The organism is Mycobacterium sp. AMU20-3851 (assembly GCF_043974665.1).
Taxonomy (GTDB): domain Bacteria; phylum Actinomycetota; class Actinomycetes; order Mycobacteriales; family Mycobacteriaceae; genus Mycobacterium.
The window spans coordinates 455,990-510,023 of sequence record NZ_CP146371.1 but is presented as its reverse complement, the minus strand read 5'-3'; the positions used below and the strand labels follow the sequence as shown (position 1 = coordinate 510,023).

At 68.7% G+C, this 54,034-nt stretch carries 65 protein-coding genes (2 of these 65 cut by a window edge); 25 read left to right on the top strand and 40 right to left on the bottom strand.

All coding sequences use genetic code 11. The features are described 5' to 3' along the window. On the bottom strand, positions 1-1,132 hold the 5' portion of the coding sequence (gene aztB / locus V4U86_RS02540) for a zinc ABC transporter permease AztB (RefSeq protein WP_395309727.1). It extends 869 nt beyond the left edge of the window; 1,132 of the gene's 2,001 nt are visible here — the first part of the coding sequence; it begins with the start codon at positions 1,130-1,132; the stop codon falls past the left edge of the window. A 41-nt stretch (positions 1,133-1,173) separates the two neighbouring features. Here aztB and aztA point away from each other — a divergent pair, with 41 nt between their 5' ends. Both aztA and V4U86_RS02530 read left to right on the top strand, forming a co-directional pair. Beyond that, the gene (gene aztA, locus V4U86_RS02535) at positions 1,174-1,797 is read left to right on the top strand and encodes a zinc ABC transporter ATP-binding protein AztA (protein ID WP_395309726.1); all 624 of its coding nucleotides are present in this window, start codon (positions 1,174-1,176) and stop codon (positions 1,795-1,797) included. A gap of 4 nt (positions 1,798-1,801) precedes the next feature. Beyond that, positions 1,802-2,566 carry a LamB/YcsF family protein gene (locus V4U86_RS02530; protein ID WP_395309725.1) on the top strand — a complete coding sequence of 255 codons (765 nt, stop codon included), beginning with the start codon at positions 1,802-1,804 and terminating at the stop codon, positions 2,564-2,566. On the opposite strand, the gene V4U86_RS02525 is transcribed toward V4U86_RS02530, so the two are convergent. Continuing rightward, entirely contained in the window at positions 2,559-2,822 is a 264-nt protein-coding gene (locus V4U86_RS02525) for a WhiB family transcriptional regulator (RefSeq protein WP_395309724.1), read from the bottom strand. The genes V4U86_RS02530 and V4U86_RS02525 overlap by 8 nt on opposite strands. A gap of 242 nt (positions 2,823-3,064) precedes the next feature. Here V4U86_RS02525 and V4U86_RS02520 point away from each other — a divergent pair, with 242 nt between their 5' ends. Together V4U86_RS02520 and bluB are read left to right on the top strand one after the other, a co-directional pair. Further along, the gene (locus tag V4U86_RS02520) at positions 3,065-4,261 is read left to right on the top strand and encodes an MFS transporter (RefSeq protein WP_395309723.1); all 1,197 of its coding nucleotides are present in this window, start codon (positions 3,065-3,067) and stop codon (positions 4,259-4,261) included. A gap of 78 nt (positions 4,262-4,339) precedes the next feature. Then, positions 4,340-4,957, top strand: a complete 618-nt coding sequence (bluB, locus tag V4U86_RS02515) for a 5,6-dimethylbenzimidazole synthase (protein ID WP_395311893.1) — start codon at positions 4,340-4,342, stop codon at positions 4,955-4,957. Here bluB and rpsR read toward each other — a convergent pair. From rpsR to rpmB, 4 genes are read right to left on the bottom strand one after another with little or no spacing between them, the layout of a single operon-like run. Then, positions 4,911-5,165, bottom strand: a complete 255-nt coding sequence (rpsR, locus tag V4U86_RS02510) for a 30S ribosomal protein S18 (protein ID WP_395309722.1) — start codon at positions 5,163-5,165, stop codon at positions 4,911-4,913. The genes bluB and rpsR overlap by 47 nt on opposite strands. Further along, on the bottom strand, positions 5,165-5,470 hold the full coding sequence (gene rpsN / locus V4U86_RS02505; protein WP_395309721.1) for a 30S ribosomal protein S14: 306 nt from the start codon (positions 5,468-5,470) through the stop codon (positions 5,165-5,167). The genes rpsR and rpsN overlap by 1 nt, the downstream gene beginning before the upstream one ends. Further along, a complete protein-coding gene (rpmG, locus tag V4U86_RS02500) occupies positions 5,470-5,637 on the bottom strand; it encodes a 50S ribosomal protein L33 (protein WP_395309720.1) in 168 nt (55 codons plus the stop codon). Before rpmG ends, rpsN begins: the two co-directional genes overlap by 1 nt. After that, positions 5,637-5,873, bottom strand: coding sequence for a 50S ribosomal protein L28 (gene rpmB, locus V4U86_RS02495; protein WP_395309719.1), 237 nt, complete (start codon positions 5,871-5,873; stop codon positions 5,637-5,639). The genes rpmG and rpmB overlap by 1 nt, the downstream gene beginning before the upstream one ends. A 113-nt stretch (positions 5,874-5,986) precedes the next feature. Here rpmB and mrf point away from each other — a divergent pair, with 113 nt between their 5' ends. From mrf to V4U86_RS02475, 4 genes are read left to right on the top strand one after another with little or no spacing between them, the layout of a single operon-like run. Next, complete coding sequence (gene mrf / locus V4U86_RS02490) at positions 5,987-7,183, top strand: ribosome hibernation factor-recruiting GTPase MRF (protein ID WP_395309718.1); 1,197 nt, start codon at positions 5,987-5,989, stop codon at positions 7,181-7,183. Then, the gene (locus V4U86_RS02485; RefSeq protein WP_395309717.1) at positions 7,180-7,428 is read left to right on the top strand and encodes a type B 50S ribosomal protein L31; all 249 of its coding nucleotides are present in this window, start codon (positions 7,180-7,182) and stop codon (positions 7,426-7,428) included. Before mrf ends, V4U86_RS02485 begins: the two co-directional genes overlap by 4 nt. 24 nt (positions 7,429-7,452) lie before the next feature. Then, on the top strand, positions 7,453-8,367 hold the full coding sequence (locus tag V4U86_RS02480; RefSeq protein WP_395309716.1) for an MBL fold metallo-hydrolase: 915 nt from the start codon (positions 7,453-7,455) through the stop codon (positions 8,365-8,367). 1 nt (position 8,368) lies between these two features. Further along, positions 8,369-9,613: an SLC13 family permease gene (locus V4U86_RS02475; protein WP_395309715.1), complete on the top strand. Its 1,245-nt coding sequence runs from the start codon at positions 8,369-8,371 to the stop codon at positions 9,611-9,613. Here the strand turns inward: V4U86_RS02475 and rlmB are convergent. From rlmB to carD, 4 genes are all read right to left on the bottom strand, one after another. Next, positions 9,610-10,551, bottom strand: a complete 942-nt coding sequence (rlmB, locus tag V4U86_RS02470) for a 23S rRNA (guanosine(2251)-2'-O)-methyltransferase RlmB (protein WP_395309714.1) — start codon at positions 10,549-10,551, stop codon at positions 9,610-9,612. The genes V4U86_RS02475 and rlmB overlap by 4 nt on opposite strands. Continuing rightward, a complete protein-coding gene (cysS, locus tag V4U86_RS02465; protein WP_395311892.1) occupies positions 10,541-11,923 on the bottom strand; it encodes a cysteine--tRNA ligase in 1,383 nt (460 codons plus the stop codon). The genes rlmB and cysS overlap by 11 nt, the downstream gene beginning before the upstream one ends. 77 nt (positions 11,924-12,000) lie before the next feature. Continuing rightward, a complete protein-coding gene (gene ispF, locus V4U86_RS02460; protein ID WP_395309713.1) occupies positions 12,001-12,480 on the bottom strand; it encodes a 2-C-methyl-D-erythritol 2,4-cyclodiphosphate synthase in 480 nt (159 codons plus the stop codon). Between the two features lie 18 nt (positions 12,481-12,498). Beyond that, entirely contained in the window at positions 12,499-12,987 is a 489-nt protein-coding gene (gene carD / locus V4U86_RS02455) for an RNA polymerase-binding transcription factor CarD (protein WP_019512593.1), read from the bottom strand. A gap of 248 nt (positions 12,988-13,235) precedes the next feature. On the opposite strand from carD, the gene V4U86_RS02450 reads away from it, so the two are divergent. The 3 genes from V4U86_RS02450 (at position 13,236) to disA (ending at position 16,398) form a co-directional block, all read left to right on the top strand. Continuing rightward, positions 13,236-13,838, top strand: a complete 603-nt coding sequence (locus tag V4U86_RS02450; RefSeq protein WP_395309712.1) for a hypothetical protein — start codon at positions 13,236-13,238, stop codon at positions 13,836-13,838. Between the two features lie 92 nt (positions 13,839-13,930). Then, entirely contained in the window at positions 13,931-15,277 is a 1,347-nt protein-coding gene (gene radA / locus V4U86_RS02445; RefSeq protein WP_395311891.1) for a DNA repair protein RadA, read from the top strand. A 41-nt stretch (positions 15,278-15,318) separates the two neighbouring features. Next, a complete protein-coding gene (gene disA, locus V4U86_RS02440) occupies positions 15,319-16,398 on the top strand; it encodes a DNA integrity scanning diadenylate cyclase DisA (protein WP_395311890.1) in 1,080 nt (359 codons plus the stop codon). A 1-nt stretch (position 16,399) separates the two neighbouring features. On the opposite strand, the gene V4U86_RS02435 is transcribed toward disA, so the two are convergent. Then, positions 16,400-17,182: a hypothetical protein gene (locus tag V4U86_RS02435; protein WP_395309711.1), complete on the bottom strand. Its 783-nt coding sequence runs from the start codon at positions 17,180-17,182 to the stop codon at positions 16,400-16,402. An 87-nt stretch (positions 17,183-17,269) separates the two neighbouring features. Next, positions 17,270-17,890, bottom strand: a complete 621-nt coding sequence (locus V4U86_RS02430) for a carbonic anhydrase (protein WP_395309710.1) — start codon at positions 17,888-17,890, stop codon at positions 17,270-17,272. Here V4U86_RS02430 and V4U86_RS02425 point away from each other — a divergent pair. Then, the gene (locus tag V4U86_RS02425; RefSeq protein WP_395311889.1) at positions 17,889-18,779 is read left to right on the top strand and encodes an A/G-specific adenine glycosylase; all 891 of its coding nucleotides are present in this window, start codon (positions 17,889-17,891) and stop codon (positions 18,777-18,779) included. The genes V4U86_RS02430 and V4U86_RS02425 overlap by 2 nt on opposite strands. Here the strand turns inward: V4U86_RS02425 and V4U86_RS02420 are convergent. Beyond that, on the bottom strand, positions 18,776-19,747 hold the full coding sequence (locus V4U86_RS02420) for a GlxA family transcriptional regulator (RefSeq protein WP_395309709.1): 972 nt from the start codon (positions 19,745-19,747) through the stop codon (positions 18,776-18,778). The genes V4U86_RS02425 and V4U86_RS02420 overlap by 4 nt on opposite strands. A gap of 71 nt (positions 19,748-19,818) precedes the next feature. On the opposite strand from V4U86_RS02420, the gene V4U86_RS02415 reads away from it, so the two are divergent. Then, positions 19,819-20,085 carry a hypothetical protein gene (locus V4U86_RS02415; RefSeq protein ID WP_395309708.1) on the top strand — a complete coding sequence of 89 codons (267 nt, stop codon included), beginning with the start codon at positions 19,819-19,821 and terminating at the stop codon, positions 20,083-20,085. Here V4U86_RS02415 and V4U86_RS02410 read toward each other — a convergent pair. Further along, positions 20,059-20,841, bottom strand: coding sequence for an alpha/beta fold hydrolase (locus V4U86_RS02410; protein ID WP_395309707.1), 783 nt, complete (start codon positions 20,839-20,841; stop codon positions 20,059-20,061). The two genes, V4U86_RS02415 and V4U86_RS02410, sit on opposite strands and share 27 nt — an antisense overlap. Positions 20,842-20,883: 42 nt before the next feature. Here V4U86_RS02410 and mhuD point away from each other — a divergent pair, with 42 nt between their 5' ends. The 4 genes from mhuD to V4U86_RS02390 all read left to right on the top strand — a co-directional run bounded on the left by mhuD (position 20,884) and on the right by V4U86_RS02390 (position 23,257). Further along, positions 20,884-21,195, top strand: coding sequence for a mycobilin-forming heme oxygenase MhuD (gene mhuD / locus V4U86_RS02405; RefSeq protein ID WP_395309706.1), 312 nt, complete (start codon positions 20,884-20,886; stop codon positions 21,193-21,195). Between the two features lie 85 nt (positions 21,196-21,280). Beyond that, positions 21,281-22,519 carry a serine hydrolase gene (locus V4U86_RS02400; protein ID WP_395309705.1) on the top strand — a complete coding sequence of 413 codons (1,239 nt, stop codon included), beginning with the start codon at positions 21,281-21,283 and terminating at the stop codon, positions 22,517-22,519. A 32-nt stretch (positions 22,520-22,551) separates the two neighbouring features. Beyond that, positions 22,552-22,917 carry a YidH family protein gene (locus V4U86_RS02395; protein WP_395309704.1) on the top strand — a complete coding sequence of 122 codons (366 nt, stop codon included), beginning with the start codon at positions 22,552-22,554 and terminating at the stop codon, positions 22,915-22,917. Position 22,918: 1 nt separating this feature from the next. Beyond that, positions 22,919-23,257, top strand: coding sequence for a DUF202 domain-containing protein (locus V4U86_RS02390; RefSeq protein WP_395309703.1), 339 nt, complete (start codon positions 22,919-22,921; stop codon positions 23,255-23,257). Here V4U86_RS02390 and V4U86_RS02385 read toward each other — a convergent pair. The 4 genes from V4U86_RS02385 to V4U86_RS02370 form a co-directional block, all read right to left on the bottom strand. Next, entirely contained in the window at positions 23,254-23,667 is a 414-nt protein-coding gene (locus V4U86_RS02385) for a DUF302 domain-containing protein (RefSeq protein ID WP_395309702.1), read from the bottom strand. The two genes, V4U86_RS02390 and V4U86_RS02385, sit on opposite strands and share 4 nt — an antisense overlap. Before the next feature lie 49 nt (positions 23,668-23,716). Beyond that, the gene (locus tag V4U86_RS02380; protein ID WP_395309701.1) at positions 23,717-23,986 is read right to left on the bottom strand and encodes a metal-sensitive transcriptional regulator; all 270 of its coding nucleotides are present in this window, start codon (positions 23,984-23,986) and stop codon (positions 23,717-23,719) included. Positions 23,987-24,048: 62 nt separating this feature from the next. Beyond that, positions 24,049-24,924 carry a sulfite exporter TauE/SafE family protein gene (locus tag V4U86_RS02375; protein WP_395309700.1) on the bottom strand — a complete coding sequence of 292 codons (876 nt, stop codon included), beginning with the start codon at positions 24,922-24,924 and terminating at the stop codon, positions 24,049-24,051. Continuing rightward, the gene (locus V4U86_RS02370) at positions 24,921-25,496 is read right to left on the bottom strand and encodes a rhodanese-like domain-containing protein (RefSeq protein WP_395309699.1); all 576 of its coding nucleotides are present in this window, start codon (positions 25,494-25,496) and stop codon (positions 24,921-24,923) included. Before V4U86_RS02370 ends, V4U86_RS02375 begins: the two co-directional genes overlap by 4 nt. 191 nt (positions 25,497-25,687) lie before the next feature. On the opposite strand from V4U86_RS02370, the gene V4U86_RS02365 reads away from it, so the two are divergent. Next, a complete protein-coding gene (locus V4U86_RS02365) occupies positions 25,688-27,067 on the top strand; it encodes an MBL fold metallo-hydrolase (RefSeq protein WP_395309698.1) in 1,380 nt (459 codons plus the stop codon). Between the two features lie 135 nt (positions 27,068-27,202). Here V4U86_RS02365 and V4U86_RS02360 read toward each other — a convergent pair whose 3' ends face one another. The 17 genes from V4U86_RS02360 to ftsH form a co-directional block, all read right to left on the bottom strand. After that, on the bottom strand, positions 27,203-27,751 hold the full coding sequence (locus tag V4U86_RS02360) for a histidine phosphatase family protein (protein WP_395309697.1): 549 nt from the start codon (positions 27,749-27,751) through the stop codon (positions 27,203-27,205). 60 nt (positions 27,752-27,811) lie between these two features. Continuing rightward, positions 27,812-28,606 carry a CbtA family protein gene (locus V4U86_RS02355; protein WP_395309696.1) on the bottom strand — a complete coding sequence of 265 codons (795 nt, stop codon included), beginning with the start codon at positions 28,604-28,606 and terminating at the stop codon, positions 27,812-27,814. 24 nt (positions 28,607-28,630) lie between these two features. Next, positions 28,631-28,855: a CbtB domain-containing protein gene (locus tag V4U86_RS02350; RefSeq protein WP_395309695.1), complete on the bottom strand. Its 225-nt coding sequence runs from the start codon at positions 28,853-28,855 to the stop codon at positions 28,631-28,633. A gap of 184 nt (positions 28,856-29,039) precedes the next feature. Beyond that, positions 29,040-31,565: an ATP-dependent protease ATP-binding subunit ClpC gene (gene clpC1 / locus V4U86_RS02345; RefSeq protein WP_395309694.1), complete on the bottom strand. Its 2,526-nt coding sequence runs from the start codon at positions 31,563-31,565 to the stop codon at positions 29,040-29,042. Positions 31,566-31,940: 375 nt separating this feature from the next. Then, positions 31,941-32,282 carry a histone-like nucleoid-structuring protein Lsr2 gene (gene lsr2, locus V4U86_RS02340; RefSeq protein ID WP_395309693.1) on the bottom strand — a complete coding sequence of 114 codons (342 nt, stop codon included), beginning with the start codon at positions 32,280-32,282 and terminating at the stop codon, positions 31,941-31,943. 130 nt (positions 32,283-32,412) lie between these two features. After that, positions 32,413-33,924 carry a lysine--tRNA ligase gene (lysS, locus tag V4U86_RS02335; RefSeq protein ID WP_395311888.1) on the bottom strand — a complete coding sequence of 504 codons (1,512 nt, stop codon included), beginning with the start codon at positions 33,922-33,924 and terminating at the stop codon, positions 32,413-32,415. A gap of 39 nt (positions 33,925-33,963) precedes the next feature. After that, positions 33,964-34,767, bottom strand: a complete 804-nt coding sequence (locus V4U86_RS02330; RefSeq protein WP_395309692.1) for a type III pantothenate kinase — start codon at positions 34,765-34,767, stop codon at positions 33,964-33,966. Positions 34,768-34,770: 3 nt separating this feature from the next. Then, positions 34,771-35,187 (bottom strand): aspartate 1-decarboxylase, encoded by a 417-nt coding sequence (gene panD, locus V4U86_RS02325; protein ID WP_395309691.1) that lies wholly within the window; start codon positions 35,185-35,187, stop codon positions 34,771-34,773. After that, positions 35,187-36,122: a pantoate--beta-alanine ligase gene (gene panC, locus V4U86_RS02320; RefSeq protein ID WP_395309690.1), complete on the bottom strand. Its 936-nt coding sequence runs from the start codon at positions 36,120-36,122 to the stop codon at positions 35,187-35,189. Before panC ends, panD begins: the two co-directional genes overlap by 1 nt. Beyond that, entirely contained in the window at positions 36,119-37,042 is a 924-nt protein-coding gene (locus V4U86_RS02315) for a Rossmann-like and DUF2520 domain-containing protein (protein WP_395309689.1), read from the bottom strand. The genes panC and V4U86_RS02315 overlap by 4 nt, the downstream gene beginning before the upstream one ends. Before the next feature lie 81 nt (positions 37,043-37,123). Then, positions 37,124-38,341 (bottom strand): DUF6779 domain-containing protein, encoded by a 1,218-nt coding sequence (locus V4U86_RS02310; protein ID WP_395309688.1) that lies wholly within the window; start codon positions 38,339-38,341, stop codon positions 37,124-37,126. Positions 38,342-38,397: 56 nt separating this feature from the next. Further along, positions 38,398-38,883, bottom strand: a complete 486-nt coding sequence (locus V4U86_RS02305) for a DUF3180 domain-containing protein (RefSeq protein WP_395309687.1) — start codon at positions 38,881-38,883, stop codon at positions 38,398-38,400. Further along, positions 38,883-39,395 (bottom strand): 2-amino-4-hydroxy-6-hydroxymethyldihydropteridine diphosphokinase, encoded by a 513-nt coding sequence (gene folK / locus V4U86_RS02300; RefSeq protein ID WP_395309686.1) that lies wholly within the window; start codon positions 39,393-39,395, stop codon positions 38,883-38,885. The genes V4U86_RS02305 and folK overlap by 1 nt, the downstream gene beginning before the upstream one ends. Further along, complete coding sequence (gene folB, locus V4U86_RS02295; RefSeq protein ID WP_395309685.1) at positions 39,392-39,775, bottom strand: dihydroneopterin aldolase; 384 nt, start codon at positions 39,773-39,775, stop codon at positions 39,392-39,394. The genes folK and folB overlap by 4 nt, the downstream gene beginning before the upstream one ends. Beyond that, positions 39,768-40,580, bottom strand: a complete 813-nt coding sequence (folP, locus tag V4U86_RS02290; RefSeq protein WP_395311887.1) for a dihydropteroate synthase — start codon at positions 40,578-40,580, stop codon at positions 39,768-39,770. The genes folB and folP overlap by 8 nt, the downstream gene beginning before the upstream one ends. Positions 40,581-40,615: 35 nt before the next feature. Then, complete coding sequence (gene folE / locus V4U86_RS02285) at positions 40,616-41,233, bottom strand: GTP cyclohydrolase I FolE (protein ID WP_395309684.1); 618 nt, start codon at positions 41,231-41,233, stop codon at positions 40,616-40,618. Between the two features lie 16 nt (positions 41,234-41,249). Beyond that, entirely contained in the window at positions 41,250-43,511 is a 2,262-nt protein-coding gene (gene ftsH / locus V4U86_RS02280) for an ATP-dependent zinc metalloprotease FtsH (RefSeq protein ID WP_395309683.1), read from the bottom strand. Positions 43,512-43,668: 157 nt separating this feature from the next. Between ftsH and V4U86_RS02275 the strand changes: the two genes are divergently transcribed. The 4 genes from V4U86_RS02275 (at position 43,669) to V4U86_RS02260 (ending at position 47,648) form a co-directional block, all read left to right on the top strand. Continuing rightward, positions 43,669-44,643, top strand: coding sequence for an alpha/beta fold hydrolase (locus V4U86_RS02275; protein WP_395309682.1), 975 nt, complete (start codon positions 43,669-43,671; stop codon positions 44,641-44,643). Beyond that, the gene (locus V4U86_RS02270; RefSeq protein ID WP_395309681.1) at positions 44,640-45,827 is read left to right on the top strand and encodes an LLM class flavin-dependent oxidoreductase; all 1,188 of its coding nucleotides are present in this window, start codon (positions 44,640-44,642) and stop codon (positions 45,825-45,827) included. The genes V4U86_RS02275 and V4U86_RS02270 overlap by 4 nt, the downstream gene beginning before the upstream one ends. Continuing rightward, the gene (locus tag V4U86_RS02265) at positions 45,827-46,843 is read left to right on the top strand and encodes a zinc-binding dehydrogenase (protein WP_395309680.1); all 1,017 of its coding nucleotides are present in this window, start codon (positions 45,827-45,829) and stop codon (positions 46,841-46,843) included. Before V4U86_RS02270 ends, V4U86_RS02265 begins: the two co-directional genes overlap by 1 nt. A 64-nt stretch (positions 46,844-46,907) precedes the next feature. Next, positions 46,908-47,648 (top strand): SIMPL domain-containing protein, encoded by a 741-nt coding sequence (locus tag V4U86_RS02260; protein WP_395309679.1) that lies wholly within the window; start codon positions 46,908-46,910, stop codon positions 47,646-47,648. Between the two features lie 27 nt (positions 47,649-47,675). Here V4U86_RS02260 and hpt read toward each other — a convergent pair whose 3' ends face one another. From hpt to dacB, 4 genes are read right to left on the bottom strand one after another with little or no spacing between them, the layout of a single operon-like run. Next, on the bottom strand, positions 47,676-48,257 hold the full coding sequence (hpt, locus tag V4U86_RS02255; RefSeq protein ID WP_395309678.1) for a hypoxanthine phosphoribosyltransferase: 582 nt from the start codon (positions 48,255-48,257) through the stop codon (positions 47,676-47,678). Positions 48,258-48,270: 13 nt separating this feature from the next. Then, complete coding sequence (tilS, locus tag V4U86_RS02250) at positions 48,271-49,242, bottom strand: tRNA lysidine(34) synthetase TilS (protein ID WP_395309677.1); 972 nt, start codon at positions 49,240-49,242, stop codon at positions 48,271-48,273. Then, positions 49,221-50,303, bottom strand: a complete 1,083-nt coding sequence (locus V4U86_RS02245) for a zinc-dependent metalloprotease (protein ID WP_395309676.1) — start codon at positions 50,301-50,303, stop codon at positions 49,221-49,223. Before V4U86_RS02245 ends, tilS begins: the two co-directional genes overlap by 22 nt. Continuing rightward, entirely contained in the window at positions 50,300-51,676 is a 1,377-nt protein-coding gene (dacB, locus tag V4U86_RS02240; protein WP_395309675.1) for a D-alanyl-D-alanine carboxypeptidase/D-alanyl-D-alanine endopeptidase, read from the bottom strand. The genes V4U86_RS02245 and dacB overlap by 4 nt, the downstream gene beginning before the upstream one ends. Positions 51,677-51,743: 67 nt before the next feature. Between dacB and V4U86_RS02235 the strand changes: the two genes are divergently transcribed. From V4U86_RS02235 to V4U86_RS02225, 3 genes are all read left to right on the top strand, one after another. Next, the gene (locus tag V4U86_RS02235; protein WP_395309674.1) at positions 51,744-52,232 is read left to right on the top strand and encodes an inorganic diphosphatase; all 489 of its coding nucleotides are present in this window, start codon (positions 51,744-51,746) and stop codon (positions 52,230-52,232) included. Between the two features lie 92 nt (positions 52,233-52,324). Next, positions 52,325-52,846, top strand: coding sequence for a 2-oxo-4-hydroxy-4-carboxy-5-ureidoimidazoline decarboxylase (locus V4U86_RS02230; RefSeq protein ID WP_395309673.1), 522 nt, complete (start codon positions 52,325-52,327; stop codon positions 52,844-52,846). Between the two features lie 98 nt (positions 52,847-52,944). Next, positions 52,945-53,409, top strand: coding sequence for an SRPBCC family protein (locus tag V4U86_RS02225; protein ID WP_395311886.1), 465 nt, complete (start codon positions 52,945-52,947; stop codon positions 53,407-53,409). Positions 53,410-53,445: 36 nt separating this feature from the next. Here V4U86_RS02225 and V4U86_RS02220 read toward each other — a convergent pair whose 3' ends face one another. Beyond that, positions 53,446-54,034, bottom strand: partial view of a 2-hydroxyacid dehydrogenase gene (locus V4U86_RS02220; protein WP_395309672.1) — the 3' portion only. 389 nt of this gene lie beyond the right edge of the window; 589 of the gene's 978 nt are visible here — the last part of the coding sequence; the start codon falls outside the window, past its right edge; the stop codon is at positions 53,446-53,448.

Below are 54,034 nucleotides of genomic sequence, written 5' to 3'. Positions count from 1 at the left end.
CGACGACGGTGGTGTGCTTCCCCGCCCGCAGGTAGCCGAACCGGCCGTCGCCGAAAATCGCCGACACCGGTCCGTAGGTGCCGAGTGGGGTCTCGGTCTCATCCACCGCGTCATAGATCGAGGTGTCACCGGTGGCGGGATCGACCAGCACGAGTTTGGTCAGCGCACCGTCGATCTCGCGCGCGCCGTCCGCCACGGCCACCCCGTCGCCCGTGGTGGCCGAGGACGTCTCGGTCGGCGCGGGGGCCGGCACCGAGCTGTTGGCGCAACCCGCCGCGACGACCGCGGTGGCGGTGAGCACCCCGACGCGGCGCCATTTCGCGCGCAACGCCGACAGCAGCGCCGACGCGAAGAACATCAACACCGCGACACCGGCAATGGTGGCACCGCCGGCCGTGCCCGCGTGCCAGGAGATCAGCAGGCCGACGTACACCGCGGCGCAACCGATCGTCGCCGACAGCGCCATCGCCCGTGGGATCGAGCGGACCCACAGCAGGGCGGTTGCCGGCGGTGCGACCAACAGTCCCAGCACCAGCAGGGTGCCGACCACATGGAAGGAGGCGACCATCGCCACCGCCATCAGCACCGTCAGCGCCGGGATGGCCCACTGCGGGCGCAGTCCCAGGGTGGCCGCCTTGCGCGGGTCGAATGTCGCCGCGACGAACGCGCGGTGCCCGACGGCCGTGACCACGGCGGTGACGGCCAGCGCCACACCAAGCACGATGAGGTCGGCCGTGCGAATGGCGAACACATCACCGAACAGAAAAGCGGTCAGATCGACGGCGAAGCTTTGCGACCGGGACACGATGATCACGCCCAGCGCCAGCATGCCGACCAGCAGCAGCCCGATGCTGGTGTCGGAGGACAGCTTTGCCGACCTGCCGATCAGCGCGACACCAACCGCCATGACAAGGGCCGCCACCAGTCCGCCCACCATCAGGCTGCCGCCGAGCAGCGCCGCGGCGGCGACCCCGGGCAGCATGCCGTGGGTCATCGCCTCACCGAGAAAGACATTGCCGCGCAGCAGAACCCAGCATCCGACGAGGGAGCTTGAGCACGCGGCGAGCATGCCGGCAATCAGGGCCCGCATGACCATGTCGGCGTGGAAGGGGTCGGTCAGCCAGTGCATCATCGGGTACACTCTTATCAGTAATGAATATCATTTTCAATAACGTGGCCTCGGTCACTGCACCCCGCGCCGAGGTGACCGGCGTCGACTTCGACTACCGCGGCACGGCCGTGTTCCGGCAGTTGACGCTGTCGTTTCGGCCGGGCGCGGTGAACGCCGTTGTCGGGCCCAACGGCTGCGGGAAGTCGACGCTGCTCGCCTTGCTCGCCGGGGTGCTGCGCCCGACCGCCGGCCGAGTGCGCGTCGATGCCCGCGATATCGCCTTCGCGGTGCAGCGCAGTGCGGTCACCGACACCTTTCCGATCACCGTCACCGCTGCGGTGATGATGGGCCGCTGGCGGCGGCTCGGCCTGTTGCGGCGACCGAACGCAGCCGACCGTGCCACGGTCGGGCACTGGATCTCCGAGCTCGGCCTCGGCGATCTGCGCGACCGGACCCTCGGCGAACTTTCCGGCGGGCAGCGCCAACGGGTCCTGCTCGCACAGGCGATGGCCCAGGAGGCGCCCCTGCTGTTGCTTGACGAACCGTCCACCGGGTTGGACACCGCTTCGGCCGCGATCCTGATCGAGCACCTGCGCCGGTGTGCGGGCACTGGGACGACCGTGATCGCGGCAACCCACGATGCCGCACTGATCGAGGCCGCCGACCAGGTCAACGAACTAGGCTGAGGCCATGCCCGTACGGTCCGTGGACCTCAACGCCGATCTCGGCGAGGGTTTCGGAGTGTGGACGCTCGGCGATGACGAGGCGATGCTGGACATCGTCACCTCTGCGAATGTGGCCTGCGGTTTCCACGCCGGCGACCCGGCGGGCCTACTGCGCGTCTGCCGTGCGGCCACCGACCGCGGTGTTCGGATCGGTGCGCAGGTGAGCTACCGGGACCTGGCCGGCTTCGGTCGTCGCTTCATCGATGTGGAGCCCGCCGAGCTGACCGCCGAGGTGATCTATCAGATCGGTGCGCTCTCGGCGCTGGCCGGCGCGTCGGGATCATCGGTCAGCTATGTCAAACCACATGGTGCGCTGTACAACTCGATCGTCACCCACGACGAACAGGCGCGCGCGGTCGCGCGGGCGGTGCACGAGGTGGACCCGGATCTGCCGGTGCTGGGTCTGGCCGGGTCGGTGTTCTTCGACGCCGCCCGCCGGCTCGGACTCCGCACGGTCGCCGAGGTCTTCGCCGACCGCGCCTATCAGCCCGACGGGCAATTGGTGTCCCGGCGCATGGTGGGTGCGGTATTGCACGATCCCGACGAGATCGCTGAGCGGGTGCTGTCCATGGTCACGACCGGGCAGGTCACGGCAATCGACGGATCGGTGATCACCGTCGAGGCACAATCCGTCTGCGTACACGGCGATTCGCCCGGGGCGGTGCAGATCGCGACGGCGGTGCGCGATCGACTGGTCAGCGCCGGGATGCCGCCGGCACCCTTCAGCTGACCAGGTCGGAATCCGCGGCCCGTCGCTCGGCGGGCGTCGTGGCGCCCCAGATCCCATGCGATTCACCGTTTTCCACCGCATACTCGCGGCAAGCCAGCACGACCGGACAGCGTCGACACACCGCCTTGGCGCGGTGCTCACGAGCAATCCGGCGCTCCCGACTCTCCTGGTCGCCGGGATAGAAGTCATCCGGCGGCATCCCGCGACACCTCGCCCGCATCCGCCATGCCGCATGTTGCAGGCCGTCCGTATTCATGACCACCCCTTATTGACAATCATTATCATTAAGGTGGTCACGCTACCCGCCTGCCGCCGCGGGCGGGCCGGTGGGTCAGCCGGACGTCGAGCAGCCGGGTCAGATCGTCACTGGCCCGTGACGTCGACGGTCTCGCGCTCGGGCATAAAACCGTCCCGGTGCGGGGTTGGTAACTACCGAACCGAGTGTCATCCCGACTGGGTTCGTCAGCTGTCCCAGCCCAGCCGGAGGTGAACACCGCCATGGTCGCGATCGATCGAGCAGCCGATACCCAGCGATGGGCCTATCCGCTGCTGCTGATCCTCAGTGGTGTCGCCCTCGGCGTCTCCGGCATCCCCGCCCCGCTGTACGGGATCTACGAGACCGACTGGCATCTGTCCCCGCTCGCGACCACCGTCATCTTCGCGGTGTACGCGGTCGCGGCCCTGGCTGCGGTGCTGGTGTCGGGTCGGATCTCGGATGCCGTCGGCCGCAAGCCGGTGCTGATCGGGGCGCTGATCGCTCTGCTCGTCGGCCTCGGGGTGTTCCTGATCGCCGACAGCATGGCGATGCTGCTGCTCGCCCGCGCCATCCACGGCGCCGCGGTCGGGTCGATCGTGGTGGCCGGAGCTGCCGCGCTGCTCGACCTCAAACCCGATCACGGCGTGCGCTCGGGGCAACTCAGCGGCGTCGCGTTCAACATCGGTATGACGGTCGCGATCCTCGGCTCGGCACTGCTGGCTCAGTACGCCCCGCACCCGCTGCGCACCCCGTACGCCGTGGTTGCCGTGGTCTGCCTGATCGTCGGTGCCGGCGTGCTGGCCCTGCGCGAACCGCACACCGCGCCCACCCGTGGGCCAATCCGGATCACGAAACCGGCAGTACCCGAAGAGATTCGCACCGATTTCTGGTTCTCCGCCCTCGGCGCGATGGCGTCCTGGTCGGTGCTGGGCGTGCTGCTGTCGCTGTACCCGTCGCTGGCGGCGCGGCAGACCCACATCGACAACCTGGTGTTCGGCGGCGCCGTCGTCGGGGCCACCGCCTTCGCCGCCGCACTGGCCCAGCTGGCCGCCACCCGCCTGCCCGCCAAGTATTCAGCGATCATCGGTGACATCGGCATGGCCGTATCACTGCTGCTGACCATCCCGGTGCTGCTGACCCACCGCTGGGAGCTGGTGTTCGTCGCGGCGGTGCTGCTCGGAGCGACCTTCGGCCTCGGGTTCGGCGGCTCGTTGCGGCACCTGTCCGATGTGGTACCCGCCGGCCGGCGCGGTGAGACGATGTCGGCCTTCTACCTGCTGGCCTACACCGCGATGGCCGTCCCGACGCTGGTCGCCGGATGGGCGGCCACTCGCTGGGACCTGGCCTCGGTGTTCCCGTGGTTCGCCGGGGCGGTCGCGCTGGCGTGTCTCGGTGCCGCCGGCGCCGGGCTGCGCAGCACCCGGAGGCGGGTCACCTAGGCTGCCGGTGTGACCGATCACGCGTTCAGCACCGCCGAGCGCCAGGCCGTCTACCGAGCCATCGCCGAACGTCGCGATATGCGCCGATTCGTCCCCGGCTCGACCGTGGCCCCCGAGGTTCTGGCCCGACTACTGCAGGCTGCGCATGCCGCACCCAACGTGGGGCTGATGCAGCCGTGGCGGTTCATCCGGATCACCGATGACGCGCTGCGCCGAGCATTGCACGACCTTGTCGAGCAGGAGCGGCTACGCACCGCCGAGGCCCTGGGTGAGCGCGGCGACGAGTTCCTGGCGCTGAAGGTCGAGGGCATCGTCGAGTGCGCCGAACTATTGGTGGTCGCCCTCGGTGAGGGCCGGCAGCGGCACGTGTTCGGGCGCCGCACCATGCCGCAGATGGACCTGGCGTCGGTGTCGTGTGCGATCCAGAACATGTGGCTGGCCGCCCGCGCCGAGGGCCTCGGCATGGGCTGGGTGTCGATCTTCGAACCCGCCGAGCTGGCGACCCTGCTCGGCATGCCCGACGAGGCCGCGCCGGTGGCGATCCTGTGCCTGGGCCCGGTGCCGGAGTTTCCGGATCGGCCCGCCCTGGAGATCGACCACTGGGCCTACGGCCGGCCGCTGTCCGAGTTCGTATCGGAGAACGGTTGGGCTAGGAACCCGCGTACGGCAGCAGCGCCATCTCCCGGGCATTCTTGATGGCCGTCGCAACCTGACGCTGCTGCTGCGGCGTGAGGCCGGTGACCCGCCGGGACCGGATCTTGCCGCGGTCGGAGATGAAGGTGCGCAGGATGGCGACATCCTTGTAGTCGACCGCGGTGATGTTCAGCGCCTTGAACTTGTTCACCTTGGGACGCTTGACCTCCGCCGGCGCCGGACGGCGCTTCTTGGTCGGATTGCCCGCCATCACCAGCTCGCCTTCCGCACGCCGGGCAGTTCGCCGCGATGCGCCATTTCACGCACCCGCACCCGGGACAGTCCGAATTTGCGTAGATGTCCGCGCGGCCGACCGTCCACCGCATCGCGGTTGCGCAGCCGCACCGGGCTGGCATCGCGTGGCATCCGTTGCAGTTCTGCCTGCGCCGCACTGCGCTGTGCCGTTGTGCTGGAAGGCTTTCTGATGATGTCCTTCAGTTCGGCGCGACGGTCGGCGTATCGCGCGACCAGCCGCCGCCGTCGCTCGTCGGCGACGATCTTCGAGGCCTTGGCCATCAGCGCTCCTCCCGGAAATCGACGTGCTTGCGGATGACCGGGTCGTACTTGCGCAGCACCAGCCGGTCGGGGTCGTTGCGGCGGTTCTTCCGGGTGACGTAGGTATATCCGGTGCCCGCAGTGGACTTCAGCCGCACGACGGGACGGATGTCCGTACTCTTGGCCATCAGATCTTCTCCCCGGCTCGACGCAATCGCCTGACCACGGCTTCGATCCCGTCCCGGTCGATGACCTTGATCCCTTTTGCACTGACCCGCAGCCGGATTCGTCGACCCTCCGACGGCAGGTAGTAGGTCTTGGTCTGGATGTTCGGATTCCAGCGACGGCGGGTGCGCCGGTTCGAGTGCGACACCCGGTTACCGAAACCCGGTGCGCGCCCGGTGACCTGACAAGTCCCAGACATCGGCTCTCTTTCATGCGTGACCGTTAATGAAAACGATTTTCGACAAGTGGACAGCGACACGGTAGCGTACGGACGAAGTTAATGACAATCGTTACCAATAAGGGTGTGATGACATGCGGACGCCGGTGCTGCTCGTTGCCGGACAGGGCGCGCGAACCGAGGTGGTCGATCTGCTGCTCCGAACGCCGGGAACCCTGGCCGTCGGATACGGCACCGACGGACATGTAGTGCTGCGGAACGTCACCGAGATGCGCGACGAGAAGAGGCTCATCTCGCAGTGGCCGATCGAACTCGCGGGCGGTTGCGTCACCTGCACCATCCGCAACGACCTGCTGATCCTGCTGCGCCGGTTGCACCGTCGCGAGGACGTGCAGCGGATCGTGGTGGAGTTGATGGATTGGATTGACCCCGAACCGATCTGCACCGCCATCAATGAGCTGCCTGTGGTCGTCGGGCCCGGCTACATCGACGGTCCGGCCGGTCGCGATGTCGTCATCTCCGGCGTGCTCACGACGGTCGACGCCGGACGCTGGCTGAGCCAGGCACTGGGCGACGACGAGCTCGACGGTGTCCGCACGGTGGCGCAGGTGTCGGTCGGACAGGCCGCCTTCGCCGATGTGCTGGTCCTGTCCGAGCCGCACCCCACCACCTTGGCGGTGCTGCGCCGTCTGGCACCGCGATCCCGCATCACCGTCGGACTCGACAATGTCGAGACCGCGTTGGCCAATCTGGATCCGCAGGCCCGTCGGGGATTCAGCGATGATCCGCACGACTCGCTGCTGGCCGGCCAGCCCCCGCTGCGCCCGGCCGGCGAGGTCGTCCTGCTGGAGTTCAACGCGCGCAGGCCCTTTCACCCGGGCCGCCTGCACGAGGCGATCGACGACCTGCTCGACGGCGTGGTGCGTGTTCGCGGCCGCGCCTGGCTGGCCAGCCAACCGGACGCCGTGGTGTGGATCGAATCGGCCGGCGGCGGGCTGGGCGTCGGCAACGCCGGGCGCTGGCTGGCGGCGATGACCGACCGCGAACGCAGCTATGCCGACCCCGAACGCATCGCACTGGCCGCATCGCAGTGGGATGAACGATTCGGAGACCGGCACATCGCGCTGACCGTCCTGGTCTGCGGTGCCGCACCGGAGGTCATCACGGCGGCGCTGAACCGGGCGCTGCTCACCGACGAGGAGATGGCCGACCCCGATGCCTGGGCCGACCTCCCGGACCCGTTCGGGGACTGGCACGAGGATCCGTGCGCCGATCTACCCGAGGGCGTCTCGGTCACCGACGAACACGGCACAGAGAACGGAGAGGCATGAAACCCGATATCCACCCCGACTACCACCCGGTGGTGTTCCAGGACGCCGGCACCGGTAAGCAGTTCCTGATCCGGTCGACGACCACCAGCGATCGCACCGTCGAGTACCAGGGAGCCACCTACCCACTGGTGGTGGTCGACGTGACCGCGGACTCGCATCCGTTCTGGACCGGAACCAACCGCCACCTCGATACCGCGGGTCAGGTGGAGAAGTTCCGCCGCCGCTACGGCAGCAGGGAGACCTGAGGCCCGGCCACCTAGTGTGGGCCTATGCGCCTCAAGGCCGGTCGCCCCAACATCGACAGCTATGGGCGGTATTTCGACCTCGCGGCCGCACCGCCGGGCTCGCCGCTGACTGTCACCTGGGCCGGTGTGACCACCCTGCTCATCGACGACGGGACGTCCGCGGTCCTGACCGACGGATTCTTCAGCCGACCGTCGCTGCTGCGGGTCGGGCTGGGCCGGATCGCACCGTCGGAACCACGCATCGACGGCTGCCTGGGACGCCTGGGCGTGCGTCGGCTCGACGCGGTGCTGCCGGTGCACACCCACTTCGACCACGCCCTGGATTCCGCGGTGGTGGCGCAACGGACCGGGGCCGCCTTGGTCGGCGGGACGTCCGCGGCGCACATCGGTCACCGGCTGCCCGAGGATCGGGTGCTGGTCGCCACCCCGGGCCGACCGATGCGCCTGGGCAACTTCGAGATCACCCTGGTGGTGGGTGACCACTGCCCGCCGGACCGGTTTCCCGGCGTGATCGACGCACCGGTGCAGCCGCCGGTGCGGGCGTCGGCGTATCGCTGCGGTGAGTCCTGGTCGACGCTGGTGGCCCATCCGGGCAGCGGGCGCACGCTGTTGGTGGTCGGCAGCGCCGGCTTCGTCCCGGGCGCTCTGGCCGGGTACCGAGCCGAGGTCGCCTACCTGGGCGTCGGACAGCTGGGTCTGCAACCCGAACGCTATCTGGCCGACTACTGGTCGGAGACCGTGCGCACCGTCGGCGCCCGACGGGTGGTGCTCATCCACTGGGACGACTTCTTCCGGCCCCTGGACCGGCCGCTGCGGGCGCTGCCGTACGCCGGTGACGACCTGGACGTCACGATGCGGACCCTGACCGCGCTGGCCGCCCGGGACGGCGTCGCGCTGCACCTGCCCACCCTGTGGCAGCCGACGGATCCCTGGAGCTGAGTTGGCGCTCGCCCTCGCGGCCGCCCTGCTGGCGGTGATCCTGGTGTTCGCCATGGTGCGCCCGCACGGCCTGCCGGAGGCGATCGTGGCGGTCCCGGCCGCCGGACTGCTCGTCGGTGCCGGGGTCGTCAGCACCACCGAGGCCGGCGAGGTGATCGGTGACCTGCTGCCGGTGGTGGGCTTCCTGGCCGCGGTGCTGGTACTGGCCCGGCTGTGCGCCGATGAGGGGCTCTTCCAGGCCGCCGGCGCGGCCATGGCCCGGCTGGCCGACGGGGATCCGCGTCGGCTGCTCGGCGGGGTCTTCGTGCTCGCGGCGGCGACCACGGCCGTGCTGAGCCTGGACGCCACGGTCCTGCTGCTGACCCCGGTGGTGTTGGCGACGGCCCGCACCATGGCGGTACCGGCCCGTCCGCACGCGTACGTCACCGCGCATCTGTCCAACAGCGCCTCGCTGCTGCTGCCGGTGTCCAATCTGACCAATCTTCTGGCCTTCACCGCGGCCGGGCTGTCCTTCGTCCATTTCGCGGCGGTGATGGTGCTGCCCTGGCTGGCCGTGCTGGCCGTCGAGTACGCGGTGCTGCGGCTGTTCTTCCGGACCGAGTTGCGACCGGGACCGCCTGTGCACACGCCCCCGCCACCGGCCGACATCCCGGCCTTCGTGCTGGTGGTGCTGGCGGCCACGCTGGCCGGATTCGTGCTGACGTCCTTCTTCGATCTGTCCCCGGCCTGGGCCGCCCTGGCCGGGGCGGTGGTGCTCGGGGTGCGCGGTCTGTCCCGCGGGCACAGCTCGGTGCGCGGAATCGTTGCGGCGGTGGATATTCCGTTTCTGCTCTTCGTGCTGTGCCTGGGTGTGGTGGTTCATGCGGTGGTCACCCACGGGCTGGGCGACGCGATGAACCGGCTGGTCCCGGACGGCACCTCGCTGCCCGCCCTGCTGGCCATCGCCGGAATCGCGGCGCTGCTGGCCAATGTGGTCAACAACCTGCCCGCGGTGCTGGTGCTGCTGCCGGTGGTGAGCGTCGCCGGTCCGGTCGCGGTGCTCGCGGTGCTGATCGGGGTCAACATCGGCCCGAACCTGACCTACCCGGGGTCGCTGGCGAACCTGTTGTGGCGGGGAGTCGTCCACCGGGACGGAATGCGGGCGAAGTTCACCGAGTTCAGCCTGGTCGGGCTGTGCACCACCCCACCGGCCCTGGTGGTCGCGGTGGTGTGTCTGTGGGCGGTGGCCCGGTTGTCCGGACTCTAGCTCCTGCGCTGGCGCGCGATCTCGGCGAGCACCACGCCCGCGGCCACCGAGGCGTTCAGCGATTCGGTGGGGCCGGCCATCGGGATCGAGACGACGGCGTCGCAGTTCTCCCGCACCAGCCGGGACAGGCCCTTGCCCTCCGAACCCACCACGACGACCGTCGGGACCGTGCCGTCGAGCTCGTCCAGTTCGGTGTCACCGCCGGCGTCCAGCCCGACGATCTGCAATCCGGCGTCGGCCCAGCTCTTCAGGGTGCGGTTCAGGTTCGTCGCCCGTGACACCGGAAGCCGTGCCGCCGCACCGGCACTGGTACGCCACGCCACCGCCGTCACCGAGGCGGACCGACGCTGCGGGATGACCACCCCGTGCCCACCGAAGGCCGCCGCCGACCGCACGATGGCGCCGAGGTTGCGCGGGTCGGAGATGTTGTCCAGGGCCACCAGCAGCGCGGGCATACCGTCGCGTTGAGCGGCTTTGAGCAGATCATCGGGGTGGGTGTAGGCGTACGGCGGGACCTGCAGCGCCAGCCCCTGGTGCAGACCGTTGCTCGACATCCGGTCCAGGTCGTGCTTCTGCACCTCCAGGATGGCGATCCCGGAATCGGCTGCGCGCTGGACGGATTCGGTGATGCGCTCGTCGGCATCGACACCGAGCATCACGTACAGCGCGGTGGCGGGCACGCCGGCCCGCAGGCATTCGACCACCGGATTGCGGCCGAGCACGACCTCGGTCTCGTCGGTCTTCTTGTGCCGGCCCTGCGCAGCGCGTGCCGCCTTGGCCGCCTTCTTGCCGGCCGGGTGATGTGGCCGGTCCTTGGCCGCCGGGGTCGCCTTCTTGCCTTCCAGCCCGCGCCGGCGGACTCCGCCCGAGCCCACGGTCGGGCCCTTCTTGGTGCCGGCCTTGCGTACGGCGCCGCGGCGCTGTGAATTACCCGCCATGGGTGATGTCTCCCTCGAGCAGTGACCACTGCGGGCCGTCTGCGGTGTCGGTGACCTCGATGCCGGCCTCTTTGAGCCGGTCGCGGATCGCGTCTGCGGCCGCCCAGTCACGATTCTCCCGCGCTTCGGTGCGGCCGGCGAGTGCCCAGTGCACCAACACGTCCACGGCGGCCAGTGCGGCCGAGGTCTCGTCGCGGGTCTCCCAGCGCTCGTCGAGCGGATCGCAGCCCAGGATGCCCATCATGGACCGGATCGATGCCGCGGCGGCCATCGCGCCGTCATGGTCGCCGGCGTCCAGGGCCCGGTTGCCCTCGGCGCGGGTGGAGTGCACCTCGGCCAGCGCGATCGGCACCGACAGGTCGTCGTCGAGCGCCGCACCGAACTTGTCGGTCCAGGTGCCGACCGGCACCGCGCCCACCCGGGTGCGCACCCGGTGTAGGAAGTCCTCGATGCCGGTGTAGGCCCTCGCGGCGTCGGTCAGTGCGGTCTCGGAGAATTCCAGCATCGACCGGTAATGCGCGCTACCCAGGTAGTACCGCAGTTCGGCCGCCCGAACCCGTTGCAGCACAGCGGGAATCGCCAGCACGTTGCCCAGCGACTTGCTCATCTTCTCGCCGCCCATGGTGACCCAGCCGTTGTGCAGCCAGTACCGCGCGAATCCGTCGCCGGCCGCCTCGGCTTGGGCGATCTCGTTCTCGTGGTGCGGGAACACCAGATCCATTCCGCCGGCGTGGATGTCGAACTCCGCGCCCAGATACTCCTGGCACATCGCCACGCACTCGGTGTGCCAGCCCGGCCGGCCCCGCCCCCACGGTGTCGGCCAGGACGGCTCCCCGGGTTTCGCGCTCTTCCACAGGGTGAAGTCGCGTGGATCGCGCTTCCCGGTCGCGACGCCCTCGCCCTGGTGTACGTCGTCGATGCGGTGACCGGAGAGCTTGCCGTAGCCGGGCAGGCTCAGGACGTCGAAGTAGACGTCCCCGTTCCCCTGATAGGCATGCCCGCGCTCGATGAGCCGGTCGATCAGTTCGATCATCTGGGTGATGTGCCCGGTCGCGCGCGGCTCGGCGGACGGGGGCAGCACACCCAGGGCCTCGTAGGCGGCGGTGAAGGCGCGCTCATAGGTCGCCGCCCACTCCCACCACGGCCGGCCGGCGTCGGCGGCCTTGTTGAGGATCTTGTCGTCGATGTCGGTGACGTTGCGGATGAAGGCGACGTCGTAACCGTTGGCCGTCAACCACCGCCGCAACACATCGAATGCCACACCGCTGCGCACATGCCCGATATGGGGCAGCCCCTGCACCGTGGCGCCACACAGGTAGATCGAGGCGTGGCCGGGGCGCAACGGCACGAAGTCACGAACGGCTCCCGCCATCGTGTCGTAAAGCCGCAGTCCAGTCACGACGTGCCAGCTTACCGGCCTTCCGGCGCCAGCCGTAAACGCCGTGCGGGTTAGTTCTGCGCAGCGGCCACGAGCGCGGTCGCGATGGCAGCCAAACCCTCGCCGCGCCCGGTCAGGCCGAGGCCGTCGGTGGTGGTTGCCGACACCGAGACGGGCGCACCGAGCAGTTCGGAGAGCAGGGCCTGGGCTTCGGCCCGGCGGGGCCCGATCTTGGGTCGGTTGCCGATCACCTGGACGGCGGCGTTGGCCACCCGGAAACCGGCTTCGGTCAACAGGGCGTGCACATGCCGCAGCATGTCGGCACCGCCCACGCCGCGCCACTGGGGTTGATCGGTGCCGAAGACAGCACCGAGATCGCCGAGACCGGCCGCGCTCAGCAGCGCATCGCACAACGCATGAGCGGCGACGTCACCGTCGGAATGACCGGCACATCCGTCGGCGTCTTCGAAATTGAGGCAGAGCAGCCAGCACGGCCGCCCTGCCTCAATGGGATGAACGTCGGTCCCGAGACCGACGCGCAGGTCCGTCACAGAGGAAACTTCGTGCCGCTAGGACGCGGCAGCCAGCGCCTCATCGAGAATGATGGTGGCCTTCTCGTCGTCGGTGTTCTCGGCGAGTGCGAGCTCGCCGACCAGGATCTGACGGGCCTTGGCCAGCATGCGCTTCTCGCCCGCGGACAGGCCACGCTCCTGGTCCCGGCGCCACAGGTCGCGAACAACCTCGGCGACCTTGTTCACGTCGCCGGATGCCAACTTCTCCAGGTTCGCCTTGTACCGGCGCGACCAGTTGGTCGGCTCCTCGGTGTGCGGAGCGCGCAGCACCTGGAAGACCTTGTCCAAGCCCTCCTGCCCGACCACGTCACGCACGCCGACGTACTCGGCATTGTCTGCGGGAACACGAACGGTGAGATCCCCCTGCGAAACCTTCAGGACGAGATACTCTTTCTGCTCGCCTTTAATGGTCCGGGTTTCGATCGCCTCGATCAACGCAGCACCGTGGTGTGGATAGACGACGGTGTCTCCGACCTTGAAAATCATCAGTTTCGAGCCCCTTTCACAGGTCGATGTTACCACGGGGCCCGACGGCGCGGGGAACAACAATGCAGGTCAGGGGCATCAGCGGTGAACACTAGGGGTTGACACCGTGACCAGAACGTGCAACCGGACGCGCGTTCGGTAGGCCCGCAACGCAACTCGTCGGGCCGCTCGCAAGCCCTCGGCTACCGCCCCGAAACGCGACCTACTACTCTGCATAGTCGAATCCATTGGTCGAGCAGGAGGCTTCGGTGACGTCGGCAGTGTCAAAGAACCGCTACAACACGCGGGCGTCCCGGCTGGCTGTCGCTGCCCTCGCCGCAGGCCTTGCACTCACCGGGTGCAGCGCGGGCCAGGTGTCCCAGAGCGCCAACCAGGAGCCGGCCGTGAACGGCACGGTCACCTCCGTCGGCGACATCGCGGTGCGCAACATCTTCCTGCGCGCTCCGCAGACCGCCGACTATGTGCAGCCCGGGACCGATGTGGAACTGCTGTTCGCGGCCGCCAACAACTCGGCGGACGTCGGCGACAAGCTGGTTTCGGTCACCTCCGAGGTCGGCACGGTCACCCTCAGCGGCGACACCACCGTCCCGGCCAACGGGCTGCTGCTGGTCGGCAACCCGGACAACCACGACCTGTTGGGCACCATCGAGCGCGAGGAGGAGGTCGAGGCTCAGGTCACGCTCACCGAGCCGATCTCCAACGGGCTGATGTACGACTTCACCTTCAACTTCGAACGGGCCGGATCCACCACGGTCCCGGTGCCGATCTCCGCGGGCGAGGTCCCGCGCCGCGACGGCGAACCGGTCCCCGGCCGCAGCAGCGACGGCGGACACGGCGGCGGCGGACACTGACGTTCGACTGATTTGTCGGCGGTGACGGCTACCGTCACACCGTGGCTTCGAAAGTACGTTCGCAGTACCGCTGTTCCGAGTGCAACCACGTCATGCCCAAGTGGGTGGGGCGCTGCCCGGACTGCGGGACCTGGGGCACCGTCAACGAGGTCGTCGCCCTCACCGCACTGAACGGCAACTCGACCCGCCGCGCGGTCGCCCCGTCCTCGCCGGCGGTGCCGATCACCTCCATCGATCCGGGCGTCACCCGGCATTTCCCCACCGGGGTCAGCGAGCTGGACCGGGTACTCGGCGGCGGGCTGGTCCCCGGCTCGGTCACGCTGCTCGCCGGCGATCCCGGCGTCGGGAAATCCACCCTGTTGCTCGAGGTGGCGCACCGATGGGCCCGCAGCGGTCGCCGTGCGCTGTACCTGTCGGGTGAGGAATCGGCCGGCCAGATCCGGCTGCGCGCCGAGCGCACCGGGTGTACGCACAGCGAGATGTACCTGGCGGCCGAGTCCGACCTGCAGACCGCACTCGGGCACATCGAGCAGGTCAGGCCCACCCTGGTGGTGGTCGACTCGGTGCAGACCATGTCGAGCACCGAGGCCGACGGCGTCACCGGCGGGGTCACCCAGGTGCGGGCGGTCACCACCGCGCTGACCTCCTACGCCAAGATGGCCCGCGCCTCCGACGGGGTGGCGTTGCTGCTGGTCGGGCACGTCACCAAGGACGGCGCCATCGCGGGCCCGCGCTCGCTGGAGCACCTGGTCGATGTGGTGCTGCACTTCGAGGGCGACCGGGCCTCGGCCCTGCGCATGGTGCGCGGCGTGAAGAACCGCTTCGGTGCCGCCGACGAGGTGGGCTGTTTCCTGTTGCACGACAACGGGATCGAATGCGTGGCCGACCCGTCCGGACTGTTCCTCGATCAGCGTCCGGCCCCGGTATCGGGCACCGCGATCACGGTCACCCTGGACGGCAAGCGCCCGATGATCGGTGAGGTGCAGGCGCTCATCGGCCAGGAGTCGGCCGGCAATGCGCGTCGCGCGGTCAGCGGTATCGATTCCTCCCGCGCCGCGATGATCACCGCGGTCCTGGAGAAACGCGCCAATCTGCCGGTCGGGCGGCACGACATCTACCTGTCCACGGTCGGCGGGATGCGGCTGACCGACCCGTCCTCGGACCTCGCCGTCGCCATGGCGATCGGATCGGCCTACATCGACGTCCCGATGCCCGCGACCGCCATCGCCATCGGCGAGGTCGGGCTGGCCGGGGATCTGCGCCGGGTCAGCGGGCTGGACCGCCGGCTCGCCGAGGCGGCCCGGCTCGGGTTCACCGACGCCATCGTGCCGCCGGGGGTCAAGGATGTGCCGCCCGGTCTACGTCTGACCACCGCAGAGAACATCTCCACGGCATTGCGGGCGCTCCGCTCGATCGGCAACAATGGCGGCCGATCCTAGGAGGCGCGATGGCGGTGAAGTCCAGGGCCAACCGCAACGTGGTGCATCTGGCCCGCCCCACACTGCGCGAGACGCTCGGGCGGCTCGCCCCGGGTACCGACCTGCGCGACGGCCTGGAACGGATCCTGCGCGGCCGGACCGGCGCCCTGATCGTGCTGGGGTACGACGACAGCGTCGAGGCGATCTGCGACGGCGGTTTCTCGCTGGACGTGCGGTATGCCCCGACAAAGCTGCGCGAGCTGTCCAAGATGGACGGCGCGGTGGTGCTCTCCAGCGACGGCACCCGCATCCTCAAGGCCAATGTGCAGTTGGTGCCCGACCCCTCGATACCCACCGACGAGTCCGGCACCCGGCACCGCTCCGCCGAACGCAGCGCCGTGCAGACCGGATATCCGGTCATCTCGGTCAGCCATTCGATGAGCATCGTGACCGTGTACGCCGCCGGCGAGCGGCACGTGGTGCCGGACACCCCGACCATCCTGTCCCGGGCCAACCAGACCATCGCCACCCTGGAGCGCTACAAATCCCGGCTCGACGAGGTGAACCGGCAGCTGTCCACCGCCGAGATCGAGGACTTCGTGACGTTGCGGGACGTCATGACGGTCGCCCAGCGCCTGGAAATGGTGCGCCGGATCAGCCTGGAGATCGACGCCGACGTCGTCGAGTTGGGCACCGACGGCCGTCAGCTCAAGCTGCAGCTGGAGGAACTGGTCGGCGGCAACGACACCGCCCGCGAACTGATCGTGCGTGACTATCACGCCAACCCGGATCCCCCGAGCGCGGCGCAGGTGGGCGCCACCCTGGAGGAGCTGGACGCACTGTCGGACAACGAGCTGCTCGACTTCACCGCGCTGGCAAGGGTTTTCGGCTACCCGTCGACCCTGGAGGCCCAGGACTCGGCGATGAGTTCGCGGGGCTACCGGGCGATGGCGGGCATTCCGCGGCTGCAGTTCGCGCACGTGGATCTACTGGTGCGCTCGTTCGGCTCGCTGCAGGGCGTGCTCGCGGCCAGTGCCACCGACCTGCAGTCGGTCGACGGCATCGGCTCGATGTGGGCGCGCCACATCCGGGAGGGTCTGTCCCAGCTGGCCGAGTCGACGATCGCCGACCAGCTGGCCTGACTCAGTTCCCCGGGGCCTGCCCGCTGCCGTCGTGCGGCAGGGCACCCTCGGGCGCCGGTGCCTCACCGGGTGGGGCGGCCTCGGCCAGGATGAACGGCACCGTCGCCGAACGCAGGTTGCCCAACTGCACCAGCAGGTTGTAGGTGCCCGGGCCGATCGGCTCGCGGGGCAGCGGGCAGTTCGGCGCCGAGCCCATCCCGGTCCAGGTGACCTCGGTGGTGACCTGCTCGCCGGGGGCGAATTCCTTGACCAGCGTCTCGTTGGACGGCGCGCAGTCCAGGTTCGACCACAGCCGTTGGTTGTCGAGTGAGTAGACGTAGGCGGCCAGCACGGCGGCACCCACATCGCGCTTGCAGGAGACCAACCCGATGTTGGTGACCACCATGGTGAACTTCGGCTGATCGCCCATCACGTAATCGGGGGCGCTGGTGATGCCCTTGACCGCCAGCGTGGAGTCCGGGCAGTCGTCGCCCTCCTGCAGGACCGGGGGCGGGGTGACCGCGGCGGTCGGCGTGGGCGTCGGCGGCGGGGCCTGATCGGCGGGCGGCACGACCGGCGTCTTGACGCCGGGCTCCTCGCCGGGCAGCGGGGTGGGGGGTGCAGCGCCCTCGGTGTTCGCGGTCTGGTCCGCGGTGGCGTTGTCTGATCCGCCGCTGTTGGAAACCACCACCGCCACGATGGCGGCAACGATGGCGATCACGAGCACCGCGACACCTATCGCCAGCGCCCGGCGACGCCGGTAGATCTCCGGAGGCAGCTGGCGGTTGGATTCGGTGTCTAGCACGACCTCAACGGTAAGCCGGGCTCACGCCTGGCGGCCCGAGGCGTCGCGGCGTGTCGGCTGTGGTGTTGCCGAGGCCGCAGCGGGCGCTCAGGCCTCGCCGATGTCACCCAGGTGGTCGCGCAGCGCCACTCGGCCGTCGGCCAGGTGGTAGGTGAGGCCGACGATGGCCAGCGAGCCGGCCTCGACGCGCTCGGAAATGACGGTCGACCGGGCCATCAACTGCGCCCCGGTTTCCGCGACGTGCCGGGCCTCGAACTCGTCGACCCTGGTCAGGCCGTCCTTGCGGCCGAGCAGGATGGACGGCATGACCCGCTCCACGATGTCGCGGACGTAACCGCCGGGGATCGCGCCCTCGTCCAGCGCCGTCAGGGTGGCCTTGACCGCACCGCAGCTGTCGTGGCCGAGGATGGCGATCAGCGGCACGTTGAGCACCGCCACGGCGTACTCGATGGAGCCGAGCACCGCGGAATCGATGACGTGGCCGGCCGTGCGGACGACGAACATGTCGCCCAGTCCCTGATCGAAGATCAGTTCGGCGGCAACCCGGCTGTCACCGCACCCGAACAGCACCGCGGTCGGCTTCTGGGCCTCGGTGAGACGCGCGCGGTCCTCGATGCCTTGGCTGGGATGCAGAGGTTTGCCGGCAACGAAACGCTCGTTACCCTCCTTGAGTGATTTCCACGCAGCGATCGGGTTCGAGTTGGGCATAGCTGACATTGTGCCTCAGCCACCGGGAATCGATGCAGGCGAGTTGCTGGGATGGTTCGAGCACGCCGAGCGGGATCTGCCGTGGCGCCGGCCCGAGGTCACCCCTTGGCAGATACTGGTCAGCGAGTTCATGCTGCAGCAAACCCCGGTGAACCGGGTGGAGCCGATCTGGCTGGATTGGGTGGCACGTTGGCCGACGCCGTCGGCGACCGCGGCGGCGGGACCCGCCGATGTGTTGCGGGCATGGGGGAAACTCGGTTACCCGCGGCGGGCGAAGCGGCTGCACGAGTGCGCGGTGGTCATTGCCACCGAGCACGGTGATCAGGTGCCCCGCGAGGTGGAGACGCTGCTGACCCTGCCCGGCGTGGGTGCCTACACCGCGCGGGCCATCGCCTGTTTCGCCTACCGGCAGCGGGTGCCGGTGGTGGACACCAATGTCCGGCGGGTGGTATCGCGGGTCGTGCACGGCAGCCCGGAGAATCCGGCGCGGGCCGGCGACCTCGCCGAGGTTGCCGCCCTGTTACCCGACGACGATGCGGCACCGAGGTTCTCGGCAGCCCTGATGGAACTCGGGGCCATCGTGTGCACGGCCCGCAAACCGCGCTGCGGGTTGTGCCCGCTGGCCGAATGCCGTTGGCGCAGTGCCGGATACCCGGAGTCCTCCGCGCCGGCCCGCCGGGTGCAGCGCTACGCGGGCACCGACCGCCAGGCCCGGGGCCGATTGCTCGATGTGCTGCGCGCCAGCTCGACCCCGGTCACCCGGGCCCAGCTGGACGTCGCCTGGCTCTCCGACACCGCGCAGCGGGACCGGGCGCTGGATTCGCTGTTGGTCGACGGCCTGGTCGAGCAGACGGACACCGGACTTTTCGCGCTGGCGGGCGAAGGCTAAGCGCTCTCCTCACACTGCGCATCGCAGGAGAATCGGCGGCGGTAGTCCGAGGGGGTCACGCCGATGATCCGACGGAAGTGGTGCCGCAGCAGCGTCGCGGTGCCGAACCCGCAGCGCTCGGCCACCCGGTCGACGTCCAGGTCGGTCTCTTCGAGCAGCCGCCGCGCGTAGAGCACCCGCTGATCGGTCACCCACTGCATCGGGGTGCGGCCGGTCTCCTCGACGAAGCGGCGCGCGAAGGTGCGCGCCGACATGTTGGCCCGGGCGGCCAGGCCGGCCACGGTGTGCGGTTTGTCCAGGTTGGCCAGAATCCAGTCCAGTTGGGGCGCAAAGCCTTCCGAGTAGCGCACCGGTATCGGCTGGTCGATGTACTGACGCTGACCGCCGTCGCGCTGCGGCGGGACCACCATCCGACGGGCGATCTTGTTGGTGACCTCGGCACCGAGTTCGCGGCGCACCAGGTGCAGGCAGGCGTCGATTCCGGCCGCGGTGCCCGCGCTGGTGATCAGATTGCCGTCGTCGACGAACAGCACGTTGCGGTCCACCCGGGCCGTCGGATGGGATGCGGCCAACTGATCGGCGTGCATCCAATGGGTGGTGCAGGGCCGGCCGTCCAGCAGGCCGGCCGCACCGGCCAGAAAGGCCCCCGAACACACGGTGAGAACGGTGGAACCGGCGTCGACGGCCTGCCGGACGGCGGCCAGCGCTTCGGGTAGGTAGTCCGTACCGCCGATGGCGGGGATGGCCACCAGGTCGGCACCGATGAGGGCGTCCAGACCGTGGTCGGGGGTCAGCGTGGCGCCCACCGAGGTGCGCACCGGCCGGCCGGCCTCCGGGCCGCACACCTTGAAATCGAAGTTGGGCACGCCGTCGGCGGACCGGTCGATACCGAAGACCTCGCAGATCACGCCGAACTCGAAAATCGCTAGACCGTCCAGCACCAGCACCGATACGCTCGTAATCGCCATGGCAGCATTTTATCTCAGCGTGTCATTCCTGCCACTGTTGGCTGGATATTTATCAATGGAGCATTACTGCCATGACTACAGCACTCATCCTCCTCGCCATCCTGGCGCCGTTCCCGTTGGCCGGGTTATTGATCCGGCAGGCATACCGGCAGGGCAACCTGCGCCTGCACCTCAAGCAGTTCCGGCCCGCGGCGCCCTTCGCCGGACGCCTGGCCGGCAGCGACCACGGATTCGACCGCGACGGCCTGCGGACGCTGCACGAACTCGACGCGATCCGGACCCGCTTCGAGCACCAACCCGCGTGGCCGACCTCAAGCGCGTCCGGTGAGCGACGTTAGGAACGCCTCGACGGCCTCCCGGTACACCTCCGGGGCGTCGTCGTGGATCAGATGACCGGCCCCCGGCACCTGCAGATAAGTCGTCGCATGGCCGGTCTCGTGCATCCGCCGCATCTGTCCGGGTGGCGCGACGGTCCCGCCCGCCTCCAACAGCAGCACCGGGGCCCGTACGTCCGCCCACTGCTGCCAGTAGTCCCGGGTGCCCCACTCGGCAGCGATCTCGATCCAGCGGGCGGTGTGCCCGTGCAGCCGCCACCCGGTCGCGGTCCGGTCGAAGGCCTCCAGGAAGTACTGCCCGGCGACCGGCCCGAACTCCTGATAGACCCGCTCGGCAGAGCCGAACTCGACCGGCAGCGCGTGCAGCCACGGCTCCCACGGTCCGGTGGTACGGCCCCGGAAATCCGGGGCCATGTCCTCCACCACCACCGCCGCCACCAGCTCCGGGTGCGACGCCGCCAGACACCACGAGTGCAGACCGCCCATCGAATGGCCGATCAGGACCACCGGCCGCCCCAGCGTGGCGACCGCATCGGCCAGGTCCGCCACGAAACGCTCGGTGCTGATCGGTTGCGGATCGGCGACCTCGCGCCCCCGGTGCCACGGCGCGTCGTAGGTGTACACCGGGCCGAACCCGGCCAGCCAGGACGACTGCCGCGACCAGGTGCTGCCGCGCCCCATCAGCCCGTGCACCAGGACCAGCGGTGTGCTGTCCGGGTCGGTCCCGCCGCCGCGATGGATCAGTAGGTCGGTCCGCATGCCGACATCCTGCCGCGCCCGGCTCCGGGTAGCCTGAAGCACATGCCCGTCGTGAAGATCAATGCCATCGAGGTGCCCGCCGACGCAGGCCCGGAGCTGGAGAAGCGGTTCGCCAACCGCGCCCACGCCGTCGACAGCCAGCCCGGCTTCCTCGGCTTCCAGCTGCTGCGTCCGGTCAAGGGCGAGAACCGCTACTTCGTGGTCACCCAGTGGGAGTCCGACGAAGCGTTCCAGGCGTGGGCCCAGGGTCCTGCCGTGGAGGCGCACGCCGGTCAGCAGCACAAGCCGGTCGCCACCGGCGCCTCGCTGCTGGAGTTCGAGGTTGTGTTGGACGTTGCGGGGACAGGCAAGTAGCACGTCGCGGCCCGTACTCGTTCTAGCGGCCCTGGCCACCACGGCCGCAGTCCTGGCTTCCGGATGCGCCCACACCGGGCCGCCGGTGGCCGAGGCGGCGTACGGGATGCACATCGACACCAACACCCCGCAGGGCCTGCGCGCCAAACAACTGCTCGACATGGTCAACTCCGATTGGCCGATCGGCGTGGTTCCGGTGGCGACGCTGGCCGTGCCGGAGCAGGTCGAGTGGGTCGCCGGAGCGATGGACCGGCTATGGGCCGACCGCCCCATCACCGTCACCGCCATCTCGCTGGGTGCCGGACAGGCCACGCTGCACGTCCGTAACTCCTACAGCGTCGAGCAGACCATCGAGTTGCGCACCGGCGACGGAGGCCTGGTCGACCGTTTCGAGGTGGCCATCGACGAACCCGAGATCAGGCAGTGGTCCGATGTGGACGCCGAGATCACCCGCACCGGCGCCGATTACGCGTACCAGGTGTCCAAGGTCGCTGACGGTGAGTGCGTACCGGTGGCCGGAACCGACGTCGACCAATCCCTGCCGCTGGCATCGATCTTCAAGCTGTACGTGCTGCTGGCGGTGGCCGAGGCCGTCAACGACGGCACCGTCGGGTGGGACGAGCAGCTGGTCATCACCAAGGAAGACAAGGACGTCGGCTCCGCGGGCTTCAACGAACTCGAGCCAGGCGCCAGGGTTTCGGTGAGAGATGCTGCGCAGCAGATGATCTCGGCGAGCGACAACATGGCCACCGACATGCTGATGGCCCGTCTGGGTCCGGGCGCGATCGAGCGGGCACTGGTCACGGCCGGTCACCACGATCCGGCGGCGATGACCCCCTTCCCCACCGCGCACGAACTGTTCTCCATCGGCTGGGGTAAACCCGACGTCCGCGCGGAGTGGAAGACCGCATCGCGCGACCGCCGGGCCGAGATGCTCGCGCACACCAGAACCGTGCCCTACGAACCGGATCCGATGCTCACCCGGGAACCCGCTTCGCCGTACGGGATCGAGTGGTACGGCACCCCGATGGACATCTGCCGCGTGCACGCCGCGCTACAGGCCGCGGCAACCGGGCCGGCAGCGCCGGTACGCGACATCCTGTCGGCGACCCCGGGGATCGAACTCGACGAGTCCAAGTGGAGCTACGTCGGCGCCAAAGGCGGAAACCTGCCCGGCGACCTGACTTTCAGCTGGTACGCCGAGGACCGTACCGGGCAGGGCTGGGTGGTCAGCTATCAGCTCAACTGGCCCGAGTACCGCAGCCTGACCGCGGCGTCCTGGCTGCTGTCGGTGGCCACCCAGTCCTTCGACCTGATCCCCTAGCGGCCGCGCACCGAGCACGTATGGTGACGGGGATGGACACCTCCGGATCCACCGGCGACGAAGAGCCGGACTACCGCTTCACGCTGGCCAACGAACGGACCTTCCTGGCGTGGATCCGCACGGCGTTGGCACTGATCGCCGGTGGCATCGCAGTCGTGCAGTTCGTACCGTCTTTCGGGATTCCCGGCGTCCGGCACGGGCTCAGTGTGGCATTGACCGCCGGCGGCGGCGTGCTGGCCGCGCTGGCCGTGCGCCGCTGGCAGCGCGTGCAGGCAGCCATGCGGCGCGACGAGGAACTCCCCCCGACCCATATCCCGGTCCTGCTCGGCGGTGCGATCTTCGTCGTGACGCTGGCGGTCCTGGTGGTGCTGGCGATCTGGCCGCCGACCGGGCAGTGACATGCCTCGCCGCGAACCCTCCAAGCCTGGCCTGCCCGCCGAGCGCACGCTGTTGTCCTGGGAGAGAAGCTCATTCGGATTTCTCGTGGGGGGAACACTGGTGCTGCTGCGTCAGCACGGGCCGCTGGGGCCCGGCCGGATCCTGCTCGCCTGCACCGCCGCGCTACTCGCGCTGCTCGTCCTCGCGCTGGGCTACCGGCGGTCGCGCGCAATGAGGGACAGCCCGGTCGTCGCCGGCCGGATGGTCACCACGGCGCCCCGCGCCGAAGTGGCGTTGATGGGTGGCGCCACGGTGCTTTTCGCCCTCGTACTGGTCGGCGCACTGCTGTTCGCGATCTAACGGTCGTCGCCGGCTTCCAGCTCCTCGATCGCGGCCCGCAATCTGGCGGCGGCCTCATCGGCAACCTCGCGCAGACCGGGCTGGTCGGAGACCTGGACCATGATCTGCGGATCCATCGCATCGACGATGACCGCCTCACCGCCGGCCGAGGTGTCGGCGCGGACGGCCACGTTGCAGGGCAACAGCAATCCGATCTGGCGGTCGGCGTTTACCGCGCGGTGGGCCAGCGGCGGATTGCACGCCCCGAGGATCAGGTAGTCCTCCATGTCCTCGCCCAGCTTCGCCTTCAGGGTGGCTAACATGTCGATCTCGGTGAGCACACCGAAACCCTGGTCCGCCAATGCCTTTCGGGTGCGATCCACTGCGTCCCGGAAGTTCGTGTGCAACCTGGTCGACAGTGCGTAACTCATCATTCCTCCGTTTCGCCGTCGTCGACGCCGACGGTCGGGGCCGCCTGGATCACGCCAGGGCCAGGAACAACTTCTCCAGTTCGGCTTCGGACATCGGCTGCTGACCGTCGGCGGCTTCCCCGGTGAGGCATTCACGCAAACCGGTCGCGACGATCTTGAAACCCGCCCTGTCCAGCGCCCGGGACACCGCAGCCAACTGGGTCACGACGTCCTTGCAGTCCCGGCCCTGTTCGATCATCGAGATCACCCCGGCAAGCTGCCCCTGCGCACGACGCAGCCTGTTGAGCACCGCGGCAATCGCGTCTTCGTCACCAACCATGGCGGGACTCCTTTCATCGGACGGTACAGCGATGGTACCGGTGGGGGTATTCCCCCGGGGTGTCATGCCGGCGCGCCCCGGGTGGCTCCGGCACCGACGATCCGGCGTAGCGGGCAGTGCGCATACCGGGTGCAGGCCAGGGTCATGAGCGCGGCGACCGCGGTCAGAGCCGCCGCGCCGATCCCCACTCCGGGATGGATCTCCTGAGCCAGGATGACCGAGGACATCGCCAGCACGAACCAGCCGAAGGCCTTGCGCAGTGCGTCGGGATCGACCAGCGCGGTCAACCGCGCGCCGAGCAGCGCACCCACCACGGCCGCGGCCGTCACCCCCAGGGCCACCGACCAGTCGATCTGCACGCTGGACAGGTATCCGCCCAGCCCGGCGAAGGATTTCATCGCGATCACGATCAACGAGGTGCCGACCGCGACCGGCATCGGCAGCCCGCCCAGCAGCGCGAGGGCGGGCACCACCAGGAAGCCACCACCGGCCCCGACCAACCCGGTGACCAGCCCGACCACCAACCCCTCGGCGAGGATCGTGGGAACGGGCAGGCGGCGGGACCCTCGGGACGCCTGGACATCCTTGCGCCCACTCAGCATTGCGACCGCGGTGGCGACCATCATCAGCGCGAAGCCGATGAGCAGCACGGTTCCCGGGATGAAGCGGGCCAGCAGGCCGCCGGCATAGGCGCCGGCCATCCCCGCGGCACCGAAGATCAAACCGGTGCGCCATTGCACCCGCCCGGCCCGGGCGTGCGAGACCGCGCCGATGGCGCTGGTGACACCGACGACCAGCAGCGAGGTGGCGATGGCCTGTTTGGCGTCCATCCCGGCCACATAGGCCAGCAGCGGGACGGTCAGGATCGAGCCCCCACCGCCGAGCAGACCCAGCGCGACACCCACGAAGACGGCCAGGCCGACGGTGAGCGCGATCATCGCTGCACCAGCCGGCCGACGATGCTCTGCGCATCGCAGGCGGCGCCACGGTTGTAGGGCAACCTCGACAGCAGCATGCCCATCGCGCAGGTGTCGGACAGTGCCGCGAACGTCAGTCCTGCGCCGACCGCACCGGCCAGCCACTTGAGTTTCGGGGCGGCGATGCTGCCCAGCACGCCGGCCAGCACGATCGAGCCTGCGGCCAATCGGACCTGACGCTCCAGATCCCACCGCGCAGCGCCGCGGGTGACCGCGAATCCCTCGGCCTGCCAGGCGGCGATTCCGCCGTCGAGGATGTGCACGTTCGTCAGGCCGGCTTTGCGCAGCGCCTCCTCGGCCTGTGCGGCGCGCTGACCGGATCGACAGACCAGCACGACGTCCTCATCGAGGTGGGCGATGATCTCCTCGCGGTGCTCGCGCAACAGATCGAGTGGCACGTTGTAGGCGCCGGTGATGTGGACAGTCTCGAATTCGCCAGGGGTGCGTACGTCGAGGACCCGCGGTGGAGTGGGCGAGCCGAGCAACTGGCTCAGGTCGTGGGAATCGATGGTTGCGGGCGCGGTCATGCTCATGTCCTTTCGTCGGGAGCGGCGCGGTATCCGATACCCATGGGGGTATACTGGCCGCCATCGTACATATACCCCGTGGGGTAAATGCAAGCGGGAATGTTTATACCCCTGGGGGTACTTGACATACCCGTGGGGGTATAGTCAGTCTGGATACAGAGGGCCGTTCCCCGGAACCGAAAGAGAGGACCACCACCATGAAGTTCACCCAGTACTACCTGGACTGCCTGTCCCATGCGTCCTACCTGATCGCCGACGAAAACACCGGGCGCGCAGTCGTTGTCGACCCGCAGCGGGATATCGCCGAGTACCTGTCCGATGCCGAGGAGAACGGCTACACCATCGAGTTGGTCATCGAGACGCACTTCCATGCCGACTTCCTGTCGGGTCATCTGGAGCTGGCCGAGGCCACCGGCGCCACGATCGTGTACTCCTCGGTCGCCGAGACCGAGTTCGAGTCGATGGGCGTCACCGACGGCGAGCGCTATTCACTGGGCGAGGTGACGCTGCAGTTCCGGCACACCCCCGGTCACACGCCCGAATCGATGAGCATCGTGGTCTACGAGAACGCCCGCGACGAGACGCCCTATGGCGTGCTGACCGGCGACGCGTTGTTCATCGGCGACGTCGGCCGGCCCGACCTGTTGGCCTCGATCGGGTTCACCCGTGAGGAACTGGCCGAGAAGCTCTACGACTCACTGCGCACCAAGCTGATGACGCTGCCCGATGCGACCCGGGTGTTCCCGGCTCACGGTGCCGGTTCGGCCTGCGGCAAGAACCTGTCCACCGAGCTGTCCTCGACCATCGGCGAGCAGAAGCAGACGAACTATGCGCTGCGCGCTCCGGACAAGGCCACGTTCATGGAGTTGGTCACCGAGGGCCAGCCCCCGGCGCCGGCCTACTTCTCCTACAACGCGGTCCTCAACCGCAAGGACCGGGAGCTGCTGGCCGAATCCGAGATGCCGCCGGCGCTGAGCTACCCGCAGTTGTGCGAGGCGATGGACGCCGGTGCGATCCTGGTCGACGGGCGCGGCCCGGAGGAGTTCGCACTGGGTCACCTGCGCGGCGCGCTCAACATCGGACTGGCCGGCCGCTACGCCGAGTTCGCCGGCTCCGTCGTTCCCACCGACGTCGATATCGTGTTGTTCACCGAACCCGGCCAGGAACTGGAGGCCAAGACACGGCTCGCCCGCATCGGATTCGACCGGGTCATCGGCTACCTGGACCGGCCGTTCGAGGTCATGTTCGACCACTCCGGCGACGTCGGGGTGGCGTCCCGGTTGACGTCCAAGGCGTTCGACCAGCGCGCAGCCAAGCTGTCCGACCTGCAGGTCGTCGACGTGCGCAACCCCGGCGAGGTCACCGCCGGAACCATCCCCGACGCGATCACCATCCCGGTGGGCCAGCTGCCCACCCGACTGGGCGAACTGGACCCGGCCCGCCCGACCGTCGTCTACTGCGCCGGCGGATACCGGTCCTCGGTGGCCGCAAGCCTGTTGCGGCGCAATGGTTTCACCGATGTCAGCGACATCCTGGGCGGCTTCGGCGCCTGGGCGGAATCCAGGCAGAACGCCTGAGCGACCGGCGGTGACGTCCGCCCACCACATGGTGTTGGCCGAGTTCGACTACGACCTGAAGCTGGCACCGTCTACGCGGCAATTACTGGAATCTGATGTTGAAAGGACTGGCGTGAACGTTCGACGGCAGCCGATTCAGTTCAGGCGCAGCGTCCAGACGTGCCCGCGGTAGTGCATGCCGACACGGCCGGCAGGCTCGACGTCTATGCGCCAGAACGATTTCGCCGGAGCGTTCAGCGCATTGATCACCGCGGCCCGGATCACCGCCGGGTGCGTGACCGCGACGAGCCGGCCGCGCTGTTCGGCCACCGTGTCCAGCCAGGCACCCACCCGTTTGCACAGCGCGACAATCGATTCCCCGCCGTGCGGGGCCTGGGACGGGTCGGTCAGCCATACCGTGAGGTCCGCCGGGTCGACGCCGTCGAGTGCGGCACCGCGCCACCGCCCGCAGTTCAGGTCGGCCAACGCCGTCACGGTGGTGGCGCGCAGGCCGAGTAGATCGGCGGTCTGCACGGTGCGCCGTTCCGGGCCGCACACGGCCTGGTCGAACGGACCCGGATCGGCGCACGCACCGACCTGCCGGTGCCCCAGCTCGTTGAGCGGCTCGTCGGTCGCGAATCGTCCGGCTGCCATCGCATCGGTCATACCGTGCGATACGAGGGTCAGCCGGACGACTTCACTCAAGCGGGTGCCTCGCAGGGTCTGGTCCCGCTCGTCATCTACGGTTCACCCCGCAAGCGTCGCTCACACAGCCAGCGGTTCCCGCTTGCTGTCCAGCAGTCGCGACACCAGTGCCGCGAACACCAGGCCGATCGTCGTCCACATGACGACCTGGGTGCCCAGCGAGTAGAGCCGGAACTCGTAGAGGTCGTCGGCGGGGAACGCCCCGAAGACGATGTTGCCCGCCGAATCGGTGATCGGGCCCGGCGTCTCGGCGATGGTCGGCATCAGCAGGAACACCACCGCCATCGACACCACGTAATCGGCGGCCCCCAACAGCGAGGCGTTCCAGGCACCGAACTTGGGTGCCAGCCTGCGGGCCAGCAGCACGGATCCGACCAGCAGCGCCGCCGAGAGCACAGTCAGCAGCAGATACAACAGCGTGCGCTGCTGGATCGTCTCGTCCAGGCTGACCGCAGGCGGGTTCGGCGGGTATTTCAGCGAGGGCACGATCCACAGGGAGATCAGCATGCCGCCCGCCAGAAGGACCGCCGTGGCACGAGCCGAAAGGCTGCCGATGCGGCCATACGCGACGCAGAACAGCACTGCCAGCAACGCGCCCATGGCGACGCTGAAGGCGACCAGGCCGAAGCCCAGTCCGATCGTGGACTGCACGGTGCGGGTGATCTCGATACCGCCGCCACCGTGATCGTGGGCGTGACCGCCGTGATCGATGGCCTCATGTGCCGCACTGACGCCGTCCTCGAACTCGATGGCCCGGTCGATGACCGGCTCGATGAAGATCCAGGACCAGATGAATGCGAGCACGCCGCCTAGGGCGCCGGCCAACAGGCCGCGCCCGATGATGTGTTTTTCCATCGGAGTGTTATCTGCTTCCTGCCGCTAGTGGCAGGGGTAGCCGAGCAGATGCCGGGCGTCGTGCACGAACTCGTGGATGACGGTGTTGGCGCCGAACACCGACGTCGCCCCCTGGTCCATCCCGACGAAATAGAGCACGAGCAGCGCGAAGAACGCCGTCAACGACAGCCACACCACCGCGCTCGCGGCGGAGAGGTCGATGGCACGGGGCCGTGCGGCCTGCGTCTTGGGTGCCTCGGCAGAAGTCATATCCGGTCCTTTCGGGAGTACGCGTCCCAGGTCAACAGCATGGTGACGGGTGTCGGGTCTGACTTTGACAGTGGCGCGACCGTTCTGGGATTACACCAGATTCCGGAACCCGTCGAGAACAGTACGGATATTACGCACAAAGCCCCCGACCGGATACACCGGTCGGGGGCTTTGTCAGCCGTGACTATTCGGCAGCCGTGGCCGCCAGGTCCGCCTCATCGGTGGACGAGGCCGTCTTGGGCCGCCCGGCGAAGGTGAACTTGGCGTTCTCGCCGGCGCCCTCCCCGTCCCAGCCCTCGACGTCGACCGTGACGATCTGGCCCGGGCCGACCTCGTCGAACAGGATCTTCTCGCTCAGCGCATCCTCGATCTCACGCTGGATGGTGCGGCGCAGCGGCCGCGCACCCAGCACCGGATCGAAGCCGCGCTTGGCCAGCAGCGCCTTGGCGTTGTCGGTCAGCTCCATCTCCATGTCCTTGGCCGCCAGCTGCTTGGACACCCGGCCCGCCATCAGGTCGACCATCTGGATGATCTCGTCCTGAGTCAGCTGGTGGAACACGATGATGTCGTCGATGCGGTTGAGGAACTCCGGACGGAAGTGCTTCTTCAGTTCGTCGTGAACCTTGAGCTTCATCCGCTCGTAGTTGTTCTCGCCGCCGCCCTGGGTGAAGCCCAGCCCGACAGCCTTGGAGATGTCGGAGGTGCCGAGGTTCGAGGTGAAGATCAGCACGGTGTTCTTGAAGTCGACCGTGCGGCCCTGGCCGTCGGTGAGGCGGCCGTCCTCCAGGACCTGCAACAGCGTGTTGTAGATCTCCTGGTGGGCCTTCTCGATCTCGTCGAAGAGAACGACCGAGAACGGCTTGCGGCGCACCTTCTCGGTGAGCTGGCCGCCCTCTTCGTAGCCGACGTAGCCCGGAGGGGCACCGAACAGCCGCGACGCGGTGAAGCGGTCGTGGAACTCGCCCATGTCGATCTGGATGAGCGCGTCGTCGTCACCGAACAGGAACTCGGCCAGCGCCTTGGACAGCTCGGTCTTACCGACACCGGACGGGCCGGCGAAGATGAACGAACCGGACGGGCGCTTCGGGTCCTTCAGGCCGGCGCGGGTACGCCGGATCGCCTTGGAAACGGCCTTGACGGCGTCTTCCTGGCCGATGATCCGCTTGTGCAGCTCGTCTTCCATCCGCAGCAGGCGGGTGGTCTCGGCCTCGGTCAGCTTGAACACCGGGATGCCGGTCCAGTTGCCCAGCACCTCGGCGATCTGCTCGTCGTCGACCTCGGCGACCACGTCGAGATCACCGGAACGCCACTGCTTTTCCCGCTCGGCCCGCTGGGCGACCAGCTGCTTCTCGCGGTCCCGCAGGTTGGCGGCCTTCTCGAAGTCCTGCGCGTCGATCGCGGACTCCTTCTCCCGGCGGGCATCGGCGATCTTCTCGTCGAATTCGCGCAGGTCCGGCGGTGCGGTCATGCGGCGGATGCGCATCCGGGCGCCGGCCTCGTCGATCAGGTCGATCGCCTTGTCCGGCAGGAACCGGTCGTTGATGTAGCGGTCGGCCAGGGTGGCGGCGGCCACCAGCGCACCGTCGGTGATGGACACCCGGTGGTGCGCCTCGTAGCGGTCGCGCAGGCCCTTGAGGATCTCGATGGTGTGCTCGACGGTCGGTTCCCCGACCTGCACCGGCTGGAAGCGCCGCTCCAGAGCGGCGTCCTTCTCGATGTACTTGCGGTACTCGTCGAGCGTGGTGGCGCCGATGGTCTGCAGCTCGCCGCGGGCCAGCTTCGGCTTCAGGATGGACGCGGCGTCGATCGCGCCCTCGGCGGCACCCGCGCCGACGAGCGTGTGCAACTCGTCGATGAACAGGATGATGTCGCCGCGGGTGTTGATCTCCTTGAGCACCTTCTTCAGGCGCTCCTCGAAGTCACCGCGGTAGCGGCTGCCGGCCACCAGCGAGCCGAGGTCCAGCGTGTAGAGCTGCTTGTCCTTCAGCGTCTCGGGGACCTCGCCGTGCACGATGGCCTGGGCCAGGCCCTCGACGACGGCGGTCTTGCCGACGCCGGGCTCACCGATCAGCACCGGGTTGTTCTTGGTGCGGCGGCTCAGCACCTGCATGACCCGCTCGATTTCCTTCTCGCGGCCGATGACCGGATCGAGCTTGCCCTCCATCGCGGCGGCGGTCAGGTTGCGGCCGAACTGGTCGAGGACCAGCGAGGTCGACGGGTTGCCGGACTCGCCCCCGCGTCCGCCGGTGCCGGCTTCGGCGGCTTCCTTGCCCTGGTAGCCGGACAGCAGCTGGATGACCTGCTGGCGCACCCGGGTCAGTTCCGCGCCGAGCTTCACCAGCACCTGGGCGGCGACGCCCTCACCCTCACGGATCAGGCCGAGCAGAATGTGCTCGGTGCCGATGTAGTTGTGGCCGAGTTGCAGCGCCTCACGCAGGGAGAGCTCCAGCACCTTCTTGGCGCGCGGCGTGAACGGGATGTGCCCCGACGGTGCCTGCTGGCCCTGGCCGATGATCTCCTCGACCTGGCTGCGCACGCCTTCCAGTGAGATACCCAGCGACTCGAGCGACTTGGCCGCTACGCCCTCACCCTCGTGGATGAGGCCGAGCAGGATGTGCTCGGTGCCGATGTAGTTGTGGTTGAGCATCCGGGCTTCTTCCTGAGCCAGGACGACAACCCGACGGGCACGGTCGGTGAATCTCTCGAACATCGGTTTTACCTGCTCTTCCTCACATAGGGCGGAGACGTGCGCTGTGCAGGAACTGCACAGGCACCGCACCTGCCGTCCACTCTAGTGGTCGGGGTCCACGGGTGCTTTCCCTTGGTGCCTTGCTCGGCAACTTGCTCGGCGCCGCCGGTGTTCACACCAAGTCGATGTCACACGACGTCGATGTCACACCGCTTGATGTCACAACGCAGAATGACCGCCGAACGTTTCCGGAAAACCGCCGGGTTCAGTTCGCCGTGAGCGAAGAACGCCCGCGGACATGCGGAGCGGCGAGAATTCGGCCCATCCGGATCACCGCCGGGCGGGCCGGCAACCGGCGTCCTTTTTGCGAGAGTGGACCGAAATTCGGCCCGAACCCTAGGTGGCGGCGTGGAAAGCGTCGATGACCTCGGCCGGAATGCGGCCCCGGGTGGACACATTGTGCCCGTTGCGGCGGGCCCATTCCCGGATGGCCGCGCTCTGCTCCCGATCGATGGCGGCGCGCCCGCGTCCCGAACCGGCCGAACGCCCACGGCGGCGTCCGCCGACCCGGCGACCCGCTTCCACCCACTGTTTGAGATCGTTGCGCAGTTTCGTCGCATTTTTCGAAGAAAGGTCGATCTCATAGCTGACACCGTCGAGCGCGAATTCGACAGTCTCATCGGCCGCAGCTTCACCGTCAAAATCATCGACCAGCGTGACGGTCACTTTTTTAGCCATATAGCTCACACGACCCTTCTGTGGCCACTCGTAGATTCACCCCGAACCCCTGCGGCAATGGTGGCACACGAATGGAAGGCGTTCAACAACCGATCAGGTATTCCGAGTCAATGTGAGTGTCTGCCACAAGTCAGTTTGTGTGCCTTCGCACAATCGGGAACAAAACGGTCTCCCTAATCGTCAGACCCGTCAATGCCATCAGCAGGCGGTCAATTCCCATTCCGGTACCCGTGGTCGGCGGCATCGCATACTCCAACGCGGCAAGGAAATCCTCGTCCAAACGCATTGCCTCGTCATCGCCGGCGGCCGCCGCAGCGGCTTGCGCGACGAAACGTTCCCGTTGCACCACCGGATCGATAAGCTCCGAGTAGCCGGTCGCCAATTCGAATTTCCGCACGTAAAGATCCCACTTTTCGGTGACACCCGGAATGCTGCGGTGAGCGCGCGTCAGCGGGCTGGTCTCGACCGGGAAGTCACGCACGAAGGTCGGCGCCCACAAGGTCTCGCCCACCGTGTGTTCCCACAGTTCTTCGACCAATTTCCCGTGCCCATATCCGCGGTCGGCGGGAATCTCGACACCGAGTCGCTCGGCGATGGCAAGCAGCCGTTCCAGGGCGGTATCCGGGGTGATCTCTTCCCCGAGCGCCGCCGAGAGCGACGGGTACATTTCCAGGGTCTGCCATTCACCGTCGAAGTCATAGGTACTGCCGTCGGGCAGCTGCACCTGACGGGTGCCCAGGGCTTCGTCGGCAACTTCCTGAATCAGTTCACGGGTGACGATGGCGGAATCGTCGTATGTACCGTAAGCCTGATAAGTCTCCAACATCGCGAATTCCGGTGAATGTGTGGAATCCGCACCTTCGTTTCGAAAGTTCCGATTCAACTCGAAGACCTTCTCGAAACCGCCGACCAGGCAGCGCTTGAGGAACAACTCCGGAGCGATACGCAGATAGAGGTCGGCGTCGAGCGCATTCGAGTGCGTGATGAACGGCCGGGCGGCCGCGCCACCGGGCAGGGTCTGCAGCATCGGCGTCTCGACCTCGAGGAATCCGCGCCGCTCCAGCGCCGAACGGACCGCACGCACCACGGCAATGCGCTGCCGGGCGATCGAACGTGCCTCCGGACGCACGATGAGGTCGACATAACGCTGCCGCACCCGCGATTCCTCGCTCATCTCCTTGTGCGCGACCGGAAGCGGGCGCAAAGCCTTGGAGACGATTTGCCAGGAATCGGCCAGCACAGACAATTCACCGCGACGGGAACTGATGACCTGCCCGTGCGCGAAAACGATGTCACCGAGATCGACGTCGGCCTTCCAGGCGTCCAGTGATTCCTGGCCGACCTCGGCGAGGCTGATCATCAGCTGCAGCTGGGTGCCGTCACCATCCTGCAGGGTGGCGAAGCAGAGCTTGCCGGTGTTGCGGGCGAACACCACCCGGGCCGCGATGCCGACGAGTTCACCGGTCTGGGTATCGGCCGCGAGGTCGGGGTAGGCGGCCCGCAGTTCGGCCAGCGAATGGGTGCGTGCCACCTGCACCGGGTAGGGGTCTCGCCCCTCGGCGATCAAGCGTTCACGCTTGGCCTGCCGGATCCGGTACTGCTCGGGGGTGTCGTCATGATCGGATGCATGGGACGGCGGCACGGCTGGCACGTCATTAGAACTCACGGACAGCCAGCTTAATCAGCGGCGCCCGCGCTGGTTGTCGCGGTTGCGTTCGAACACCAGCCGCAGCCCCTCCAACGTCAGGTGCTGCTCGTAGTGCTCGACGGTGCGCAGATCGGGCAGCACCAGCGGGGCGGAGTTGCCGGTCGCGACGACGGCGACGTCGCTGCCCCCGAATCCGGTCACGTCGGTGCGGATGCGTTCGACCAGTCCGTCCACCAGCGCGGCGAAACCGAACACCGCGCCGGCCTGCATGCACTCCACGGTGTTCTTGCCGATCACCGAGCGCGGACGGGTCAGTTCGACCCGGCGCAGCGCCGCCGACCTCGCGGCGGCAGCATCGGAGGACACCTGCACGCCAGGGGCGATCGCCCCGCCGAGGAATTCGCCCTTGGCCGACACCACGTCCACGCAGATCGAGGACCCGAAGTCGACCACGATGGCCGGTACGTTGTACTTGTGGAAAGCGGCCAGGCAGTTGATGATCCGGTCGGCGCCCACTTCCTTGGGGTTGTCCACCAGCAGCGGGATGCCGGTCCGGACCCCGGGCTCGATGAGCACGTGCGGCACCGAGGGCCAGTACTGTTCCAGCATCAACCGGATCTCGTGCAGCACCGAGGGAACCGTGGACAGCGCCGCGGCGCCGGTCAGCTTTTCGGTGTCCTCACCGATCAGGCCGTCGATGGTCAGCGCGAGTTCGTCCGCGGTCACTTCGGATTCGGTGCGTATCCGCCAGTTGTGCACAACCTTGGCATGGTCACCGGATCCGGAGATCAGCCCGACGACGGTGTGCGTATTGCGGACGTCTATGGCGAGCAGCATCGGCTAGCGCGGCGACATCAGGCCGGACGCATCCGCCGGCACATAGGCGGGGTCGTGGCTGTGGTCGCCCAGGTCGATCTGCCGGTTGGCGTCGTCGACGAACACGATCCTGGGCTGGTACACACGGGCCTGGGCATCATCCATGGCGGCGTAGGCGATCAGGATGACCAGATCGCCGGGATACACCAGATGTGCTGCGGCACCGTTGATCCCGATGACGCCGCTGCCACGTTCGCCGGTGATGGCGTAGGTCACCAGCCGGTTGCCGTTGTCGATGTCGACGATGGTGACCTGTTCACCCTCCAACAGATCCGCCGCATCCATCAGATCGGCGTCGATGGTCACCGAACCCACATAGTGCAGATCCGCCTGGGTGACGGTGGCACGGTGGATCTTGGACTTGAGCATCGTCCGTATCATCAGTTCCTCCAGGGCAATTCGTGTTCGTCGAACGGGACGTCGGGGCCCGGACCCGAGGGCACCCCGATATCGATGGCGATGTTGTCCAGCAGCCTTGTGCTGCCGAGTCGGGCGGCCACCAGCATCCGGGCCCGGCCGGTCTCGGGTGCGGGCCCGAGCCAGTTGTTGCGGATCTCCAGGTAATCGACGCTGATCTCGGGAACCTCGTCGAGCACGGCCCGGGCGGCGTCCACCGCGGCCGCCGCCCCCTCCCCCGCCGCGTACACACCGGCCAGCAGCGCCGACGGGATGGCGAGCGCCTGTTCGCGCTGAACCTCGTCGAGGTAGCGGTTGCGCGAGGACATGGCCAGCCCGTCGGCCTCCCGGACGATGGGCACCGCGACGATGCGGGTATCCAGGTTGAGGTCGTCGGCCATCTGCCGGATCAGCACCAGTTGCTGGTAGTCCTTCTCCCCGAAGAACGCCCGGTCCGGCGCGACGATCTGCAGCAGCTTGCACACGACGGTCAGCATCCCGGCGAAATGCGTTGGCCGGGAAGCGCCTTCCAGTTCCGCACCGATCGGGCCGGGGTTGACGGTGGTGCGCGGACCGGTCGGGTACATATCGTTCGCGGTGGGGGTGAACGCGATGTCGACCCCCTCGCCGCGCAGCGCCGCCAGATCCTCGTCGAGGGTGCGCGGGTATGCGTCGAGGTCCTCCCCGGCGCCGAACTGCAGCGGGTTGACGAAGATGGACACGACCACGACCGACCCCGGCACCTTCTGCGCCTCGCGGATGAGGGTCAGATGCCCCTCGTGCAGGGCACCCATGGTCGGCACCAGCATCACCCGCCGGCCCGCGCCCCGCAGCGCCCGGGTCACGTCGGCGACGTCGGCGGGCCTGCGGTAGACGTTGAGCTCACCCGCGGTGAAGGTCGGCTTCTTGCGTTCGGTCACGGTTGGCCTGTTCCATTCGTCTGGAGCACTTCGAACACTTCCTCCGGCGCGTGCGCACGCTCGGCGGTACGCAGCGAGTTGGCCCGATAGGCTTGCGCCAGTTCGGGATCGGTTTCGTTCAGGGCGCGCAGATGCCTGCCGACCGAGGCTGCGTCACCGCGTGCCACCGGACCGGTCAGCGCCGCCTGCCCACGCTGCAGGGCGTTCTCCAGCGATGCCCGGGCCAGTGGGGCCACGATCCGTTCGGCCAGCCCGCCCGGGGCGTCGACGATCAGTTCCTGGCCGAGCAGTTCCTGCCCGCGCAGCGCGGCCCGCAATGCCTCGACGGCGTCGAGGATCACGGTCGTCACGTGGTTCCCGGCATGGGCGAGTGCTGCGTGGTAGAGCGCGCGGGCGTCCTCGCGTACCCGGAACGGCTCCCCGCCGATCTCAAGAACCAGGGACTGGCCGATCGCGTAGCCGATCTCGTCGGCCGCGGTCACCCCGAAGCAGGCGCCGGTCAGCCGGTCGATGTCCTCGTCGGAACCGGTGAACGTCATCGCCGGGTGGATGGCCAGCGGTATGCAGCCGTGTGCGGTCAGTGGCTGCAGGATGTCGACTCCGTGGATGCCGGAGGTATGCACGACGATCGCACCGGGACGGGCCGCGCCGGTGGCGGCCAGCCCGGAGACCAGCGTGCCGAGTTCGGCATCGGGCACCGCGAGCAGCAGCAGTTCGGCCCGTTCCGCAACTTCGGCGACCGGCAGCACCGCGGTCTCCGGTAGCCGGCGGGCGGCGCGCAACCGGGATTCGGTGGAGATGCCGCTGCACGCCACGACGACGTGCTCGGCACGCTCGAGCGCCACGCCGAGCGCGGTGCCCACCCGGCCGGCGGAGATGATGCCGACCGTGAGACGCGCTGGACGGAGTCCGTCGACCATGACAGACGACCTCGCAGATTCTCAGGTTCCAAACGTTCCGGTCCCGCGCTGCGGGTACCGGACGGCCGTGCCGAGCCTAGCTCACTCCTCGCGGCGTCGACGCCGCCCACCGGTCGTGGGCGTCGCCTGTAGCCGTGAGAGCAGCTCGGAGACGGGCTGACCACCGGCGTGCTGACCGCCCTCGGCCTCGGGCTCCTCGGCCGGGGCCGGTGGCTCGTCGGCGCTGCGGTGCCGGGCCTCGGCCGCCGCGGCCACCGGTGCTTCCTCCGGGGCGGCGCGCCGTCTCCGCGGAGGCGCCGGCTCGGTCTCGCCGGGCACGGCGTGCCGGGCCCGGCGCGGCGCGGGGGGCTGCTCGGCATCGCTGCCGTAGTGCCGGCCACGCCGATCGGGCACCACCTCCGGGGCGGTCGGCTCGGGGGCCGGCTGCGGGGCGGACACCGGTGGTGCCGGTACGGGCGGCGCCGGTGCGGGTGCCGGCGGGGGCGGGGTCCACTGCGGCGGGGGCGGCGGAGCAGGCGTCGGGGTCGGTGGCTGCGGTGCCGGGGGCGGCGGTGTTGGCGGTGCCGGGGTGGGGGTCGCCGCGTGGCGCTGCCACGGTGCGGGATCCTCGGTCTCCGACGGCCGACGGTGCGCGCCGCCGAACAGTTCCACCGGTTCGGCGGGAGTCCACCCGAACTCCGGCGGGTGCGGTTCGGCGGGGACGTCGATGATCGGGCTTTCCTCGGTGTGCGGCTCGTGCGCCGGGCGGGGTGGCGGGAAGAACTCCGGGCGGGGTGGCGGGAAGAACTCGGTGCGCCCCGGGGTGTCGACCCGGCTGGCGATCACCCGGCCCGCCGGGCGGTCTGTCTCCAGCGCGGGGCGCGCCTCCAGGTCGGTGTCGAACAGGATCTCCAGATTGGTACGCAGCGCCGCGAGTTCGGCCCGCAGCGCGGCAACCTCGTCGGCCGCCTGGGCGCGCAGCTCGGCCGAAAGCTCCCGGCGCAGTTGGGCCTCCACCGCCAGTTCGTACTCTCGGCGCGCGGAGATCTCCCGGTCGAGCTGAAGGTCGTAGACGTACTTGAGATCCCGCACCTTGGCCTGGTCGAGATCGCTCTGGCGCCGGTAGATGAACGACACGAACGCCGCGGCGACCGCCGCCCACAACGACAGCACCACAGCCAACTTGAGCAGTTCCACCCGGTTGGTGAAGACCAGCACGGTGCTGGCCACGATGGCGAGCACCAGCAACACCGTCAACAGGACCCAACCCGGCCTGCGGTTGACGCGTCGAACGCGCACGCCGCGGGACGGATCGGTCATGGGGCGACTGTACCGTTCACCGTTGCCCTGGCGGGTCGACCGGTCCGGCGATTCGGCTACTCGGGTGCCGCACCGAGCCGATCCGGGTCCTCATCGTGATCCTCCGGTGACTTGCAGCAATGCTGCAGCCATAGCCCGGCGGCCAGCAACGCCAGCGCGCACAACGCAGCCACCGCAGCCCCGGCGGTGTCCTGCTCGGCCACCCGCATCGAGTCCCGGCGCGGCAGCACATAGCCCAGAACCCCGATCCACCAACCCAGTACCACCGCGCCGACCCACGCCGAGGCCTTCGCGATGACCACCGACCGGGCCACCGCGAGGGGATGCAGCCGGCCCGCACCGATGCCGATCTGCCCGTCGGCGATCCGGGCGCGGATGACGTACCCCCAGACCGCTTCGGCGATCGCCACCGCTGCCAGCGACAGCCCGGTCCACAGGGTGATCGGCGGGAACCACCGGTAGATGAAGGTGACCAGCAGATAGCAGACGACGGCGGCGATACCGACCCCGGCCGCGAGGTCGCGTTTGCGGGTGGGCCCCATCAGGGCTCCAGCACCAGGTCGGTGCGCCGCACGCCCGCGCGCTCGGTCGCATCGAGCTCATCGAGCAGTTCGGCGACCGGCCGGCCCGACAACTGTGCGCCCGCGTCGGCGGCCAGCCACGGCACCAGCACGAAGGCCCGCTGGTGCGCGAAGGGATGCGGCAGGGTCAGTTCGGGGTCATCGGAACGTATCTCGGAGGCACCGTCACGGCAGCTGATCACGTCGACATCGAGAGTGCGTGGACCCCAGTGCACCTCACGCACCCGGTCGGCCGCGGCCTCCAGCCGCTGACCGCGACGCAGCCAGCCGTCACCGTCGCAGGCCGGGTCGTCGGCGATGAGCACGGCGTTGAGGAACGGGCTTTGCTCCACCCCACCCCAGGCGTCGGTCTCGTACACCGGGGACACCGCCACGATCCGACCGCCCGCCTGGGCCATCCCGGTGACCACGGACTGCAGGTGCGCCAGCCGGTCACCCAGGTTGGACCCGATGGACAGCACCGCGGTGGTCACGGCGCCATTCCCCGGCCCCCACGGCGGGATCGGCGGGCGACCACCGCGACGTCGGTGAAGGTCAACGGAATCGGGGCGCTGGGCTTGTGCACGACGACCTCGACGGCGTGCACCCGCTCGTCGGTCATGACGTCCTCGGCGATCTCGGCGGCCACCGTCTCGATCAGATCGCGGGCCGGTCCGCCGACGATCTCGGCCGCCCGGGTGGCCAGGGTGCCGTAATCCAGGGTGTCGGCGAGGTCGTCGGACGCGGCCGCGGCGGCCAGGTCGATCCACACCGTCACATCGACGACGAAGTCCTGGCCGTCCCGGCGCTCATGTTCGAAGACGCCGTGGTTACCGCGAACAGTCAAGCCGCGCAGTTCGATTCGATCAGCCACCGGCCTGCCTTCCCTGGGTCCACGACTGGACCACCTTGATCGCGTCCACCGATGCCCGCACATCGTGCACCCGCACACCCCACGCCCCCTGCTGGGCCGCCAGCGCCGAGATCACCGCGGTCGCGGTCTCCCGCCCGTCCGCGGGACGCATCTCGCCGTCCGGCCCGGCCAGCAGCGCACCGAGGAAGCGCTTACGCGACGCGCCGACCAGCACCGGGAATCCGGTGTCCACGAAGACCGGCAGGGCCTGCAGCAACTGCCAATTGTGTTGTGCGGTCTTGGCGAACCCCAGACCGGGGTCGATGATCACCTTCGCCGGGTCGACACCGGCAGCCACCGCGTCATCCACGCTGCGCAGCAGTTCCTCGCGGACCTCGGCCACTACGTCGGTGTAGCCGGGCACGTCGTGCGGGGCGTCGGCGCGGACCGACCGCCAGTGCATCAGCACCCACGGCACGCCCGCATCGGCCAGCACCGCAGCCATGTTCGGGTCCGCTAGGCCGCCGGAGACGTCGTTGACGATCTGGGCGCCGCTCTCCAGCGCGGCCCGGGCCACCGAGGAGTGCATGGTGTCGATGCTGACGGTGAGCCCCGCCGCGGCGAGATCCGCGATCACCGGCCGCACCCGGGCGATCTCGATATGCGGGTCCACCCGGGTGGCGCCGGGGCGGGTCGACTCACCGCCGACGTCGATGATGGTCGCGCCCGCGGCCGCCAGTTCCAGCGCCCGTTCCACGGCACGGTCGCGATCGAGGAACAATCCGCCATCGGAGAACGAATCCTCGGTGACGTTCACGACACCCATCACCTGGGTGCCCGTCACATGCCTGCCGGGCACGCTCACTTCCGGAGGATCAGTTCCAGCGCCTCGGACCGCGATGCCTTGTCGGTCTTGAACTGTCCACGCACCGCAGAGGTGGTGGTCACCGCGCCGGGCTTACGCACACCACGCATCGCCATGCACAGGTGCTCGGCCTCGACCACGACGATGACACCGCGCGGGTCGAGCTTGCGCATCAGGGCGTCGGCGATCTGGGCGGTCAGGCGCTCCTGAACCTGGGGGCGCTTGGCGTACAGGTCGACCAGGCGGGCGATCTTGGACAGACCGGTCACCCGGCCGTCCAGTCCGGGGATGTAGCCGACGTGGGCGACCCCGTGGAAGGACACCAGATGGTGCTCGCAGGTGGAGTACATCGGGATTTCCTTCACCAGCACCAGCTCGTCGTGCTGCTCGTCGAAGGTGGTGTTGAGCACCGCGTCCGGGTCGGTGTACAGCCCGCCGAAGATCTCCTTGTAGGCGCGGGCCACCCGGGCGGGGGTGTCCACCAGACCGTGCCGGTCCGGGTCCTCTCCGACGGCGATCAGCAGCTCGCGGACAGCAGCCTCGGCCCGAGCCTGATCGAAGTTCACCGGGGTGAACTCGGTCGTCTCGGCAAGGTTGTTTCCCGACGTCGTCATCGACGCTCCGTTCATGTCAGCCGCGGGGCGGCGTATCCGGCCCCGGCGGGGGCGGCGGCGGTGGGTACCAGCCCCCCGGTGGTGGGGGCGGCGGAGGCGGCGGCATGGGCTGTGCGTGGTGCTGACCACCCTGCTGACGCGGCGGCCATCCCGGGGCGTGCCAACCGGCGGGGGCACCGTAGTCGGGCTGCGCCTGGCCGTGCTGCGGCTGGCCGTGCCGGGGTTGCCCGTTGGGCTGCGGGTAGCCGCTGCCGGGGGTCCCGTTGGCACCGTTCTGCCTGCCCGCCGCCTCGGCGGCGCGGCTGGCCTCGAGGATCGCGGCCTTGTAGGCGGGCTCCTTGACCGGCGGTGGCCACGGTTCGCCACGTTCGACCGCGATCTCCCCCGGGGTCTTGATCGGCGGCTTGTCCGACGGCACCCGGCCACCGAAGTCGTCGAAGATGGTGAGCCGCGGACGCTTCTTGACCTGGCCGAAGATCTCCTCGAGTTCCCGGCGGTGCAGGGTCTCCTTCTCCAGCAGCTCACCGGCCAGGATGTCGAGCACATCGCGGTACTCGGTGAGAATCTCCCACGCCTCGGTGTGCGCGGCCTCGATGAGCTTGCGGACCTCGTCGTCGATGTCGCGGGCGACCTCGTGACCGAAGTCGGCCTGGGTGCCCATGGTGCGGCCCAGGAACGGGTCGCCGTGTTCGGTGCCGTACCGCACCGCGCCGAGCTTGGCGCTCATGCCATATTCGGTGACCATCGCGCGGGCGATCTTGGTGGCCTGCTCGATGTCGGACACCGCACCGGTGGTGGGCTCGCGGAACACCAGTTCCTCGGCGGCACGCCCGCCCATCGCGAACACCAGTCGGGCGATCATCTCCGAGCGCGTCATCATGCCCTTGTCATCCTCGGGCACGGCGACGGCGTGCCCGCCGGTGCGACCGCGGGCCAGGATGGTGACCTTGTAGATCGGCTCGATGTCGGGCATCGCCCAGGCCGCCAGGGTGTGACCGCCCTCGTGGTAGGCGGTGATCTTCTTCTCCTGCTCGCTGATGATGCGGCCCTTGCGGCGCGGACCGCCCACGACGCGATCGACGGCCTCTTCCAGGGCGGCCCCGGTGATGACGGTGCCGTTCTCGCGGGCGGTCAGCAGCGCGGACTCGTTGATGACGTTGGCCAGGTCGGCGCCGGACATGCCGACGGTGCGCTTGGCCAGGCCGTCCAGGTCGGCGTCGGGGGCGATCGGCTTGCCCGCCGAGTGCACTTTGAGCACCGCGCGACGGCCGGCCAGGTCAGGATTGGACACCGGGATCTGCCGGTCGAAGCGGCCGGGCCGCAGCAGGGCCGGGTCGAGGATGTCGGGCCGGTTGGTGGCGGCGATCAGGATGACGCCCTGGCGGTCACCGAACCCGTCCATTTCGACCAGCAACTGGTTGAGCGTCTGCTCACGCTCGTCGTGGCCGCCGCCCATGCCTGCGCCGCGCTGGCGGCCGACGGCGTCGATCTCGTCGACGAAGATGATGCACGGGCTGTTCTGCTTGGCCTGCTCGAACATGTCACGCACCCGGGAGGCGCCGACACCGACGAACATCTCGACGAAGTCCGAACCGGAGATGGTGAAGAAGGGCACACCGGCCTCGCCGGCCACGGCCCGGGCCAGCAGGGTCTTACCGGTTCCGGGCGGGCCGAACAGCAGCACGCCCTTGGGGATCTTGGCGCCCAGAGCCTGATAGCGGCTCGGGTTCTGCAGGAAGTCCTTGATCTCGTAGAGCTCTTCGACCGCCTCGTCGACACCGGCGACGTCGGCGAACGTGGTCTTGGGCATGTCCTTGCCGAGCTGCTTGGCCTTGGACTTGCCGAAGCCGAAGCCCATCCGGCCGCCGCCCTGCATGCGGGAGAACATCACGAACAGGCCGACCAGCAGCAGCAGCGGCAGCATGTAGATCAGCAGGGTGCCCAGCACGCTGCCCTGGTTGACCACCGTGTTGATCTTGGCGTTCTTGGCGCTCAGCGCGTCGAACAGCTGCACACCGAACCCGGTCGGGTATTTGGTGAGGATCTTGTCGCTGTTCTCGGTGTCACCGTTGCCGGACTTCAGTTCGAGCCGGAGCTGCTGCTCACGGTCGTCGATCTGGGCACTCTTGACGTTGTCGGCATCGATCTGAGCTATCGCGACGGACGTGTCGACCGGCTTGAAGCCGCGGGTGTCGTCGCTGAAATAGAAGAAAGACCAACCCAGCAGCAACACCACGGCGATCGCCGTGAGCGTGCGGATGACGTTTTTACGGTTCATCGATATATCTCCGGCCTGCGAGAGTGCGGCCGGCCCGGTCCTTCCGATATGCGCAGTTGGGAAACTTAAGGCTACCGCTTGACCAACGATCGGAAGTTCCCTGCCCACATGCTCGGTCCTCATGGTCAGACGCGACACGGTGTGCTTGGCTGAGATCGTGATCACACCAACCGAGCGGTTAGTCGAGACCAATGGCGTGACGTTGCGGGTGACCGAGGCCGGTGACCGCGGAAATCCGGTCGTCGTCCTGGCCCACGGCTTCCCCGAACTGGCCTACTCCTGGCGGCACCAGATCCCCGCGCTGGCCGCCGCCGGATACCACGTCCTAGCCCCCGACCAGCGGGGATACGGCGGATCCTCGCGACCCGAGGCCATCGAGGACTACACCATCATCGATCTGACCGCCGACATCGCCGGTCTGCTCGACGATGTGGGCGCCGAACGGGCCGTGCTGGTCGGCCACGACTGGGGCTCGCCGGTGGTGACGAATTTCCCGTTGTTCTACCCCGACCGGGTGGCGGCGGTGGCCGCGCTGAGCGTGCCGCCGATCCCGCGGTCCGCCGCCCCGCCCACCCAGATCTGGCGCGGCATCTTCGGTGAGAACTTCTTCTACATCCTGTACTTCCAGGAGCCCGGGGTGGCCGACGCCGAACTGGGCGGCGATCCGGCCCGCACCCTTCGCCGGATGATGGGCGGCCTGGGTGCGGACAAGGCCGAGGCCGAGGCGCAGCGGATGGTCGCCCCGGGGCCCGAGGGATTCATCGACCGCTTGAGCGAGCCGGACGGTCTGCCCGCCTGGATCTCCGAGGCCGAACTGGAGCACTACGTCGCCGAGTTCACCCGCACCGGTTTCACCGGCCCGCTGAACTGGTACCGCAATTTCGACCGTAACTGGGAGCTCACCGATCCCGCTGCGGGGAAGGTGGCCACCACCACCATCACCGCGCCGGTGCTGTTCCTGGCCGGCAGCGCCGACCCGGTGCTGGGCTTCACCCCGCGCGACCGGGTCACCGAGGTCGCCACCGGCGGCTACCGCGAGGTGCTGCTCGACGGCGCCGGGCACTGGTTGCAGCAGGAGCGGCCCGAGGAGGTCAACAAGGTGCTGCTGGAGTTCTTGGAGGGTCTCAAGTGAATCCGCTGAACTTCGGGGTCTTCATCACCCCGTTCCACCCGACCGGACAGTCGCCCACCGTGGCGCTGCAGTACGACATGGACCGGGTGGAGAAGCTGGACCGGCTCGGCTACGACGAGGCCTGGTTCGGTGAACACCATTCCGGCGGCTACGAACTCATCGCCTGTCCGGAGGTGTTCATCGCCGCGGCCGCGATGAGGACTCGCCACATCCGGCTGGGTACCGGCGTGGTGTCGTTGCCGTACCACCATCCGCTGATGGTCGCCGACCGCTGGGTGCTGCTCGATCACCTGACCCGTGGCCGGGTGATGTTCGGGACCGGGCCGGGCGCCCTGCCCTCGGACGCCTACATGATGGGCATCGATCCGGTCGATCAGCGCCGGATGATGCAGGAGTCGCTGGAGGCCATCCTGGCTTTGTTCCGGGCGGCTCCCGATGAACGTATCGACCGGCACACCGACTGGTTCACGCTGCGCGACGCGGCCCTGCACATCCGGCCCTACACCTGGCCGTATCCGGAGATCTCCACCGCCGCGATGATCTCCCCCTCGGGCCCGCGGCTGGCCGGTCAGTTCGGCACCTCGCTGCTGTCGCTGTCGATGTCGGTACCCGGCGGCGTCGCAGCCGTGGAGACCACCTGGGACATCGTCACCGAGCAGGCGGTCCAGTCCGGGCGCGAGGCCCCCGACCGCAAGGACTGGCGGGTGCTGGGCATCGTGCACGTCGCCGACACCAAGGAACAGGCCATCGAGGACTGCACCTACGGGCTGCAGGATTTCGCGAACTACTTCGGCGCGGCCGGGTTCGTCCCGCTGGCCAATGCCACCGACGGAAAGGTCACCGACGCCCGCCAGTTCGTCGAAGACTATGCCGCCAAAGGGAATTGCTGTATCGGCACCACCGACGAGGCGATCGCCTACATCCAGGACCTGCTGGACCGCTCCGGCGGATTCGGCACGTTCCTGCTGCTGGGCCACGACTGGGCCTCCCCGGCGGCCACGCATCACTCCTACGAGTTGTTCGCCCGCGAGGTCATCCCGCATTTCAAGGGACAGTTGACCGCTCCGCGCGCCTCCCACGACTGGGCCAAGGGCATGCGCGATCAACTGCTCGGCCGGGCCGGGCAGGCCATCGTCAACGCCATCACCGAGGCCGCCTCCGACAACGAACACGGCAAGAGCTGATGCGCAGCGCGGTGCTGCGCGCCGGCCGGATGGTGGTGCGCGATGACGTGCCCGAGCCGGTACCCGGTCCGGGCCAGGTGCTGGTGGCGGTGAAGGCCTGCGGAATCTGCGGCTCCGACCTGCATTTCGCCTCGCACGGGGATCAGATGCTGGCCGCGGGCGCGGAGATGGAAGGTATGCCCGACACCATGTCCGGCATCGACCTGGCGGCCGACATCTTCATGGGTCACGAGTTCAGCGCCGAGATCCTGGAGGCCGGGCCGGGCACCGACACACATCCGCCGGGCACCCTGGTCACCTCGGTGCCGGTGTTGGTGACCCCCGGCGGGCTGGACATGATCGTCTACAGCAACAGCACCGTCGGCGGCTATTCCGAACGCATGCTGCTCTCGGCTCCGCTGCTGTTGCCGGTACCGAACGGGCTGGATGCCCGGCACGCGGCCCTGACCGAACCGGTGGCGGTGGGCCTGCATGCGGTCAACACCTCCAAGATCGAGCGCGGCGAGGCCGCCCTGGTCATCGGGTGCGGACCCATCGGCATCGCGATCATCGCCGCGCTGCGCTACCGCGGGGTGGAAAACATTGTGGCGGCAGACTTCTCACCCACCCGCCGGAATCTCGCCGAGACGGTCGGCGCGCACCTGACGGTTGACCCCGCCCAGGAATCCCCGTTTCACCGGAGCGCACCGGCGGTGGTGTTCGAGGCGGTCGGCGCGCCCGGGGTCATCGACGATGTGCTGCGTCGCGCGCCGGCCGGGGCCCGGGTGGTGGTCGCGGGTGTGTGCATGCAGCCCGACACCGTGCACCCGTTCTTCGCCAGCGCCAAACAGATCAGCCTGCACTTCGTATTCGGCTACGACCCGGGCGAATTCGCCGAGTCGCTGCGTGCCATCGCCGAGGGCGATATCGACGTGGCGCCGCTGATCACCGGCGAGGTGGGGCTGGACGGTGTCGGCGAGGCCTTCGATCAGTTGGCCGACCCGGACCGGCACTGCAAGATCGTCGTCACTCCGTGACCGGACCCGACATCCCGCGGCGGAGCTCACCGGTATGCGTCCGCACAGCCGTTAGGGTTCGACCATGACCCTCGCGAAACGATTGCCGGTCCGTGTCTGCCTGACTCTCGCCGCGGCGGCCGTGGCGGTCGGGGTGACCGGCTGTGACGCGACCTCGGGTCCCGTCGCCGGTAGCGACCAGCCCGCCGCGGCCCGCCAGGTGACCGTCATCGGGTCCGGCGAGGTCCAGGGCACCCCGGACACCCTGACCGTGTCGGCCGCCATGGAGGCCACCGCGGCCGACGTCACCGGCGCGCTCAACCAGACCAGCCAGCGTCAGCAGGCCGTCATCGACGCGCTGCGTGGTGCCGGGGTGGAGGCCGAAGACATCAGCACCACGCAGGTATCGCTGCAGCCCCAGTACAACTCCGACGGCACCAGCATCACCGGTTACCGTGCCGGCAACGCCGTCGACGTGAAGATCCGCGACGCCGAGCGTGCCTCGGACATCCTGGCGCTCATCGTCAACACCGGCGGCGACGCCACCCGGATCAACTCGGTGAGCTATTCGATCGCCGACGACTCCGACCTCGTGCGCGACGCGCGTACCCGCGCGTTCGAGGACGCCAAGGACCGCGCCCAGCAGTACGCCGAACTGTCCGGGCTGACCCTCGGCGACGTGGTCTCGATTTCCGAGGCCGACGCGTCACAGCCGCCGCCACCGCCGGTCCCGATGCCGCGGGCCGCGATGGCCGAGTCCGTGCCGCTGGCCCCCGGCGAGCAGAGTGTCGGGTTCTCCGTGACGGTGGTCTGGGAATTGACCTGATCTGATCCCGGCCGGGCCAGGGGCCGCTTACGGCGCCTCGTAGACCTTGGGCTCCAGCGTCCCGATGTAGGGCAGGTCGCGATACCGCTCGGCATAGTCCAGGCCGTACCCGACGACGAACTCGTTGGGGATGTCGAAGCCGACGTATTCGACCTCGAGTTCGGCGCGCACCGCATCCGGTTTGCGCAGCAGCGTGCAGACCCGCAGCGAGCGGGGGTTGCGGGTCGCCAGATTGCGCAGCAGCCAGGACAACGTCAGCCCGGAGTCGATGATGTCCTCGACGATCAGCACGTCGCGGCCGTTGATATCGCGGTCCAGGTCCTTGAGGATGCGCACCACACCCGAGGAGGATGTCGAGGATCCGTACGAGCTGACCGCCATGAACTCCAGCTGGGTGGGCACCGGGATCGCCCGCGCCAGGTCGGTGACGAACATGACCGCACCCTTGAGCACAGTGATCAGCAGCAGATCCTCGGCACCGGCGCCGTCGCGGTAGTCGGCGGCAATCCGCTCGGCCAATTCGGCGGTCTTGGCTTTGACTTCTTCTTCGGACAGCAAGACCGACTTGATGTCGCCGGGATACAACTCCGCAGTATCGGGCACGGTCACAGCCTAGCGGGGTTCATCCGACGGGCTCGCGGTAGAGCACCAGACTGCCGTTGCGGCGCCCCGCGAACAGCCGCTCCCGGACCGATCCGCTCGGCACCGCCACCCCGCCCTGCCCACGCCACGAGGTGAGCAGCGCGTCCACCGAACGGATCTGGACGTCGGTGAGATCACAGGCGCCGCCGTCGAGCAGCCAGGCGCGGATGACCCGGCGCCGCACCCCGACCGGCAGGTCGGACAACCCGGCCACCTGCAGCCGGGAGTCGATACCGGCGCCGGTGCGTAACCCGGTGCCCGCGGCGGCCGCCAGCTCGTCGAGCGTCTCCCCGTCCTCACGCAAGGCGGTCGCGGTGCGGGCCAGTGCCTCGGCCACCCCGCCGCCGAGCACCTGTTCCAACAGCGGCAGCACCTCGGTGCGCAGCCGCACCCGGGTGAACCGCGGGTCAATGTTGTGCGGGTCCTGCCAGGGCCGCAGTCCCAATTCCGCGCATGCCGCGACGGTGTCTGCCCGCCGGACCCCGAGCAACGGCCGGCCCCAGGGCGGGTCGTTGGCCCGCATCCCGGACAGCGACCGGGCCCCCGATCCGCGGCCCAGACCGAGCAGCACCGTTTCGGCCTGATCGTCGAGGGTGTGCGCGAGCAGTACCGGTGCGCCGTCGCGGGCGCCCGCCAGCGCATCGTAGCGGGCGGTGCGGGCGGCGGCCTCCGGCCCGCCCGCGGATCCGACGGTAACCGTAAGTACTTGCGCATCAACGCATCCCAACTGCAATGCGGCAGCGCGGGCCCGCTCCGCGACGGCCGCGGAGCCGGGCTGCAGGCGGTGGTCGACGATCAGGGCGGTGGTCGGCCGCAGCCCGGCGGCCACCGCGGTCAGCGCGAGCGAATCCGCGCCGCCGGACAACGCCACACACCAGCGCGGGCCGGGATGCGTTTTCCCGAACGCTGATACCGCCGCGCGCAACCGCGCTACAGGACCCGATCGATCCATCGTTGGGGTTCTTCGATCTCCGTCGGCAGCGGCAGGGTCTGGGCGTCGGTCCAGATGGCGTTGAAGCGGTCCATTCCGACCTTGCCCACCACCTCGTCGACGAAGACCTTGCCCCTGGTGTACTGGTTGAGCTTGGCGTCGAAACCGAGCAGGGTCCGGATGATGCGCTGCAGCGGCGGCTGCTTGCGTTGCCGCCGATCGTCGAAACGCCGCCGGATGGTCGCCACCGTCGGCACCACCGCGGGCCCGACCGCGTCCATCACGTGCTCGGCGTGCCCCTCCAGCAGCGTGCCCAGTACCAGCAACCGGTCCAGTGCCTGCCGCTGCGGCTCGGCCTGAACGGCGCGCAGCAGACCGATCACTCCCGACGAGTTCGCTTCCGACTCTTCGCCTTTGCGCTGCTTACGGACGTACTCCCCGAGCCGGCCGATGATTTCGCCGACCTGTTCTCCGGCATCGTCGGTCAGTGCGGCCAGTGATTCGGACATGTGGTCGGCCAGCCAGGGATTGGCCCGGAACTGCACCCGGTGGGTCACCTCGTGCAGGCACACCCACAACCGGAAGTCAGCCGGCTTGACCCGCAGTTGCCGTTCCACCGCAATGACATTCGGGTAGACCAGCAGCAATTCACCGCGCCGGTTCCCAGGCTCGCTGGCAGGCGTCGAGAACGGGTCGTACTGTCCCAGGATCCCCGACGAGATGAACGCGAGCACCGCACCGGTCTGCGCGCCGGCCACCTTGGCGGCCAATGCGGCGGCCGGCCCCTTCGACGAGGATTCGTCACCGCCGGTCATCACCTTCATCGACTGGGTCGCCGCGTGCACCCACTGCGGTCGGTCGATGATCCGGGCCTCGGGCACCTCGGCGCCCTCGTTGAGGTGCGTGACCTCGCGCACCGGCAGTTCGGCGGCGCGGGCGGACTCGGCAAGCTGGGCGATCGCCTGGTCGCGGGTGTAGTCGGTGGTGGGCGGGGCGGGCCGGCTCAACTTCGCGCCGACCCCGGCGGCGAAGGACCAGTCGACCGCGCCGCCGACGGTGGCGCCGGAACCGGATGCGCTCATCCGCCGCATCCACAGGACCGCAGTTTGGCGGCCAGCGCATCCAGCGAGGTGCGACCCGTCGGCCCGGCATTGTTGGAGATCAGCGCGAAGGTCAACACCCGCCCGCTGGCGTCGGTGACGATGCCCGCCAGGGTGTTGGTGCCGGTCAGCGATCCGGTCTTGGCGCGCAGCCAACCGGCCGACGCCCGGCCCTCCGTGGTGTCCAGGTAGCGGTTGGACAGGGTGCCGCTGCCGCCGGCGATGGGCAGCAGGTCCACCAGCGGGCGCAGCGTCGGCTGGTCCTCGCCGACGGCGGCCGCGATGACACCGTCCAGCGTCAGCGCGGTGAGCCGGTTGTCCACCGACAGCCCGCTGGAGTCGAGCAGGGTGGCTTTCGCGGTGTCGATGCCGGCGCCGCGCAGCTGCCCCAGCACGGCCTGCACCGCGCCGTCGAAGCTCTGCGGGCGGTTCAGTGCCGCGGCCACCTCCCGGCCGATGGATTCGGCCATCACGTTGTCCGAATCGTTCATCATCTGCCGCAGCCGCTCGATCAGCGGCGGCGACTGCACGGTGGCCAGCTCCTCGGCATCCGCCGAGACCGACCCGACCGTCACCGTCGCCGGGTCCACCCCCAGCGCCGCGGCCAGCGCACGCCCGGCATCCAGCCCGGGGGTGCGGGAGCGCCGCGAATCCACCGTGGTCGGCTGAGTGCGGCCGCCGTCGATCATCACCGACTCGATCGGCGCGATGTCCCCGCCGTCGATGTCGAGGGGGTCCCAGCCCGGTGCCATCGTGGGCCCGCTGTACTCGCCCAGGTCGACCTGCACTGCGGTGACCCGGGTGCCGGAGCTGCGGACCTGCTCGGCGAGATCGCTGATCCGGGCCGCACCCTTGTACCAGGTGCGTCGGCCCGGCTCGAAGGCCGACAGGGTCGGATCGCCGCCGCCGTGCAGCACCACCACACCGGGCCGGCTGCCCGCCAGTACCCGGGTGGTCAGGGTGGCGTCCCGGTCCAGCGTCAGCAGCGCGGCCGCGGTGGTGAGCACCTTGTTGGTCGACGCCGGTTGCATGGGGATGCCCTCGCCCTGCTCCCACAGTTCCGCACCGGTGACACCGTCGGTCACCCGGCCGGTCAGCGCGCCGAGATTCGGGTCGGCCAGCGCGGCGGCCAGCGTGGCGGTCAGCCCCTTACGGGTGGGTTCGGTGGTGGCCTCGCCCAGCGGCCGGACTCCGGGTTCGGCCGTCACCGCGGCCGGTTGATCCGGCAGGGCGCTGCGCGCCGAGGTCCGTGAGGAGGTGATCACCGCGGTGACGCCGACCACGGCAGCCACCAGGACGAGTACCACCAGGCCGATCACCAGGTGGGTGGATCGGCGCCATCTCCTGGGCCGCATGTCTTGCAGCGTATCGCTCCTCTAGGGTGGACCCGCCAGACCCAAGCAACCCGAAGGAGCAACGCCGGTGTCGTTCGACGTCGTCATCGAGATCCCCAAGGGATCGCGCAACAAGTACGAAGTGGACCACGAGACCGGCCGCGTCAAGCTCGACCGGTACCTGTACACCTCCTTCGGATACCCGGCTGACTACGGATACTTCGAGAACACCCTGGGCGAGGACGGCGACCCGCTGGACGCGCTGGTGCTGCTGCCCGAGTCGGTGTTCCCCGGCTGCATCGTCGAGGCCCGCCCGGTGGCCATGTTCAAGATGACCGACGAGGCCGGCGGCGACGACAAGCTGCTGTGCGTGCCCGCCGGCGATCCGCGCTGGGACCACGTCCAGGACCTCGCCGACGTGCCGCCCTTCGAGCTCGAGGCCATCAAGCACTTCTTCGTGCACTACAAGGACCTGGAGCCGGGCAAGTTCGTCAAGGCCGCCGACTGGGCCGGCCGGGTAGAGGCCGAGGCCGAGTTGCAGCGCTCCATCGAGCGGTTCAAGGCCGAGGGTCACTGACATCTCACCGCGGGATCCGCGGTGGGACGCGATTTTGCCTCGCTGTAACACGAGGTAACCCGGGCGTGTCCTGGCCCTTCGATCATTGATGTGTGTTGCTGCATCAAGGGATCGGCCTCGACGTGTTCAACACGTTGCCCGAACGCAAGGCCGTGCACGCGCTCTACGAATGCGTCAACAGCTACGCGCTGGCCCGTGAACTCGCCCGCGGCCGCCCCTACGCCGACCACGCGGCATTGTTCCGCCGGGCGGACACGCTGCTGTTCGAGCTCCCCGAGCCGGCGGTCGATCAACTGCTGGAGACCTGCCCGGACGTCGGCCGTCGCCCCCGCAGTGCCCGGTCGGCGGCCGAGCAGTGCGCGGTGTGGGACGAGGACACCACCACGATGGAGAAACTCAGCACGGCCGCCCGCCAATACTTCGACCGGTACGGCTTCCCCTTCGTGATGTTCGTCGACGGGCACTGCGCCACCGAAGTGCTCGCGGCCGTCGGCACCCGGATGCACCACGAAGTGGAGATGGAACGCAAGGTCCTGCGCAACGAACTCGCCAAGATCGGCCGGACCCGGCTGGAACGCATGCTCGGACCCGAAGGCGGATTCCACAACTGGTGATGGCGTCCGGGTTTTCCATCGAAATGCCCGGCGGAGGATTGCGTCGAAACAGCACGGGTATTGCCTTCCATGAAGGATTCAATCCGGAAGGAACTCCCATGAGCACCACAACTGCGTCGATAGACGTCGACCGACCGATCTCCACCGTGTACAACCAATGGACACAGTTCGAATCTTTCCCTCGCTTTATGGAAGGCGTCGAGCAGATCGAACAACGCGATGACACGCACCTGCATTGGCGCGTCAAGGTGGGTCCCTCCGTACGCGAGTTCGACGCCACGATCACTGAACAGCATCCGGACGAACGGGTGGCCTGGAAATCCGACAGCGGGCCCGAGCATGCCGGGGTGGTCACCTTCCATCGCATCGCCGACTCCACCACCCGCGTCACGACACAGATCGATGTCGACCCCGACGGCTTCCTCGAAAACGTCGCCGACAAGCTGGGGATCCTGAAGGCGCGGGTCAACGGTGATCTCGAACGCTTCAAGAAGTTCATCGAAGAACAACCGTCCGAGACCGGCTCCTGGCGCGGCGACGTCAGCCGGCCCGACCAACCCTGATCACCAACTCCGGTCGCGGCGTTCGGCTGAGCCTGCCTAGGGGCGCCGCACGACGTTGCGCAACGGCTCGCCGCGCAGCAGCCGCCCGATGTTGGCGGCGATATCGTCGACCCGGCCCCGGAAGGTGTCGGTCGTGATGCCCGACGAGTGCGGGGTCATCAGCACGTTGGGCAACTCGTGGAACGGCAGGTCCGCCGGGGCGCCGGTGGCGCCGCGGCCGGTCGCCTCCGGATAGCGGTACCAGACGTCGATCGCGGCGGCGCCGAGACGGCCGGTGAGCAGTGCGTCGTAGAGGGCATGCTGATCGACCAGCGGGCCGCGGCCCACATTGATGACGACACCCTCGGGGCCCAGCGCTCCGAGTTGGGTGCGACCGATCATTCCGGTGGTTTCCGGTGTCAGCGGCGCGGAGACCACCAGCACATCGGATGCGTCGGCGAGTTCGTCGAGCCGTGTCACATCACCCACCCAGTCGAGTCCGAGATCCTCGGCCACCCGGCCGGACCCGGTGACGGCCGCACCGCTACACCCGAGGTGGCGCAGCAGCTTCCATGATTGCCGGCCGATATGCCCGAATCCGACGTAACCGATCTTCGCGCCACCGAGAACCGGCGGCTGGGCGATG

Coding starts and splice junctions, on each gene's coding strand:
- V4U86_RS02530 (WP_395309725.1), top strand. CDS start 1,802: ATGCCCGTACGGTCCGTGGACCTCAACGCCGATCTCGGCGAGGGTTTC.
- V4U86_RS02525 (WP_395309724.1), bottom strand. CDS start 2,822: ATGAATACGGACGGCCTGCAACATGCGGCATGGCGGATGCGGGCGAGG.
- V4U86_RS02520 (WP_395309723.1), top strand. CDS start 3,065: ATGGTCGCGATCGATCGAGCAGCCGATACCCAGCGATGGGCCTATCCG.
- bluB (WP_395311893.1), top strand. CDS start 4,340: ATGCGCCGATTCGTCCCCGGCTCGACCGTGGCCCCCGAGGTTCTGGCC.
- rpsR (WP_395309722.1), bottom strand. CDS start 5,165: ATGGCGGGCAATCCGACCAAGAAGCGCCGTCCGGCGCCGGCGGAGGTC.
- rpsN (WP_395309721.1), bottom strand. CDS start 5,470: ATGGCCAAGGCCTCGAAGATCGTCGCCGACGAGCGACGGCGGCGGCTG.
- rpmG (WP_395309720.1), bottom strand. CDS start 5,637: ATGGCCAAGAGTACGGACATCCGTCCCGTCGTGCGGCTGAAGTCCACT.
- rpmB (WP_395309719.1), bottom strand. CDS start 5,873: ATGTCTGGGACTTGTCAGGTCACCGGGCGCGCACCGGGTTTCGGTAAC.
- mrf (WP_395309718.1), top strand. CDS start 5,987: ATGCGGACGCCGGTGCTGCTCGTTGCCGGACAGGGCGCGCGAACCGAG.
- V4U86_RS02485 (WP_395309717.1), top strand. CDS start 7,180: ATGAAACCCGATATCCACCCCGACTACCACCCGGTGGTGTTCCAGGAC.
- V4U86_RS02480 (WP_395309716.1), top strand. CDS start 7,453: ATGCGCCTCAAGGCCGGTCGCCCCAACATCGACAGCTATGGGCGGTAT.
- rlmB (WP_395309714.1), bottom strand. CDS start 10,551: ATGGCGGGTAATTCACAGCGCCGCGGCGCCGTACGCAAGGCCGGCACC.
- cysS (WP_395311892.1), bottom strand. CDS start 11,923: ATGGCGGGAGCCGTTCGTGACTTCGTGCCGTTGCGCCCCGGCCACGCC.
- carD (WP_019512593.1), bottom strand. CDS start 12,987: ATGATTTTCAAGGTCGGAGACACCGTCGTCTATCCACACCACGGTGCT.
- radA (WP_395311891.1), top strand. CDS start 13,931: ATGCCCAAGTGGGTGGGGCGCTGCCCGGACTGCGGGACCTGGGGCACC.
- V4U86_RS02430 (WP_395309710.1), bottom strand. CDS start 17,890: ATGCCCAACTCGAACCCGATCGCTGCGTGGAAATCACTCAAGGAGGGT.
- V4U86_RS02420 (WP_395309709.1), bottom strand. CDS start 19,747: ATGGCGATTACGAGCGTATCGGTGCTGGTGCTGGACGGTCTAGCGATT.
- V4U86_RS02415 (WP_395309708.1), top strand. CDS start 19,819: ATGACTACAGCACTCATCCTCCTCGCCATCCTGGCGCCGTTCCCGTTG.
- V4U86_RS02410 (WP_395309707.1), bottom strand. CDS start 20,841: ATGCGGACCGACCTACTGATCCATCGCGGCGGCGGGACCGACCCGGAC.
- mhuD (WP_395309706.1), top strand. CDS start 20,884: ATGCCCGTCGTGAAGATCAATGCCATCGAGGTGCCCGCCGACGCAGGC.
- V4U86_RS02395 (WP_395309704.1), top strand. CDS start 22,552: ATGGACACCTCCGGATCCACCGGCGACGAAGAGCCGGACTACCGCTTC.
- V4U86_RS02390 (WP_395309703.1), top strand. CDS start 22,919: ATGCCTCGCCGCGAACCCTCCAAGCCTGGCCTGCCCGCCGAGCGCACG.
- V4U86_RS02385 (WP_395309702.1), bottom strand. CDS start 23,667: ATGAGTTACGCACTGTCGACCAGGTTGCACACGAACTTCCGGGACGCA.
- V4U86_RS02380 (WP_395309701.1), bottom strand. CDS start 23,986: ATGGTTGGTGACGAAGACGCGATTGCCGCGGTGCTCAACAGGCTGCGT.
- V4U86_RS02375 (WP_395309700.1), bottom strand. CDS start 24,924: ATGATCGCGCTCACCGTCGGCCTGGCCGTCTTCGTGGGTGTCGCGCTG.
- V4U86_RS02370 (WP_395309699.1), bottom strand. CDS start 25,496: ATGAGCATGACCGCGCCCGCAACCATCGATTCCCACGACCTGAGCCAG.
- V4U86_RS02365 (WP_395309698.1), top strand. CDS start 25,688: ATGAAGTTCACCCAGTACTACCTGGACTGCCTGTCCCATGCGTCCTAC.
- V4U86_RS02355 (WP_395309696.1), bottom strand. CDS start 28,606: ATGGAAAAACACATCATCGGGCGCGGCCTGTTGGCCGGCGCCCTAGGC.
- V4U86_RS02350 (WP_395309695.1), bottom strand. CDS start 28,855: ATGACTTCTGCCGAGGCACCCAAGACGCAGGCCGCACGGCCCCGTGCC.
- clpC1 (WP_395309694.1), bottom strand. CDS start 31,565: ATGTTCGAGAGATTCACCGACCGTGCCCGTCGGGTTGTCGTCCTGGCT.
- lsr2 (WP_395309693.1), bottom strand. CDS start 32,282: ATGGCTAAAAAAGTGACCGTCACGCTGGTCGATGATTTTGACGGTGAA.
- V4U86_RS02330 (WP_395309692.1), bottom strand. CDS start 34,767: ATGCTGCTCGCCATAGACGTCCGCAATACGCACACCGTCGTCGGGCTG.
- panD (WP_395309691.1), bottom strand. CDS start 35,187: ATGATACGGACGATGCTCAAGTCCAAGATCCACCGTGCCACCGTCACC.
- V4U86_RS02315 (WP_395309689.1), bottom strand. CDS start 37,042: ATGGTCGACGGACTCCGTCCAGCGCGTCTCACGGTCGGCATCATCTCC.
- V4U86_RS02310 (WP_395309688.1), bottom strand. CDS start 38,341: ATGACCGATCCGTCCCGCGGCGTGCGCGTTCGACGCGTCAACCGCAGG.
- V4U86_RS02305 (WP_395309687.1), bottom strand. CDS start 38,883: ATGGGGCCCACCCGCAAACGCGACCTCGCGGCCGGGGTCGGTATCGCC.
- folP (WP_395311887.1), bottom strand. CDS start 40,580: ATGGGTGTCGTGAACGTCACCGAGGATTCGTTCTCCGATGGCGGATTG.
- folE (WP_395309684.1), bottom strand. CDS start 41,233: ATGACGACGTCGGGAAACAACCTTGCCGAGACGACCGAGTTCACCCCG.
- ftsH (WP_395309683.1), bottom strand. CDS start 43,511: ATGAACCGTAAAAACGTCATCCGCACGCTCACGGCGATCGCCGTGGTG.
- V4U86_RS02265 (WP_395309680.1), top strand. CDS start 45,827: ATGCGCAGCGCGGTGCTGCGCGCCGGCCGGATGGTGGTGCGCGATGAC.
- V4U86_RS02260 (WP_395309679.1), top strand. CDS start 46,908: ATGACCCTCGCGAAACGATTGCCGGTCCGTGTCTGCCTGACTCTCGCC.
- tilS (WP_395309677.1), bottom strand. CDS start 49,242: ATGGATCGATCGGGTCCTGTAGCGCGGTTGCGCGCGGCGGTATCAGCG.
- V4U86_RS02245 (WP_395309676.1), bottom strand. CDS start 50,303: ATGAGCGCATCCGGTTCCGGCGCCACCGTCGGCGGCGCGGTCGACTGG.
- dacB (WP_395309675.1), bottom strand. CDS start 51,676: ATGCGGCCCAGGAGATGGCGCCGATCCACCCACCTGGTGATCGGCCTG.
- V4U86_RS02225 (WP_395311886.1), top strand. CDS start 52,945: ATGAGCACCACAACTGCGTCGATAGACGTCGACCGACCGATCTCCACC.